This is a genomic window from Moorella naiadis (nom. illeg.) (assembly GCF_051020825.1).
GTDB lineage: Bacteria > Bacillota > DSM-521 > Neomoorellales > Neomoorellaceae > Neomoorella > Neomoorella naiadis.
Map to the genome: position 1 here is coordinate 1 of NZ_JAXGFQ010000017.1, position 57,545 is coordinate 57,545.

General features: G+C 57.9%; 55 protein-coding genes and 1 tRNA gene (1 of these 56 running past the window's edge). 30 read left to right on the plus strand and 26 right to left on the minus strand.

Annotation, left to right across the window (positions count from 1 at the left end):
• A partial coding sequence (locus SDD30_RS11405; protein WP_434075045.1) for an amidase domain-containing protein occupies positions 1-185 on the plus strand: 185 nt, incomplete at its 5' end.
• Here the strand turns inward: SDD30_RS11405 and SDD30_RS11410 are convergent.
• Positions 186-1,181, minus strand: coding sequence for an anti-sigma factor family protein (locus tag SDD30_RS11410; protein WP_434075046.1), 996 nt, complete (start codon positions 1,179-1,181; stop codon positions 186-188).
• Positions 1,182-1,196: 15 nt separating this feature from the next.
• Complete coding sequence (locus SDD30_RS11415) at positions 1,197-1,799, minus strand: RNA polymerase sigma factor (protein ID WP_434075047.1); 603 nt, start codon at positions 1,797-1,799, stop codon at positions 1,197-1,199.
• A gap of 107 nt (positions 1,800-1,906) precedes the next feature.
• Between SDD30_RS11415 and SDD30_RS11420 the strand changes: the two genes are divergently transcribed.
• A tRNA-Leu gene (locus SDD30_RS11420) sits at positions 1,907-1,993 on the plus strand.
• Positions 1,994-2,160: 167 nt separating this feature from the next.
• On the opposite strand, the gene mqnC is transcribed toward SDD30_RS11420, so the two are convergent.
• From mqnC to SDD30_RS11445, 5 genes are read right to left on the minus strand one after another with little or no spacing between them, the layout of a single operon-like run.
• Positions 2,161-3,243, minus strand: a complete 1,083-nt coding sequence (gene mqnC / locus SDD30_RS11425; protein ID WP_434075048.1) for a cyclic dehypoxanthinyl futalosine synthase — start codon at positions 3,241-3,243, stop codon at positions 2,161-2,163.
• Positions 3,212-4,072 carry a menaquinone biosynthetic enzyme MqnA/MqnD family protein gene (locus SDD30_RS11430; protein ID WP_434075049.1) on the minus strand — a complete coding sequence of 287 codons (861 nt, stop codon included), beginning with the start codon at positions 4,070-4,072 and terminating at the stop codon, positions 3,212-3,214. The genes mqnC and SDD30_RS11430 overlap by 32 nt, the downstream gene beginning before the upstream one ends.
• A gap of 13 nt (positions 4,073-4,085) precedes the next feature.
• Positions 4,086-5,207 (minus strand): aminofutalosine synthase MqnE, encoded by a 1,122-nt coding sequence (gene mqnE, locus SDD30_RS11435; protein ID WP_434075050.1) that lies wholly within the window; start codon positions 5,205-5,207, stop codon positions 4,086-4,088.
• Positions 5,208-5,224: 17 nt separating this feature from the next.
• The gene (locus tag SDD30_RS11440) at positions 5,225-6,076 is read right to left on the minus strand and encodes an MTAP family purine nucleoside phosphorylase (RefSeq protein ID WP_434075051.1); all 852 of its coding nucleotides are present in this window, start codon (positions 6,074-6,076) and stop codon (positions 5,225-5,227) included.
• A complete protein-coding gene (locus SDD30_RS11445; RefSeq protein ID WP_434075052.1) occupies positions 6,069-6,701 on the minus strand; it encodes a TetR/AcrR family transcriptional regulator in 633 nt (210 codons plus the stop codon). The genes SDD30_RS11440 and SDD30_RS11445 overlap by 8 nt, the downstream gene beginning before the upstream one ends.
• A gap of 298 nt (positions 6,702-6,999) precedes the next feature.
• Here SDD30_RS11445 and SDD30_RS11450 point away from each other — a divergent pair, with 298 nt between their 5' ends.
• Positions 7,000-7,929, plus strand: coding sequence for a DMT family transporter (locus SDD30_RS11450; protein WP_434075053.1), 930 nt, complete (start codon positions 7,000-7,002; stop codon positions 7,927-7,929).
• 68 nt (positions 7,930-7,997) lie between these two features.
• Here SDD30_RS11450 and malQ read toward each other — a convergent pair whose 3' ends face one another.
• Genes malQ through SDD30_RS11475 form a run of 5 tightly spaced genes read right to left on the minus strand, consistent with a single transcriptional unit; the run spans position 7,998 to position 16,431 of the window.
• Positions 7,998-10,115, minus strand: a complete 2,118-nt coding sequence (malQ, locus tag SDD30_RS11455) for a 4-alpha-glucanotransferase (RefSeq protein WP_434075054.1) — start codon at positions 10,113-10,115, stop codon at positions 7,998-8,000.
• 50 nt (positions 10,116-10,165) lie between these two features.
• Positions 10,166-10,525, minus strand: coding sequence for a CBS domain-containing protein (locus tag SDD30_RS11460; RefSeq protein WP_434075055.1), 360 nt, complete (start codon positions 10,523-10,525; stop codon positions 10,166-10,168).
• An 18-nt stretch (positions 10,526-10,543) separates the two neighbouring features.
• Entirely contained in the window at positions 10,544-13,105 is a 2,562-nt protein-coding gene (gene glgP / locus SDD30_RS11465) for an alpha-glucan family phosphorylase (RefSeq protein WP_434075056.1), read from the minus strand.
• Positions 13,106-13,140: 35 nt separating this feature from the next.
• A complete protein-coding gene (locus tag SDD30_RS11470) occupies positions 13,141-15,927 on the minus strand; it encodes a 1,4-alpha-glucan branching protein domain-containing protein (RefSeq protein WP_434075057.1) in 2,787 nt (928 codons plus the stop codon).
• A 54-nt stretch (positions 15,928-15,981) separates the two neighbouring features.
• Positions 15,982-16,431: a DUF4912 domain-containing protein gene (locus tag SDD30_RS11475; protein ID WP_434075058.1), complete on the minus strand. Its 450-nt coding sequence runs from the start codon at positions 16,429-16,431 to the stop codon at positions 15,982-15,984.
• Between the two features lie 512 nt (positions 16,432-16,943).
• Between SDD30_RS11475 and SDD30_RS11480 the strand changes: the two genes are divergently transcribed.
• The 5 genes from SDD30_RS11480 to SDD30_RS11500 all read left to right on the plus strand — a co-directional run bounded on the left by SDD30_RS11480 (position 16,944) and on the right by SDD30_RS11500 (position 23,422).
• Positions 16,944-18,704: an alpha amylase N-terminal ig-like domain-containing protein gene (locus SDD30_RS11480; RefSeq protein WP_434075059.1), complete on the plus strand. Its 1,761-nt coding sequence runs from the start codon at positions 16,944-16,946 to the stop codon at positions 18,702-18,704.
• 286 nt (positions 18,705-18,990) lie between these two features.
• Positions 18,991-20,037 (plus strand): polysaccharide deacetylase family protein, encoded by a 1,047-nt coding sequence (locus SDD30_RS11485; protein ID WP_434075060.1) that lies wholly within the window; start codon positions 18,991-18,993, stop codon positions 20,035-20,037.
• Between the two features lie 443 nt (positions 20,038-20,480).
• Entirely contained in the window at positions 20,481-21,638 is a 1,158-nt protein-coding gene (cbiM, locus tag SDD30_RS11490) for a cobalt transporter CbiM (protein WP_434075061.1), read from the plus strand.
• Positions 21,639-21,690: 52 nt separating this feature from the next.
• The gene (cbiQ, locus tag SDD30_RS11495) at positions 21,691-22,635 is read left to right on the plus strand and encodes a cobalt ECF transporter T component CbiQ (RefSeq protein ID WP_434075062.1); all 945 of its coding nucleotides are present in this window, start codon (positions 21,691-21,693) and stop codon (positions 22,633-22,635) included.
• Positions 22,625-23,422 carry an energy-coupling factor ABC transporter ATP-binding protein gene (locus SDD30_RS11500; RefSeq protein WP_434075063.1) on the plus strand — a complete coding sequence of 266 codons (798 nt, stop codon included), beginning with the start codon at positions 22,625-22,627 and terminating at the stop codon, positions 23,420-23,422. Before cbiQ ends, SDD30_RS11500 begins: the two co-directional genes overlap by 11 nt.
• A gap of 123 nt (positions 23,423-23,545) precedes the next feature.
• On the opposite strand, the gene splB is transcribed toward SDD30_RS11500, so the two are convergent.
• Positions 23,546-24,568, minus strand: coding sequence for a spore photoproduct lyase (gene splB, locus SDD30_RS11505; RefSeq protein ID WP_434075064.1), 1,023 nt, complete (start codon positions 24,566-24,568; stop codon positions 23,546-23,548).
• Positions 24,569-24,844: 276 nt separating this feature from the next.
• Here splB and SDD30_RS11510 point away from each other — a divergent pair, with 276 nt between their 5' ends.
• From SDD30_RS11510 to SDD30_RS11575, 14 genes are all read left to right on the plus strand, one after another.
• Entirely contained in the window at positions 24,845-25,099 is a 255-nt protein-coding gene (locus tag SDD30_RS11510) for a DUF3243 domain-containing protein (protein ID WP_109207898.1), read from the plus strand.
• A 378-nt stretch (positions 25,100-25,477) separates the two neighbouring features.
• Complete coding sequence (locus SDD30_RS11515) at positions 25,478-26,206, plus strand: GntR family transcriptional regulator (RefSeq protein WP_434075065.1); 729 nt, start codon at positions 25,478-25,480, stop codon at positions 26,204-26,206.
• A 29-nt stretch (positions 26,207-26,235) separates the two neighbouring features.
• Positions 26,236-27,378 (plus strand): NAD(P)/FAD-dependent oxidoreductase, encoded by a 1,143-nt coding sequence (locus tag SDD30_RS11520; protein WP_434075066.1) that lies wholly within the window; start codon positions 26,236-26,238, stop codon positions 27,376-27,378.
• An 18-nt stretch (positions 27,379-27,396) separates the two neighbouring features.
• Complete coding sequence (locus SDD30_RS11525) at positions 27,397-28,197, plus strand: energy-coupling factor transporter transmembrane component T family protein (protein ID WP_434075067.1); 801 nt, start codon at positions 27,397-27,399, stop codon at positions 28,195-28,197.
• A gap of 12 nt (positions 28,198-28,209) precedes the next feature.
• The gene (locus SDD30_RS11530; RefSeq protein WP_434075068.1) at positions 28,210-29,070 is read left to right on the plus strand and encodes an energy-coupling factor ABC transporter ATP-binding protein; all 861 of its coding nucleotides are present in this window, start codon (positions 28,210-28,212) and stop codon (positions 29,068-29,070) included.
• A 4-nt stretch (positions 29,071-29,074) separates the two neighbouring features.
• Positions 29,075-29,917 (plus strand): energy-coupling factor ABC transporter ATP-binding protein, encoded by an 843-nt coding sequence (locus tag SDD30_RS11535; protein ID WP_434075069.1) that lies wholly within the window; start codon positions 29,075-29,077, stop codon positions 29,915-29,917.
• 198 nt (positions 29,918-30,115) lie between these two features.
• Positions 30,116-30,874: an ECF transporter S component gene (locus SDD30_RS11540; protein ID WP_434075070.1), complete on the plus strand. Its 759-nt coding sequence runs from the start codon at positions 30,116-30,118 to the stop codon at positions 30,872-30,874.
• A gap of 109 nt (positions 30,875-30,983) precedes the next feature.
• Positions 30,984-31,943 (plus strand): methenyltetrahydromethanopterin cyclohydrolase, encoded by a 960-nt coding sequence (mch, locus tag SDD30_RS11545; RefSeq protein WP_434075071.1) that lies wholly within the window; start codon positions 30,984-30,986, stop codon positions 31,941-31,943.
• Positions 31,944-31,956: 13 nt separating this feature from the next.
• Complete coding sequence (locus SDD30_RS11550; RefSeq protein ID WP_434075072.1) at positions 31,957-32,283, plus strand: (2Fe-2S)-binding protein; 327 nt, start codon at positions 31,957-31,959, stop codon at positions 32,281-32,283.
• Positions 32,270-33,349 (plus strand): NAD(P)/FAD-dependent oxidoreductase, encoded by a 1,080-nt coding sequence (locus SDD30_RS11555; protein ID WP_434075073.1) that lies wholly within the window; start codon positions 32,270-32,272, stop codon positions 33,347-33,349. Before SDD30_RS11550 ends, SDD30_RS11555 begins: the two co-directional genes overlap by 14 nt.
• Positions 33,343-33,786: a 4Fe-4S binding protein gene (locus SDD30_RS11560; RefSeq protein WP_434075074.1), complete on the plus strand. Its 444-nt coding sequence runs from the start codon at positions 33,343-33,345 to the stop codon at positions 33,784-33,786. Before SDD30_RS11555 ends, SDD30_RS11560 begins: the two co-directional genes overlap by 7 nt.
• Complete coding sequence (locus SDD30_RS11565) at positions 33,783-34,097, plus strand: (2Fe-2S)-binding protein (protein WP_434075075.1); 315 nt, start codon at positions 33,783-33,785, stop codon at positions 34,095-34,097. The genes SDD30_RS11560 and SDD30_RS11565 overlap by 4 nt, the downstream gene beginning before the upstream one ends.
• On the plus strand, positions 34,078-34,932 hold the full coding sequence (locus SDD30_RS11570) for an amidohydrolase family protein (protein ID WP_434075076.1): 855 nt from the start codon (positions 34,078-34,080) through the stop codon (positions 34,930-34,932). Before SDD30_RS11565 ends, SDD30_RS11570 begins: the two co-directional genes overlap by 20 nt.
• Positions 34,933-34,945: 13 nt before the next feature.
• Positions 34,946-36,304: an amidohydrolase gene (locus SDD30_RS11575; protein WP_434075077.1), complete on the plus strand. Its 1,359-nt coding sequence runs from the start codon at positions 34,946-34,948 to the stop codon at positions 36,302-36,304.
• Positions 36,305-36,516: 212 nt separating this feature from the next.
• Here SDD30_RS11575 and SDD30_RS11580 read toward each other — a convergent pair whose 3' ends face one another.
• The gene (locus SDD30_RS11580; protein ID WP_434075078.1) at positions 36,517-37,203 is read right to left on the minus strand and encodes a manganese catalase family protein; all 687 of its coding nucleotides are present in this window, start codon (positions 37,201-37,203) and stop codon (positions 36,517-36,519) included.
• A gap of 345 nt (positions 37,204-37,548) precedes the next feature.
• On the minus strand, positions 37,549-39,372 hold the full coding sequence (locus SDD30_RS11585) for a polysaccharide deacetylase family protein (protein WP_434075079.1): 1,824 nt from the start codon (positions 39,370-39,372) through the stop codon (positions 37,549-37,551).
• Between the two features lie 285 nt (positions 39,373-39,657).
• Here SDD30_RS11585 and SDD30_RS11590 point away from each other — a divergent pair, with 285 nt between their 5' ends.
• A complete protein-coding gene (locus SDD30_RS11590) occupies positions 39,658-40,428 on the plus strand; it encodes a septum site-determining protein MinC (protein WP_434075080.1) in 771 nt (256 codons plus the stop codon).
• Positions 40,429-40,488: 60 nt separating this feature from the next.
• On the opposite strand, the gene SDD30_RS11595 is transcribed toward SDD30_RS11590, so the two are convergent.
• From SDD30_RS11595 to SDD30_RS11630, 8 genes are all read right to left on the minus strand, one after another.
• Positions 40,489-41,265, minus strand: a complete 777-nt coding sequence (locus SDD30_RS11595) for a DUF169 domain-containing protein (RefSeq protein ID WP_434075081.1) — start codon at positions 41,263-41,265, stop codon at positions 40,489-40,491.
• A gap of 37 nt (positions 41,266-41,302) precedes the next feature.
• Complete coding sequence (locus SDD30_RS11600) at positions 41,303-42,697, minus strand: oxaloacetate decarboxylase subunit alpha (protein ID WP_434075082.1); 1,395 nt, start codon at positions 42,695-42,697, stop codon at positions 41,303-41,305.
• Between the two features lie 310 nt (positions 42,698-43,007).
• Positions 43,008-44,756, minus strand: coding sequence for a pyruvate kinase (pyk, locus tag SDD30_RS11605; protein ID WP_434075083.1), 1,749 nt, complete (start codon positions 44,754-44,756; stop codon positions 43,008-43,010).
• Between the two features lie 18 nt (positions 44,757-44,774).
• Positions 44,775-45,734: a 6-phosphofructokinase gene (gene pfkA / locus SDD30_RS11610; protein ID WP_434075084.1), complete on the minus strand. Its 960-nt coding sequence runs from the start codon at positions 45,732-45,734 to the stop codon at positions 44,775-44,777.
• A 15-nt stretch (positions 45,735-45,749) separates the two neighbouring features.
• A complete protein-coding gene (locus tag SDD30_RS11615) occupies positions 45,750-45,950 on the minus strand; it encodes a glutamate decarboxylase (protein ID WP_434075085.1) in 201 nt (66 codons plus the stop codon).
• Positions 45,951-45,955: 5 nt separating this feature from the next.
• Positions 45,956-46,189, minus strand: coding sequence for a trp RNA-binding attenuation protein MtrB (gene mtrB / locus SDD30_RS11620; protein ID WP_434075086.1), 234 nt, complete (start codon positions 46,187-46,189; stop codon positions 45,956-45,958).
• Between the two features lie 72 nt (positions 46,190-46,261).
• The gene (gene coaD / locus SDD30_RS11625) at positions 46,262-46,753 is read right to left on the minus strand and encodes a pantetheine-phosphate adenylyltransferase (RefSeq protein ID WP_434075087.1); all 492 of its coding nucleotides are present in this window, start codon (positions 46,751-46,753) and stop codon (positions 46,262-46,264) included.
• A 93-nt stretch (positions 46,754-46,846) separates the two neighbouring features.
• The gene (locus SDD30_RS11630) at positions 46,847-50,392 is read right to left on the minus strand and encodes a DNA polymerase III subunit alpha (protein WP_434075088.1); all 3,546 of its coding nucleotides are present in this window, start codon (positions 50,390-50,392) and stop codon (positions 46,847-46,849) included.
• A gap of 99 nt (positions 50,393-50,491) precedes the next feature.
• On the opposite strand from SDD30_RS11630, the gene SDD30_RS11635 reads away from it, so the two are divergent.
• Complete coding sequence (locus tag SDD30_RS11635) at positions 50,492-50,815, plus strand: YtrH family sporulation protein (protein WP_434075089.1); 324 nt, start codon at positions 50,492-50,494, stop codon at positions 50,813-50,815.
• Positions 50,816-50,856: 41 nt separating this feature from the next.
• The gene (locus SDD30_RS11640; protein ID WP_494517273.1) at positions 50,857-51,327 is read left to right on the plus strand and encodes a sporulation membrane protein YtrI; all 471 of its coding nucleotides are present in this window, start codon (positions 50,857-50,859) and stop codon (positions 51,325-51,327) included.
• A gap of 124 nt (positions 51,328-51,451) precedes the next feature.
• Here SDD30_RS11640 and SDD30_RS11645 read toward each other — a convergent pair whose 3' ends face one another.
• Both SDD30_RS11645 and SDD30_RS11650 read right to left on the minus strand, forming a co-directional pair.
• The gene (locus tag SDD30_RS11645) at positions 51,452-51,640 is read right to left on the minus strand and encodes a hypothetical protein (RefSeq protein ID WP_434075091.1); all 189 of its coding nucleotides are present in this window, start codon (positions 51,638-51,640) and stop codon (positions 51,452-51,454) included.
• 19 nt (positions 51,641-51,659) lie between these two features.
• Positions 51,660-51,824 (minus strand): alpha/beta-type small acid-soluble spore protein, encoded by a 165-nt coding sequence (locus SDD30_RS11650; protein WP_434075092.1) that lies wholly within the window; start codon positions 51,822-51,824, stop codon positions 51,660-51,662.
• Positions 51,825-52,073: 249 nt separating this feature from the next.
• On the opposite strand from SDD30_RS11650, the gene nadA reads away from it, so the two are divergent.
• From nadA to SDD30_RS11670, 4 genes are all read left to right on the plus strand, one after another.
• Entirely contained in the window at positions 52,074-52,973 is a 900-nt protein-coding gene (gene nadA / locus SDD30_RS11655) for a quinolinate synthase NadA (protein WP_434075093.1), read from the plus strand.
• Positions 52,974-53,064: 91 nt separating this feature from the next.
• On the plus strand, positions 53,065-54,663 hold the full coding sequence (nadB, locus tag SDD30_RS11660; RefSeq protein ID WP_434075109.1) for an L-aspartate oxidase: 1,599 nt from the start codon (positions 53,065-53,067) through the stop codon (positions 54,661-54,663).
• A 260-nt stretch (positions 54,664-54,923) separates the two neighbouring features.
• A complete protein-coding gene (gene nadC / locus SDD30_RS11665) occupies positions 54,924-55,757 on the plus strand; it encodes a carboxylating nicotinate-nucleotide diphosphorylase (protein ID WP_434075094.1) in 834 nt (277 codons plus the stop codon).
• 141 nt (positions 55,758-55,898) lie between these two features.
• Positions 55,899-56,834, plus strand: a complete 936-nt coding sequence (locus SDD30_RS11670; RefSeq protein ID WP_434075095.1) for a selenium metabolism-associated LysR family transcriptional regulator — start codon at positions 55,899-55,901, stop codon at positions 56,832-56,834.
• A 63-nt stretch (positions 56,835-56,897) separates the two neighbouring features.
• On the opposite strand, the gene SDD30_RS11675 is transcribed toward SDD30_RS11670, so the two are convergent.
• Entirely contained in the window at positions 56,898-57,260 is a 363-nt protein-coding gene (locus SDD30_RS11675; RefSeq protein ID WP_434075096.1) for a DsrE family protein, read from the minus strand.
• A gap of 135 nt (positions 57,261-57,395) precedes the next feature.
• Here SDD30_RS11675 and SDD30_RS11680 point away from each other — a divergent pair, with 135 nt between their 5' ends.
• Positions 57,396-57,545 carry the start of a ferritin-like domain-containing protein gene (locus tag SDD30_RS11680; protein WP_434075097.1) on the plus strand. 276 nt of this gene lie beyond the right edge of the window, so 150 of the gene's 426 nt are visible here — the first part of the coding sequence; its start codon is at positions 57,396-57,398; its stop codon lies beyond the right edge, outside the window.

Sequence of the window (57,545 nt, forward strand, 5' to 3'; positions counted from 1 at the left end):
TGCAGCCGGGGGATATTATCGGTTATGAAGAAAACGGTGAGGTAAGCCATATCTCCGTAGTTGCCGGCCGGGATGCCTCCGGGTATATCCTGGTTGACAGTCATACTGCCGATCGATATCACGTTCCCTGGGACATGGGCTGGGAGGACCGGACCATCTACTGGCTTCTCCAGGTAGTTTATTAGTCATGGTTTAACCTTGGTGGTGGTTGCTGGCTGCGCCTGGGTGCCGGTTGTACCTGCCGGTGCTGCAGGCGATAGCGTTCCCTCCTTGACGGGGGACGCTGTACCGGAAGGTTTTGTTACGGCCCCGCCCTGGCTGCTGCCTGTAAAGGTACCCCCGGTATCTAGGCCCGTACCGGGTTGGGGCAGGACTGACGCCTGCCCTGATGAACCCGGAATTTTCCCCGGTGACTCGCCCGCAGTCTGATCCGTGGTGCCTGGTTGCTGCCCGGCCAGCTGCCCCTTAGCTGCCGGTGGCTGGTTCTGCCCTCCCCCTGCCGGGGCCTGCTCTTCTGTTGCCGGCCCCCTTTCCCCACTGCGGGAATTAAGATTGATGACGCCCACCAAGACAGGCTCCTGCCTTTCCTTCTGCTCCTTGCCTTGGTCTTGTCCTTGTTTCTGGACAGCCGGCCGGTAGAACCTGGGTGTTCTGGCCGGAGCTTTTCGCAACTGGCTTGCTCCTTCTTTAATCTCCGGGGCAGGCTGCCGGGGTGGAGCTACCGGCGCCGCCGGGGGCAGGGTCAGCATCGGCGCCGCCTGTACGTCTCGCCTGGCAGGTTGTTCCGGACCGGTAAGGGCCTGGCTATGCCCCTGCTCCCGGCTGGCGGCAGGAGTATTGAAGAATCCGGGGCGGAGGGAGTTAGCCCGGGCCGTAAAGGCCATGACCATTATGAGGACTACTGCAGCACTGAGGGAAACCCAACCCCGGCCAGGACGCCGGTACCAAGGCCGTCGTTCCTCCTCCAGGCGTGAGCGCAGGCGTTCGACAAAACCGGCCGGCAGTTCCAGTTCCTCTTCCGACCAGGTGTGGATAATCTCTATTGTCTGGCGTATGGCCTTCAGTTCTTCCCGGCAGGACGGGCAGAAGCGCAGGTGGCCCTCCAGGGTCCGGCGTACGTTCTCGCTCAAGACACCATCAAGATATGGTGATAGTAATTCCCTACACTGGCAGCAGTTCAATATCCCTCACCCCCTTTACCCTTTATCTATATAGACGCTGGTATCCCTTAAAGGTTCCCTCTCCACGATTAGCTGCCGGCGGAGAATCATGCGGGCCCGGCTCAGGCGGGACTTAACCGTCCCAATAGAACAATCCAGGCAACTGGCTATCTCTTCGTAGCTGAAGCCCTGGATGTCCCGCATGATCACCACCATCCGTTGTTCGGGCGTCAGGGCCTGGATTAAGCTATGTAAACGAGCCTCCCCTTCCCTGGCTACAGCAATTTCCTCCGGTGAAACAGCATCCCCGGCGGAGATCTCCCGGGACTGGCCGTCTAACTCCAGGAGGGCATCTAAAGAAAGGGTAGGCCGTCGCTTAAGGCGGCGCAACTCATCCCGGCAGACATTGGTAATGATGTGCTGTAACCAGGTTTTAAAGGAGCACTGGCCGCGAAAATCCTTGAGGCTTTTGAAGGCACGTACTAGAGCCTCCTGGGCGGCGTCACCGGCATCCTCGGGGTTGCCCAGAAAACGGTAAGCAATGGTATAAAGCATCCCCTGATAACGTTCCACCAGCAGGGTGAAGGCCTCAGGGTCACCGTTTCTACTGCGGGCCAGTAACTCCTCACCGGCAGGCATAGCTTACCCGCTCCTTTCCAGTATTTTTCCTATTCGACACCCCCTGACCTTTATCCTTTAGGCCCTTGCAAGAATATAAAGCCTGTGTTAAAATTAAAACATGATACGCCGAAGTGGTGGAACTGGCAGACGCGCTGGACTCAAAATCCAGTGGTAGCAATACCGTGCGGGTTCGACCCCCGCCTTCGGCACCATTAATACCAGGGCTTTCAGGCCCTGGTATTTATTTATAGATGGATTAACGCTGGCTTTTAACCTTTTTCTAAAGCAAGAAATAAGCGCAGGTAAAAACAAACAAAACCCCTGCCCTTTTCAGGAACTACCCTGAAAGGAGGGGCCTTTATTTTTAAGGGAAAGAGATTCACCGGTTAACCTGCCCTGCCTCGTAGTAGCGCAAAATATGATACTCATTATCGCGCTGGGCGGGCCGGAAACCGGCCGCCCGGATGCAGCGAAGGATCTCCTCCCGATTGGCACGGAAGGAAGCCCCGGCCGCCCGGACTACATTTTCCTCCAGCATGGTGGAACCGAAATCGTTGGCGCCAAAGAAAAGGGCCGCCTGAGCAACCCTAGTTCCCTGGGTTACCCAGGAGACCTGGATATTGGGGATGTTATCCAGGTAAAGCCGGGAAAGGGCTAGGAGTTTCAGGTATTCGGTGGCGCTAACTTCCACACCGCCCAGGTCGGTATTGCCTGGCTGGAAACTCCAGGGAATGAAGGCTGTGAAGCCTCCCGTTTCATCCTGGAGTTGCCGGATAGCCTCCAGGTGGGCGATCCGCTCAGCCATAGTTTCTCCCAACCCGAAAACCATGGTGGCGGTTGATTTCATCCCCAGGGCATGGGTGGCGCGCATCACCTCCAGCCAGCGGGCCGCACTGGTCTTTTTGGGGCTAACCCGGCCGCGAACCCTGTCGACCAAGATCTCCGCCCCACCGCCCGGCAGGGAATCGAGTCCCGCTTTCTTCAGCCGCCGCAAAACCTCTGCCACCGGCAGCCCTTCCTTCCGGGCCAGGTCATCGATTTCTACCGGTGATAGGGAATGAAGAGTGACCGGATAGCGAGATTTAATCCAGGAAAAAAGTTCCTCGAACCAGGAAAGGTTGAGTTCCGGATGCAGGCCCCCCTGCATCAGGATCTGGGTCCCTCCTGCAGCCAGGGTCGCCTCGATTTTACGGCCGATTTCCTCCCGGCTAAGGAGATAGCCTTCCGGATCCCCGGGCAGGCGATAAAAGGCGCAGAAGCGGCAGGCATTGACGCAGATATTGGTATAATTGATATTCCGGTCCACGACAAAGGTGACCGTCCCGCCGGGGTGCAGCTTCTGGCGGACCAGGTTGGCCAGGTAACCCAGTTCCAGCAAGCCGGCCTCCTGATATAGGCCCGCGGCTTCATGGGTACTCAAACGCTCACCGTCAAGCACTTTGCAGGCGATAGTTTCTTTCATTTTCTCCCCCCCAGATCTCCAGGGCCACCGGATGGGCGAGGAACCCTTCCCCATGGGACAGGCGGTAAAAGGTTAAAAGCCCCTCCAGGTGCGGCCAATCCAGGTCATAGTTTAAAAGGGCGAAATAATCCTCGATAAATTCCGGCTCCACTCCAAGGTGGTGGGCTCCTGCCGCTGCCAGGGTGCCCGGATGGCCTTTTCCCCAGGCCCTGGCCTCCTGTAAGGCCCGCCAGATTGCGGCCAGCTTTTCCGGGTGAGCAACCGCAAAGTCCTTCCTAGCCACCCAGAGGGCAAAGACCATGGGCTTGCCAGTTAATTGGCGCCACCCCTCCCCCAGGTCGTGAACAAAGGGATAACGGCCTTCCCGGACAACCTGCAGGGCTTCATCTCCGATGGTAAGCAGGGCTTCCGGTTGGCCCCAGTCGGGGGGGCTGCCGGCCGGGCGGGTAAAGAAGTCCGGCGCAACATGATAAAACCGTTGCAGGAGGATACGCAGCAAAACCACGCTGGTGGCCGAATAGGGGGTGAGGGAAAGGGGCCGGCCCCCGAGTTCCTTCACCGGAACCCGGCTTAAAAGGAATACGCTGCCAACCTTGCCGCGGCAGGAGATAGATAATCCCGGCAGGACCAGGGCGTCTTCCGCAAACTGCCCGTAAGCCAGGGAAGAGACAGCCGTGACCTCCAGTTCCCCCTGCCGGAAGGCCTTATTTAAAACCGCGGGGTGGTCGGCAACTATTTTGGCCGGTACTTTTACCCGCCCTGTCTCCAGGGGGTAAAACAGGGGCAGGCAGTTCAGATAACCCACCCGGCCCAGCCGTGGCCAGTCCATAGCTATCCTCCTTTCAGGCATAGCGGCGGATTTCCTGGTATAAAGTATCCCGTTCCACCGGGATCCGCCCGGCCGCCCGGATACTTTGTAAAAAGCTTTCGGCAGGCTGGTACTGGGGCGTTAGAGCCCCGGCATCATGAAAGATATGTTCTTCCCGGACGGTACCGTCCAGGTCATTTACCCCGAAATGCAGGGCCACCTGAGCTAACTTCGGGCCAATCATGATCCAGAAGGCTTTGATATGACGGAAGTTGTCCAGCAGCAGGCGGCTGACGGCCAGCATCTTCAAGTCATCCACCCCGGTGGTTCCCGGCAGGTTGCTGAAGGCCGTGTTGGCCGGGTGAAAGGCCAGGGGGATAAAGGCCAGGAAGCCCCCTGTCCGGTCCTGGAGTTCCCGGAGGGCCAGAAGGTGATCCACCCGATCGGCCGCCGTCTCCAAGTGGCCGTAGAGCATGGTAGCATTGGTGGGTATGCCCAGCCGGTGGGCCGTCTCGTGGATCTGGAGCCATCGCTGTCCCTCGATCTTTTTGGCACAGAGGCGCCGGCGTACAACCGGAGCAAAAACTTCGGCCCCACCCCCGGGAAGGGAGTCCAGGCCCGCCTGCCGTAGTTCCTGGAGGATGTCAGCTACGGGGCGACCGGCCCGGGAGGCTATAAAGTCAATCTCCACAGCGTCAAAGGCCTGGATGCAGGCCCCGGGTGCTGCCCGGCGCACGGTCCGGATCAGTTCCAGGTAATAATCATAGGGCAATTCCGGGTTCAGGCCGCCGACAATATGGATCTCGGTAATCCCCGCGGCAGCCGCCGCCCTGGCCTTCGTCTCAATTTCGGCCAGAGTGAGGGTATAAGCCCCCGGAGTACCCGCCTGTCTCCCAAAGGCACATAAATCACAGCGATTTTGACAGATATTAGTGTAATTAATATGGGCATTATTAATAAAATAAACGACATCACCGCAGACCCGTTGCCGGGCCACGTCGGCCAGGTACCCGATGGCCAGGAGGTCCTGGCTCTCCCAGAGACGCATCCCGTCCTCCCGGGTCAGCCTTTCCCCGGCATATACCCTGGCAGCTACGTTCGCCAGTTCCCCCCGGGAGAGTTCCCTGCGTATATGTTCTGCAATGGTGGTGGGCAAGGCCTCGCAAACTCCTTTCATAAAGGGTACTTACCGATATTTTCCGGGCGTAAAAGGGTCGGCTTGCGCAGGTCAAAGCAACTACAGTCACTGTCCAGGGACACCCGTCCCAGGGCCTTCAGGATGATGCCGCCAAAGACCGGGGCGGCCTCAAAAAAGAGCTCCTTTAACTCCTTGTGCTCCCAGGGTTTCACCACCCCCTCACCGTAATTTACGACCAAATAGATACCGGCGTAACAGGCCCCCATTTCCCTCGCCAGGTAGACCTCGGGGCAGAGGGTCTGGCCCACAACGTCCGCCCCCCACTGGCGAAAGAGGTTTACCTCGGCTGCGCTCTCAAAGTGGCGCCCATCCGTCACCAGGTAAACGCCGCGGTCAAAGACCCGCCCGGGGGGAGATTCTCTAGCCGTTTCTACCAGGGTCCTGTGCAGGGAAGGGCAAATAGGCTGGCGCATGACCGATAGGTAGCCCTCCTGGAGCCCCACATCCCGGCGCAGGGAAAAATCAATGTAATCGGTCACCACTACAATGTCCCGAAGATCCAGGAGGTGATTTACGCTCCCCACCCCGCCTTCAGCGATAATCTTTCGCACTTTAGCCTGCATAAAGGCGTGGAACAGGCGCTGGGAACTCTCGCCCCAGGAGACGCCGGAAATCCTCCCATGCATCTTGGCCGCCAGCACGCGCCGTGGCGGGTCACCAGTGGTAAAAAGAATTAGAGGTGCACTGGGGCCCCAGGGGGTGGTAAAAACTACCTCCCTGGCCAGCACATCCGTCCCAGGATCCTTTAAGGTATCAGGAAAGTTCAGGCTAAAGGTGCCCGAGCCGCCGATAAAGCCGATGTCTGCCTGTATCTTTCCTTTAATCATTCTCTATGACTCCCTCCACGGGATAGCCCAAACCGCGCAGGTTATAGGCTACCAACTCTTTGCCAGCCGCCGTCAGGTCGGCCGGGGTACCCTCCTTGAGCCAGCTGATGACTACCTGGTAAAAGGTACCTACAAAGGCGAGGGCCGCGACATGGGCATCCTGGGGCGGTAGTTCCCCTCTCGCGATCCCCTCCAGTACGTCTTCCTCCACTAGCCTGGTCAGACGGCGCAGCAAGTCGTAGAGTTGTTCCGCAACTGCCTGGTGCCCCGCCGGCGATTGGACCAGCATTACCCGGGCCAGGTCATGGTTTTCCTGTAAGACCGCCAGGGCCGCCTCCATAGCGACCTGAAGTTTTTGGCGTCCGCTGGTGGCGTTTTTACGGGCCCGGGCAATACGGTCCAGGACCATTTCATAGGCTTCGTTGACCAGGGCAGCAAAGAGGGCTTCTTTATTACGCAGGTATAAATAAATCGTACCGATGCCCACCCCTGCCCGGCGGGCGATATCTTTAATTGAGGTACCGTAGAAACCGTTCCGGGCGAATTCTTCCCGGGCCGCCTGCATAATAACCTGCAGGCGTGCTTCCAGCCTTTGATCCACCTTTTTCGTCCGCCGGTAAACCAAAATCCTTCCCCCAATTTTCATGTAATGAACGGTAATTCAATTCTTCAATTGTGATTTTAAAACTTCCCGGGGACAAAGTCAATCTCTTCCGGTAATCCAGCCGAGGTAAAGTTACGCCCGGTTGCTAACAGCCAAACGCCTGCCTAGGGCTGACCCTGGTAAAGTTTTTTCCTGCCCGGTCCCCATCCCTTAGTGTTTTTCGCCCCAAAACCAGTAAAAATGGCTTTGCTAGCCCCTTGGCCATGGTGTTAAGCTTGTAAAGGGCGTCGTTATTTACCAGTTATGGAGGATTAATTAAGTGGCTATCAAAGAAGCAGTCTTGAAATCAGTCTCCGCTAAAGGTGCCGCCAGAACTGCCCGTCGCCTGGGTTATGTAGCGATCACTCTGGCTGCCCTCCTTTACGGGGGTAACGTCATCGCCGGCCGGGTGGTGGCGCCCCTGGTACCGCCCCTGGCCATGGCCGCGGCCCGGGGATTATTGGGCCTGCCGGTGCTGCTGTTATTCGCCCTGAAGGCCGGGACCAGCCCCCAGCCGGCGGACCTGCCCTATTTAGCCTTGATGGGCTTTCTAGGAATCAGTGTGGCCTACGGCTCTTTTGCCTGGTCCATGCAGAACAGCCCGGCGGTTAATGCCGCCATTATCTTCGCCACCTTTCCCGCCGTCACCCTGGTCCTGCTGGCCATCGGCTGGCACGTGAAACCCAATCGTTACCAGGTAGCGGGCATCATAAGCGCCTTTACCGGCCTGGCCCTGGTCACCACCCAGGGTTCCCTGGCGCGCCTCCTGACCCTGCGCTTTCAGCCGGTGGATCTGATCCTTTTAATCAATGTTACAGCTGCTTCCCTGTATAACATCCTGGGGCAGAAAATGGTGGAGCGTTACTCGCCCGTTGTTACCAGCGCCTATTCCCTGCTTTTCGGCACCCTCTTCCTCCTCCCGGCCGGCTTCTGGGAGATCGCCCACCAAGGCTGGTACCTGCCCCCCATAGGCTGGCTCCTCCTCCTCTACATGGGCTGCATTATCGCCGGGCTGGCGGTTTTACTTAATTTTGAGGCCCTCGAACGCATCGGCTGTGGCGCAGTGGCTATGTTTAACAACCTGAACCCCATTGCGGCCATTGTCCTGGCCGCCCTGCTCCTGGGGGAAAAACTGAGCTGGTACCACTGGGCCGGGATTATCCTCGTCCTAGGAGGTGTCTGCCTCTCCTTGAGAGAGCCCCGCGGGTAACACCAAGCAGCAAAGGGGCAGTAAGAGTAGGGGCTTCCCCACAGGGGGAAGCCCCTACTCTTACTGTTTTAATTTCTGCGCAGGCGATTGATCTCCTGCAGCAGGTTCGCCACTCCAGGCAGCCGGCGGAATTCCTCCAGGCTGTAACGGGCTCGGCGCCGCCAGTTGGGGTACTCGGTCACGGTACCGGGGATATTCTGGGGTTCCGTCTCCAGCCACAAGTCCTCCAGGTTTACCAGTAGCAAGCGTGCCGGGCTGGCACCTAGGTAAGCCAGGGAGGCCCTGAGGAGGCTGGCCGCAGCCGTTGTGGGTAGTTCCAGGCAGCCCTGATTATAGAGGAAGATAGGTAATGCCGCCCGTTGCCGCCCGCGTTTTTCCCGCCAGAAGACCGCAAAGGGCGGCATATCGTGAGTGTTCAAGCTGGCCAGGCTCCTAGTGGCAACCGGTGGCAGGGCCCGGTCCGGTTGACCGGTATACTCGGATGATAGGACATACATACGGTAGATGTTATGCCGGTCCATGGCCCGGCGGACATAAGCCGGGACGGTACCCAGGTCTTCCCCCACCAGGAGGACCCGGTGGCGCCAGGATTCCAGGCTGAGGATAGCATAGAGTTCCCGGGCGTGGTAGCGCACGTAGATCCCCTCCCTGGCCGTCAGGCCGCAAGGGATCCAGTAAAGGTGATGCAGCCCCATGACGTGATCCAGGCGCAGGATGCCGGCATAATGCAAATGCTGGCGCAGGCAGGCGCGGTAGTAACGGTAGCCGTCCTGGCGGATCCCCTCCGGGTGCAGGGGCGGGAAGCCCCAGTCCTGTCCCTGGCGAAAAAAGGTGTCGGGAGGAGCGCCGCTACTGGCCCCGGTGGCAAAGGCCTGGCGGTAACGCCAGGTGTCATACCCCTCGCCGTGGACTCCCAGGGGGAAGTCCAGGTATAAACCCTGTCCGCTGCGACGGGCTACTGTCGCTACTTCCTGCAGTTGCCGCTGGGTCTGCCACTGGACGTACAGGTGGTACTGCACGGCTGCCGGGTCGTAATCACCCTCAGTGAGGTGCCCCTCCCGCATCCGGGCGGGCCAGGTCGGCCAGGTGGTGTGCTGTTTCTCCATAGTGGCCCGGAAACGGGCGTAATCCAGGGCTTCCGGGTGACCAGCCAGCCAGCGCCGCAGCCCTTCCTGTTCCCCGGGCGGTCGGCTAAAAAAGCCCCGGGCGCATATCTCCAGAAGGCGGCGTTTCAACGCCATACCCCGGCGGTAATTCACCAGGGGGGCGGCCTGCAAAGAGGCTATCTCCTGCCGGACCGCCGCCGCGTTATAAAGCTCCTGGACCTCCGGGCAGCGCCGGGTTTCTGCCAGGCGGGAGATATCGAGGTAAAACTCGTTCCAAAAGAGGCGGCTGACGGGCTGATAGGGGCTGGGGGCTAAGGGCTCGTCCAGGAAAGCCGCCAGGAGGGGCAGGGTGCCGGTAAAGCCGGCGCCCAGGCTGCCGGCCCAGCGCACCAGGGCCTTCAGATCGCCAAAATCCCCAGCCCCCGGGCTATGGCGGGTATAAAGTGCATAGAGGGGGAGAAAGGACCCCCAGAGGCGTTCCCCCTTCCCGCTCCGGCCAGGGCTGCCTACCCGGCCCTTGTCATCCCCTTGAGGGACCCCAGTACCCCTCCCGGTCATCTCCCAGGCCCGCCGGGGGGCAACAATGACCAGGACCTCCCGGGTACGGCCTGCCAGGTGCAAGTGGAGATTATGGTAACCCCAGGGCAGGCCTGCGGGCAGGCTAAGTTGCCGGGCCGTAAAGGTCACCCCTTCGACTACAGCTATACGAGTTAGGCGCAGGCGATCCGCATCCAGGACCCAGCGCCACAGCCGGCCGTCCTCCAGTTGCAACCGGCACTCCAGGGGGGCCGCAGCCTGCCCAGCCTGTCCGGCCAGCAGGCGCAGCTCTACCACGCCCGGCCGGCCGGACCAGGCGACCACCACCGGTTCGCAAAGACTCTGCCAATACTGCTGCTGCCGCTCCCGCAGGGCACCGGGAACGGCGGTCAGGCCGGCGACAGGGACCCCCAGAGCCTGTAACGCCGCCAGTAACGACTCCGCGCTGGCGGCCCGGAGTCTTCCTTCTACGTCGCGGTAGGCAGTTTCGACACCGCACCACCGGCAGAGCCGGTGCAAAAGGCGCAATTCTCGATCTGGCAAGGTTGTCAATCTCCAATTGCCGGCATTATTGCCGGCCCGGTAATCTATGCTTATAACCCCCTGGCCATGGCGGCCACAATATCGGCCCGGGTGATAATCCCCACCAGGCGGCCCTTGTTATAGACCGGCACCCGTTTAATCCCCTTTTCATGCAGGACGGCAGCCACCATCTCCACCGGGTCGTCGACATCGACGCTGATGACTTCCCTGGTCATAATGTCGCGCACCCGGTGGCCGTTGGTTAAACAAAGGAGATCTCCTTCGCTGACGATACCCACGACCCGATCCTCGCCGTCGCAAACCGGCACCCCACTGATCCCGTTTTCAGACAGCAACCTGGTTAACTCATAGATCCTGGCGTCAGGGGCAATGGTAATTACTTCCGTCGTCATAATATCCCTGGCCCGCATGCGGTTTGCCTCCTTTCCCTACCCCCACAGGATCAGGCCGCTCTGGTAGGGGTAAGCCTGGTCTTCGTGGCGGGGTAAAACTAGCAGGTTGTAACCCTGGCGCCCCCCCTGGCGGCAGGGTATCGTCCCGCTATACAGATACCTTCCTCCACCCCTGTCCTGGTAGTCAACCAGTTCCACCTTCTCCCCGGCCGTAATCTCGCCGCCGGGACCTACCGGACCGTAATAGAGTTCCACCGCCACCTCCTCCGGTTGCAGGGTGCCCAGGTAGATCCGGGCCTGCACCTTTAAACTACCACCCGCCACCACTTCGTCCTGCCGGTCATCTGTTACTTCCTCGATCTTTAGAACCGGCCAGGCCCCTTTTACCCGGCTCCGCCAGGCGGCCAGTTTCCTGGCCCGTTCCTGGTTGCCGGCCTGCAGGCGCCGGTAGAGACCGGCCACCGGTAGGTAAAACTGCTGGCTGTACTCGGCAACCATGCGCTGGGTATTAAAGGTTGGGGCATAGGTCTTAATGGAGCGCTTCATCATCTCCACCCAGGCCGCCGGTAAATTGCTGCCGTCGCGCTCGTAGAAGAGGGGGATAATCTCCTTCTCCAGCAAGTTATAAAGGGCTTCCCCTTCTACAGCGTCCTGGTAGCCGGCATCGGCGTAAACCTCACCGGAGCCAATGGCCCAACCGGTAGCCGGCGTCCAGGCTTCAGCCCACCAGCCATCCAGGGTGCTGGCCTGGAGGGCACCGTTAACAACTGCCTTCATGCCGCTGGTGCTGCTGGCCTCCAGAGGCCGGCGGGGATTGCCCAGCCAGGCATCTACCCCCTGGACCAGGTACCGGGCCACCTCCAGGTCGTAATCCTCCAGAAAAACCAGGCGGCCGCGGAAGGCCGCGTCTCCCGTGAGGGTCGTTATCTGCTGGATGAGCTGCTTCCCCTCTTCATCCCGGGGATGGGCCTTGCCAGCATAAATAATCTGCACCGGCCGCTGCTTGTCCCCCAGAAGGCGGGCCAGGCGCTCCGGGTTGCTGAGGAGGAGGGCCGGCCGCTTATAGGCGGCGAAGCGCCGGGCAAAGCCAATGGTCAGTGCCCCGGGGTCGAAACATTCTTCCAAAGCGGCTATCTCCCTGAGACCGGCACCCCAGCCCCGCAGCTGCTGCGCCAAACGCCGCCGGGCAAAGGCTAGGAGCTCCCGCCGCTGCTCTTCATGGGCCTGCCAGAGTTCCCGGGCGGGTATTTCTTCTATCCTGGCCCAGGCGTCCGGGGAGGCTGGATCGTCCCGCCAGCCTGATCCTAGATAATAGTCGTAAAGGGCGGCCATCCTGGGCCCTACCCAGGACGTGGTGTGGACGCCGTTGGTAATGGCGTCGATAGGTACAGCCTCTACCGGCAGTCCCGGCCAGACGGACTGCCACATCTGCCGGGCCGTCTGGCCGTGGAGCTGGCTGACGCCGTTGGCCCGGGCCGATAGACGCAGGGCCAGGACGGCCATGTTAAAGGGCTCCTGCTGGTTATTAGGGTCCTTCCGTCCCAGAGCCAGAAATTCCTGGCGGGAAAGACCCAGGGCTTGATAATACTCGGTAAAGTATTTATCTATCAGATAAGGGGGAAAGATGTCAATGCCGGCCGCCACAGGAGTGTGGGTGGTAAAAATATTGCTGCTGGCCGCCAGTTCCCGGGCCGTTCCCGAATCAATGCCGTATTGTTCCTGAAGCTGGTGCATTCGCTCCAACACTAGAAAGGCTGAGTGCCCCTCATTTAGATGGTAGATACTGGCGTCAATGCCCAGGGCCTTTAAGGCGCGTACACCGCCAATACCCAATATTATCTCCTGCTGGATACGCTTCTCCAGGTCACCGCCGTACAGACGGTCGGTAATCAACCGGTCCTCCTCCAGGTTACCGGGGCAGTCGGTATCCAGAAGATAGAGGTTGAGGTTGCCGACCCGGGCCCGCCATACCCGGGCCTCTACCTGGCGGTCCGGATCTGGAAAGTTTACCCTTACAGTCAGGGGTTCCCCCCCGGGCCGCCGTTCGGCGACCAGGGGCAGCTGGTAAAAGTCGTTATACGGGTAAATCTCCTGCTGGTGTCCCTGACGATCAAGGCGCTGGTGAAAATAACCCTGGCGATAGAGCAGGCCCACGCCAACCATGGGCAGGCCTAAGTCGCTGGCCGACTTCAGGTGGTCGCCGGCCAGGAATCCCAGACCCCCGGCATAGATGGGCAGAGCCTCACTGAGGCCGAATTCGGCAGAAAAATAAGCAATAAACAGGTCGCCGTCCAAGCCGTGATCCCGGGCCCAGCTGGCCTTTGGAGTTATGGCTTCCTGGTGTTGCTGCCATACCCGTTCCAACCGGGCGATATAGCCGGGATCCCCGGCTATTTCCTGGATTCTGTTCGGTGGTAAGGACATTAGTAAAAGAACAGGGTTATGATCTGTTTTTTCCCATACGCCCGGGTCCAGATCGCGAAAGAGAGCCGCCGTTTCCAGGTAGCGGGGCCAGTAGAGGTTATAGGCCAGTTCTAAAAAAGGCTTTAGTTTTGCCGGTAAAGATGGCTTAACGATAAAGGTATGAGGTAAGGGCATCCTTGTCTCTCCTATCTACCTTAGAAAATAAATATCTAACCTGCTGTCATGGAATGGCCCCGCCGGACATCCCGGTAGAGGGCCAGGGTCCGGCGGGCCACAGCCTCCCAAGTATAATCCTGGTAAACCCTTGTCTGGCCGTTGCGGCCCAATTCAGCGGCCAGGTCGGGATTCTGGAATATAGTCACCAGGCAGCGCTCCAGGTCGACCGCATCCCCGGGGTTAAAAGTCAAACCGGTGCGTTTATCTTCAACCACTTCGGCCAGGCCACCCGTCTGGGAGACAATCACCGGTACCCCGGCGGCCATGGCCTCCAGGGCGACAATACCGAAGGGCTCATAAAGGCTGGGAAAGACGGCCACCCGGGCGCGGGCCAGCAGCCGGTTACGTGCTTCCTCAGAGACAAAGCCGGTAAACTCCACCCGCTCAGCCAGGCCCAGGTTACCGGCCAGGTTATGTAACTCGCCGGCGTAGGGACCATCCCCAGCAATAATTAACCTAGCTGCCGGGTAAAGGTGCTGGAGCCGGGCCAGGGCGGCCAGCAGGACCTGGACCCCTTTCTCCACCACCAGGCGGCCAACAAAGAGGATGGTCTGGCCCTCCTGGTACGTAGCCACGGGGGGTATGGCCCGGACACCATTGGGTATGACGTTTATTGCCGCTTCGGGCTGGAACAGGCGGCGAATCTCCTCTTCCATATAACGGCTGCAACAGATTAAACTGTCGGCTCCAGCCACCAGCCCTGCCTCAATATGGTTGATGGCCTGCTGGATGCGGTTATGGAGACCGTCGTTGCGACCGGCTTCAGTGGCGTGGATGGTAGCCACCAGCGGGGTGCCAGTCGCCTGCTGGAGTTCCCTGGCCCCGTAAGCCACCAGCCAGTCGTGGGCGTGGAGCAGCCACTCTCTTCCCGGTTTCGCGGCCAGCACCTCCCGGCCGGCATCGGCCAGGGCCAGATTAAACTGCAGTACCCAGGAAAGAAAGTCGACCTCCTGCTCCGGCTGCTGGTAGGTAGGCACGTAATGCAGGTAAACGCCTTCCTGGATGGTAGACGACCTCTCCCCGCTCGGGGAGCGGGTGAGGACGTGGACCTCCACCCCCTGGCGGGCCAAGGCCTGGCTGAGATCCCGGACATGAATGCCCAGGCCGCCCACATGGTGGGGCGGGAATTCCCAGCTGAGCATGAGAATTACCGGCTCTCTTTTATTATAAACTACCGGCTGCCCGGCTACTCCAGGCGCCTGCCGGTAGAGGCGAAAGTCCAGGTGGGGGAAAATATTGTCACTGTTCTCCAGACCAGCCAGAAAGTCTCTGTCCAGGCGGTTCTGTTCAAAATCACGGCAGATTCTAAAAAAGTTTTCCAGATGCTCGAGAAGCCGCTGCCGGGCATACTCCGTCGTCGTCCCGGCAGTCAGGATAAAAGGCCAGTCGCTGCTCTGGGCCAGGAGCAGCTCCCGGGCAGCCTGATTTAGGGCCCGCTCCTGCAGGGGATTGGGCCGGGGATTAGCGGTAGCCAGTTGAATCAGGGCCTTTTCGGCCCGGTGGAGATGGGGATACACCCAGTCATTGGCCGGGTTCAGCCAAACGCGGTTATAACCCCCTTCACCCCAGCTGGAAGGCCCCATGGTCACCTCCTGGCGGGGCGGGTACTGTTCCAGGTAAATCCCGGGGGTAGTGAGGTTGACCCTGCCGGCCGCCTGGCGCAGGACATCCGCCAGCCAGTCTGGTCCCTCAAACCACCAGTGGCCGAAGAGTTCGGCATCATAGGGGGCAACGACAATAGGCGGAACCGGAATTTTCCCCGACCAGTGGCTCAGCTGGCGCTCCCGATTGGCGATAAAATCCCAGGCGTGTTCCCGGGCCCGTTCTCTAGCGAATAGGTAGTCGTATGGCTCCTTGGCCTCGGTTTTACCGGTAATACGGTAGTATTTAAAACCGGTATCCCCCCGGACACCACCGGCCAAGTATGACTCCAGATAATCGTAATCTAGGTCGTAACCGATATCCCGGTAGAATTCCCGGTAAGCCGGATCCCCGGGGTAGCCCTCCGTCCGGCTCCAGACCTGATGGGAGGTCTCCCAGTCCCGGCCGAAAGCCGCCACGCCTCCCACTTCGACCGGGGCGTAAACCGCTGTAGATACCGACGGGATGGCGCCCAGCATGCCGTGGCTGGCGACGATAAAATACTTAACTCCCTCGGCCTGTAGTATTTTCTCTACTCCGGGGGTATAACCGCACTCCGGCAGCCACATGCCTGCCGGGAGAAAACCCATGGTAGCGCTGAAGAAATCCAAAGCAACGCGCACCTGGGCCCGCCGGGCCGTATTGGTTAGCATCAAGGGCAGGTAACCGTGGGTGGCGGCAGTAGTGATTAATTCCAAGTGTCCCTGCTCTCGCAGCCTCTTTAGGGGCACCAGCAGATTGCCCTGGTAGGTCTCTTTATAGGCCCGGGCGATGGCCGCCAAACGTCGGTGATAAAACTCCGCCAGGGGGGCGAAGGCAGGGTTAGGCCGGGTGCGCTCGATTTCCCGGTCCGCTAGCTCCCGGAGATTATCCAGATAACGGCCGTAGCGCTCCTGGAGAGCAGGTTCGATTAACATGCTGATCAGAGGGGGGGACAGGGAGAGGGTGAGGCGAAAATCTATTCCTTCGGCGGCCAGCTGTTCCCAGTTTAAGATGAGGGGCAGGTAGGATCCCGTCAGGGCTTCAAAGAGCCATTTCTCCTCCAGGCTGGTATAGGGCTCCAGGTTATGAACAAAGGGCAGGTGGGCGTGAAGGAGCAGAGCGAGGTAGCCACGAATATTTCCTGGGCTGGTGACCATACGGCAACATAACCTCCAAAATTTTTCCTTCCCCGGCTCCTGGATGATGGTATTCTAGGACCAATTAAAATTGCTGCTGGGTGAGTGGTTCTCCAGGGAGATTGTCCAGTTGAGCATCAAACCCGGTGATGGCGGGGATTCGCCGGCTAGTTCCGCTGGTTTAACCGGCTGAAGCTGAATATCCTTTGTCCGGGAAAAAACGACAAACTCCCCTGCCGGGCTTCGGGCGCCTAGCTCCAAGTGATAAACAGCACCTTCATCCAGGTTAGAAAAATAAGAGCCGCCCGGTCCGGGTTCTGCTAGAACCACTTCCCGATCCGGCAGAGATACGTCACGGCGGTAGAGGCGCAGGGCCAATTTCATATCCGGCCGCACCTGCTGGAAAAAATCAACTAACGTCTGCATCCGCGGAGGGGTAAAATCCCAGTAAGCATAAAAGGTATGGAGATCCTGGGGAAGGCAGACGAGAATATTTTGATGGTAGCCCGATGATAGATCCAGCACCGGCTTCCCCCCTTAATGTATTCTTAATATTTTTAACTAGAGGTTAACAGTAATTATAACTATTAATTTTATTCTAGTATACTGGCGGTAATTGTCAAGTGCCCCTTAACCATAAATGGCCTTGCTTTTAGCTAAATTCTGGTTCATAATAAAACCTGCGGCTCTAACCTGCCTTTTCTTTGGTTTTTAGACTTTAATATCTCAAACATCTCACTCCAACGCGACCACCGGCCGGTCTACGTTGATCTTATGAAACACCCCGCCCCGGCAGAACTGCGGCGCCTGAAACCATTACAATTTATTAAGCATTTATTAAGCCGGAATGCTTATACTAATAATAAAGTCCCCAAACTTGAACCGCCCAGAACCCCATGGTGGAGGGCGTCACCAACGAACGGGAGCAATGGGATGCGGGCCCTCTTTAATCTGAAACTGGCGCAGCCAGTTTCTATGGGCATCTCACACCCCACCTCCCGCTTTATATATCTCATTGCGAAGGAGGGTCTCTATCTTTGCTTTACCACCGCCCCAGCCCCCGTTTCTGCCAACCCCTGGCGCCGGGCCGGCTCCTCCTGCGTTTAAAGACCCGCCGTGGGGAAGGGCAGCACTGCCAGGTTATCTATGAAGACGGGGGCCTGCAAACGGCCCCCATGTATATCTCTGCCTGGACACCCCATTACCTCTATTACCAGGCCGAGATCCACCTCTCCCATCCCTGGCGCTGCTCCTATTTCTTCCTGCAGCAGGACCAGGAGGGCCAGGTTCACTATATCTTTGCCGGGGGCAGCGACCAGCAGGGCAGCCCCTTTACTTACAACTGGGATCCAGCGGCTATCTTTACCATCCCTGAATGGCTCTATGATGCCGTGTTTTATCAGATCTTCCCCGACCGTTTTTATAACGGCAACCCGGCCAACGACCCGCCGGGAACCCGGCCCTGGGGGGAAGCTCCTACCAGGGAGAGCTTCTCCGGCGGCGATCTGGAGGGCATCCAGGCCAAGATCCCCTATCTCCGGTATCTCGGCGTTAATGCCCTGTGGCTCAACCCTATTTTTGCCGCCTCCTCTAACCACCGTTACAACACCAGGGACTACCTGACCATCGACCCGGCCCTGGGGGATACGGATACTTTGCGCCGCCTGGTGGCCGCCCTCCACGGCGCCGGGCTGCATATTATCCTGGATGGCGTCTTCAACCACACTGGGACCGACTTCTTTGCCTTTAAGGATGTAGTCGCCCGGGGGGCGGCCTCCCCCTATAAGGACTGGTATTACTTCCATGACTTCCCGGTGCGAAGCGAGCCCCGGGCCAACTATGCCTGCTGGTGGGATATCCCCGATCTACCCAAACTCAACGCCGGCAACCCCGAGGTCCGCAATTACCTCCTGCACGTGGCGACTTACTGGCTGTGGGATGCCGGCACCGACGGCTGGCGCCTGGACGTGCCCAATGAGATCGCGCCCCCCTTCTGGCGGGAGTTTCGCCAGCAGGTAAAAGGCACTAACCCCCAGGCCTACATCGTCGGTGAGATCTGGCGCGACGCCCGTTTCTGGCTGGGGGGCCGCTACTTCGACGGGGTGATGAACTACCTCTTCCGTGACCTGATCCTGGCCTTCTTTGCCCAGCGGCGTTTCCCTATCTCCACCCTGGATCTCCTCTTGGGCCTGGTGCGCCTGCGTTACCCGGAGGCAGCCAACTTCGCTCTCCTAAACCTCCTGGGCAGCCATGACACGGCACGGATTATTACCGCCTTCCAGGAAGGCCTGGGCGGCCTACCCGGCCATTCCGGCAGTTACGCCGAGGCCGTGGCCCACCTGCGACCGGCCTTAATCCTGCAATTCACCTATCCCGGCGCTCCCCTCATCTACTACGGCGACGAGGTCGGCCTCACCGGCGGCCCGGACCCCGATTGCCGCCGGACCATGCCCTGGGAGCCCCAGGAGTGGAACCGGGAGCTCCTGGATTTCTATCGGCGCTTGATTGGCCTGCGGCGCCAGCTGCGGCCCCTGCGGTGGGGCTTCTTCCAGCCCCTCTTTACCGACGACCAGGCCGAGGTCTATGCCTATGCCCGGCGCCTGGAGGGGGAGCGGGTAATCATTATTATCAATGCCAGCGACCTGCCCCAGACGGTTACCCTGGCGGCAGCCGGCGCGGATCTGGCTAATGGCAGCACCTGGCATGATGGCCTCAACAACCGCCTCCTGGAGGTGCAGGGTGGCCAGATCAGCTTACCCCTGGATGCTAACTCCGGGGCCATCCTCTACCAGGATTAGGCTCACAATAAAGGTTTAGGATAAATATTTTTTCAGGGGTAGTTCCCGCAATGAAGCCTTTGTGTTAAACTTATTCTGGATTAGGAGCGAGCCCCACAGATAACATAATTGTCAATGGAAATATCTGGGAAAGCGAGGCTATATTCGGCCTCCACGCCAGGTAAAAATGCCGCTGCCGGTAAAAAGGCATAAAATCCAGGCCGGCATTATGGGGAGTTATTTCTGAGTAGCCCTTCATGGGGTTAACGCCCCCACCAGACACATACCACTTTGGGGAGGCACCATTGTGAAAAGAAAAGCTGCTCTCGTTATTGCTCTATGCCTGCTCTTATCCCTGCCCTTTGCCTTCGCCCAAATAGCTTCCCGCTTCAGCCGCAGCCCGGCTACTTCCCCTATCGCTGCCAGCGCTAACATCAAACCGACCGCAACTGCCCAACCAGCCGTTGCTACTACCCCTGCAGCCGGAACGGCCCAGCAGGCCAGCAGGCCTGTTAACGAGATTTACTACCGGGATAAAGTCGTCGTCCTAATTTATCACCATATCGATGCCCAGGAAGCACCCGGCCTGATAATCTCCCCGGAACGCTTCGCCAGCGAGCTGGATATGCTCCTCGCCCGAGGTTACCATGTTATCAGCTTGGATCAGCTGCGGGATTTCTTAAACGGCGGTACCGTACCTACTAACGCTGTCCTGATTACCTTCGACGACGGTTACGAAAGTGTCCACCAGTATGCCTTGCCGGAGTTACAAAAAAGACAGATGCCGGCCGTCGCCTTTGCCATTGTGAAATATGTGGGGCAAAAGATGGGCAATCTCCAGCATTACAGCTGGGATGGGGCCCGCGAAATGACCGCCGCCGGTATCACCACCCAGTCCCACACCTATGACCTGCATAACTTCGCTCCCCTGGCCAGCGGTAAAAACGGCCCCCTCCTAGACGGGCCCCTCAAGGGACAGAGCGCCAGTGATTACCGTAACATGGTTTACCAGGACTTGAAGCGCTCCCGGGATGAGATCGAAAGCCAGCTGCACCAGCCGGTCTACGCCCTAGCTTTACCCTTCGGCGCTGGCGGCCATATAGCCATCCAGGCCGCCGTCGATGCCGGCTTTAGGCTCATCTTTACCACCCACTATGGTGTCGTTACCCGCGGGAGCAATTCTCTGGCTCTGCCCCGCGTCAATGCTGGCGGCCCGAATATAACCCCGGCCAAGCTGGACGCCCTTATTAAAGCCACTGCCGGGGTAACCACCACCCCCCATGTGCAGCCCATAAAGCCAGCTGCTCCCCACGGTGGAGTAGTGGCGTCTGGTAAAAAGGTAAAGCGGATCTAGATTAGATAAAGGAAACCTGTACGGTGTGCCCCCCCCCCCCCCCCAAAAAAAACGGGCTTGCGGCGACCCCTGATCTGCTCCCAACAGATTAGGGGCCAATTTATTTTCGCGTGGCATTCCCCAGCATCAGAGCAGGGGGAAAGTTAATTGGCCGGGCATCCTGGTTTTTTCTCTTGCGCCGGAGCCCGGATACCGGTATAATATTGAGAAACAGGGTGTTAAAAGGCCCTGAACGATGGAACAGGTAGGCCATGTAGGCCTGCTGGCCCGCCAGGAAGCGGGTTAGTAGCCCCATGGCCTTTTTCATTGGCCACGGGGGACAAAAGTATCTCCCGTACCCATCAGGAAAGTCTCAATATAGAGGAGGTGTATATTTTAAGGCAATATATGCCTATGGCTTGCGTATAATGGGTACGGGCAATAAGTCAAGGAGGTATGAGCAAGTGCATATTCCCGACGGTTACTTAAGTCCCCAGACTTGCGCCGTCCTGGGGGCGGCCATGGTGCCGGTATGGGGGACGGCCGCCCGCAAGGTCAAGGCTACCTTGAAGGCCAGGCAGGCGCCCCTCCTGGCCATCGGCGCCGCCTTTTCCTTCACTATTATGATGTATAACATCCCCATCCCCGACGGGACAACGGCCCATGCCACCGGCGGCGCCCTGCTGGCCATCCTCCTGGGCCCTTGGGCGGCAAGTATCGGCATCTCCATCGCTCTGGCCATCCAAGCCCTCTTCTTCGGCGACGGCGGCATCCTGGCCTTCGGCGCCAATGCTTTTAATATGGCCTTTATCCTCCCCTTTACTAGTTACTACCTCTACCGGCTCCTGACCGGAAGGACGAGCCTGACGTCCGGCTGGCGGGCCGTGGCGGCGGCCGTGGCCGGGTATGCAGGTATCAACCTAGCCGCCCTGGCGGCGGCGGTGGAGTTCGGCCTCCAACCCCTCCTTTTCCACACGGCCAGCGGCGTACCCCTCTATAGTCCTTACCCCCTGAACATGGCCGTACCAGCCATGGCCTTGGCCCACCTCCTGGTGGCCGGCCCGGCCGAGGCGCTAGTCACCGGCCTGGTGGTCCGTTACCTGCAGCGGGTTAATTCCGGCCTGCTCCAGCTCTACCCGGCAGCCGGGGCGGCGTTAACCTCCGCTAGCGATACGGACGGGACGATAGTAACCGCCAGAACCAAGACGGCCGGCCCGGCGCTAGCGCCAGGTACGTTAGCGAATAGTCAGGAGATTATATCCCCGGCGGCAAACAGCAGTTTTGGCCTGAAGAAACTCGCCCTGGGGCTGGTAATCCTCGTCCTACTGTCGCCCCTAGGTCTCCTGGCCGCCGGCACTGCCTGGGGTGAGTGGTCGCCAGAAGACCTGCAGCAAATCCTCGGTTTCGTGCCCCCGGGTCTGGCCCGCCTGGCCACCACCTGGACCCATATCCTGTTCCCGGACTATACTGTCCCGGGTCTAGAAGGAAGTTTCTTCTCCCAAGCCCTGGGGTATATCCTGGCGGCCGCAGCCGGCCTGGCTATAATCTTCCTTATCTTCCTGGCCCTGAACCGGTTGCTGTTCCGGCCGGGCAAGGCTGATCCTGGTTATCATGGTAAATAAAGGAATCGCATAGGGACTCTGGCGACACGCAGGAGGGTGACAAGCGGTTGTCATGGTAAATAAAGAGATACCGGCCTGGCTCCTGGCCGGAAATCACCCGCCGCTACAGCCGGGGGGACGGAAAAGGCGGCCCGGGTTCGCGGAGAAAACCCTGCGGGACCTGGCCCACGTGGGCGGAGAGGTCCTTTTCTCCGAAGAACTGGTCGGCCGGAGGGGGTGGCTCCAGGACCTGGAGGCGCGCTGCAAACTCCTGTCCTTACTGTGGTTAATCCTGGTCGCCGGCCTGGCCCGCCACCCCATCACCCTGATCACCCTTTATCTGGGAGTCATCCTCCTGGCCGGTCTCTCCCGGGTACCCCTGGGCCCCTTCTTGAAGCGGGTGTGGCTTTTTGTGCCCCTGTTTACGGGGATCATGGTTTTGCCTTCAATCTTTAACCTGATACGGCCGGGGGACCCCCTGCTGGTCCTTTGCCACCTGCCCGGTCCCCTCAACCTGGGCCCCTGGCATCTCCCGGATCAGCTGACAATTACCCGCCAGGGAGTGATTGGGGCCGGGGTACTCATCCTGCGGGTGGGGGTAGCGGTTTCCCTGGCCCTGCTGGTCACCCTGACCACCAGGTGGGCCGCCTTGCTACGAGCCCTGCGGGTTTTGCGGGTACCCCGCGTCTTCGTTCTGACCTTAACCTTGACCTACCGTTATATTTTCCTGCTGCTGAAACTGGTGGAAGAGATGTTTGTCGCCCGCCAGAGCCGGCAGGTGGGCCGGCCGGACAGGCAGATGAACCACCGCTTCCTGTCCGGTTCCGCCGGCAACCTGCTGGCCCGGGCCTACGCTTTAAGCGAAGAGGTTTACCAGGCCATGCTGGCCCGGGGGTTTAACGGCGAGGTGCGGACCGAGGGGGATTTACAACCGGCGGGGCCAGACTACCGGCGGGCGGCGGCCCTTTTCTTGGTAGGATTAATTATCTTGGGTGGGGATCACTATCTTGGCTGGTAAGGTTTTGTACAATCTGCGGGATGTCAGTTACGCCTATGAAGACGGGCGGCCGGTTCTGGACGGCGTCAGCCTGGCCATTCACGCCGGGGAAAAGGTGGTCCTCCTGGGGGCCAATGGTTCGGGCAAGTCGACCCTGCAGCGGGTCCTGGACGGCCTTATCTTTCCCCAAAGCGGGTCGGTGCGGTTCGCCGGGGAAAAGTTAACCGGGGATAGCCTGGAGGATGAGAATTTCTTCCTGGCCTTTCGCCGCCGGGTCGGCTTCGTCTTTCAAAACTCTGAAGCCCAGCTCTTTAACCCCAGTGTCCGGGAGGAACTGGCCTTCGGCCCCCTGCAACTGGATCTGCCGGCAGCCGCGGTCAAGGAGCGGGTGGATTCCCTCCTGGAGATGTTTGAACTGCAGGAACTGGCCGACCGGCCGCCCTACAAGCTGAGCGGCGGCGAGAGGAAGAAGGTGGCCCTGGCCGCCGTCCTGGCCAGCAACCCGGAGGTTCTCATCCTCGATGAGCCCACGGCCGGGCTGGACCCCCGCAGCCAGCGCTGGCTGGTGGAGATGCTGGTCAAACTGAACCAGGCCGGGAAAACCATCATTACGGCCACCCATGACCTGGCCATCGTCCCGGTGATTGCGGACCGGGTATTCGTCCTGGGAGAAGATCACCGCCTGGCCGGGGAGGGCACACCTCTGGAGATCCTCACCAACCGTGAACTCCTCCTCAAAGTAAACCTCATCGACGCGGCCTTCCATGAGCATCACCACCAGGGCTATTTCCATCTCCACGCCCATTAAGGCTTATGCTGGTTCTATATACCGACTATTGTTAGTTACTCTAATTACCCCCCCATATTCCCTAACTTAAAATCGTGGTTAAGGCTATACCAATTTTATATCTTTTTTACATCAGCAAGTTGTCTATATAAAATACTCAACTTTTGCCCTTGGTAAATAGATAGCGATCATTTCTTTAAAAAAATTCTCCATCGCCTTTCTTACCTCAGCTGGGTAAACATACTTACCATAACCGAACTGGCCATACTTGAAAGTCCTTTCACCTTCATCCAAAGGTAATTTTGTATTAGGAAATAATGTTTCAATCGACGTTTTGGCTCGTTTGGTAAAACGATGGGTTATTAGCTCCAATGTCAGGTCGGTCGATTCGGTAAGTAACGGTTGCCGGGAAACTACTTGCAAAAGATGGCGATATTGCTCCTGCCACCCATCCACATAAAATATAGGGGCAATAAGGAAACCTGTCCGGTAACCCCCCCTGGCCATCTTCACCGCCGCCGCCAATCGTTGTCCCAAAGGTGGGGTACCATGCTCAAAGCGCTTAATTATATTTTCGGCATTGATACTAAAACGAAAGCGGGTATGACCCCCGTGAGCCAGGTTTAATAGCCCGTCTACATCAGTAAATTTAGTAACAACCCGCAAACGTCCCAGGGGTTGGCTGGCCATAAATTCAATAGCAGCGGCAAGGCTACCGGTATACTTTTCTACTGGTAATGGATCTGACGTAGCTGCAGCTTCAAAAAACGTTACCTCGGGGTGGCGCCGGTTAATATAATTCCGGGCCCGATCAAGGATTTCAGCGACATTGACATAAATCCTTTGATAGGGCTTACGCCCAAAATGAGTAAACAGGTAACAGTATTCACACATGGCCGGACAACTCGTAACTAGAGGTAGCTGGTAATGGGCCGAAGGCTTGCAGGTTTGAAAATCCCTGCTCCTTCTTACCCCTATTACCAGGGTGCGTTTAGCTTCTAGAAAACTCTCCCGGGCTGTTTTGCCCGGGATACAAGTAACCCGGTTGTAAGCTGGGGTCATCAATACTTCGACTCTTTCTTCATGGAAGCGTTCATATAATTTTCGCCCCAGGGGGTAATTCAAAGCTTGCGGTTCGAAGATAACCCGTTTTAATCCCAAAGTCATTGTTACATTCACCCTGGCTTATTTTATCCTTTTTACTACAATTCATTACGGCTCTTTTTACTTCAGAAATGCGGCAGACAAATCAGAACTCTTTTTCCTTTTCCTGATCGAGGGGACCTAGCCTTGCTAATCCCACCTCCAGATGAGGGGCGAAATTCTGTTATCACTCCTGTTTAGTACTTTCCTTTAGAATTGGAGCATTGGTTTTTGAATAAAATAATATTTTTTGGTCATGATAACGCATAGATACTGCTTAAGGAAAGAGGTGAATCAGTAATGGAAATCACTAATTTTGACCAATGGCTCGACACACTAGAGGCCGCACTCGATAAAGCAAAATCCATGGGGATGCCGCAAAAGATTCTAGAAAAGTCGGCGGCAAATCTAGGAAATTTCCTGGCAGAAAATATAAACCCTGATATTCCTGAAAACCGGTTCCTGCGGGATCTATGGCAAGTTGCGGATAAAGACGAAAAAGAGGCTATTGCTGGTGCCATGATAAAGATGGTGGAAAAAAGGAGAGTTCATTAACATAACATTTGAATCCGTTACTAACAGAACCCCGAAAGTTCGCGGGTTCTGTTAATTTTTATGTACACTCTCTACTTGCTAACAACAACCCCCGCGCGCCTCGCCAAGATAACATTATCCCGGAGTCTTTACCCCGGGGGACACGCCAGGCACCTTCAAGAACATAGAAGGCTGGACCGAAGGAGTTTATACACCCCTTTTTTAATGCCAAACTATGCATTTCCTACTTGCCAAAACCATTATCTATCCATGCCAAGTATCGCCCTTTACGCGACAGTAAAAATTATCATAAATTGGTTGCAAATAAGATCGAGGCATATTATAATGAAGATAACTCATCATAGGTATGATGAGTAGCTTGACGGAGGCGGTCGTTCAATGCGGAAAACCCTTTACCTGCAAACCCGGGAACGCCTGATGGATTTAATCCTGGCGGGAAAACTAGCCAATGGCAACCAGCTTTTATCCGAGGAAGAGCTGGCCACTTCCCTGGAGGTAAGCCGTACTACTATCCGGGAAGTCCTCGCTTCCCTCGCCCGGGAAGGGGTAATCAGCAAAAAGCAGGGGCTGGGCAATTTTATTCACCCCAGCGCCCTGAGAGCGACCATGCGCATCGATAAGACCTGCGATTTTATTAATCTCCTTGAAGAAGCCGGCTACAAGGCCGTTCATGTTGTTAATGAACAGACATTTCAAACTGTACCGGCAAGCGGGGATATCTGCCGGAAGATGGGCCTGCCCGAGGGCGAAGAGCTTTTTGTTTTCGAAAGCGATTACCTTGCCGGAGAGTTACCAGCCATTCACTGCCATTTCTACATTCCCAATTCCCTTTTCCTGGAACGTCCTACCACCAGTGTAGAAAGGAATATTTTCTCTTTCCTTAAGAAGTATTGCAACCAGGAAGCAACCCACGCCATTGTATGGTTCAATGCCACCACTTGCAACCATGACCTGGCGCACATTTTCGCTATAGCGCCGCATACGCCCCTGCTTTATTGGGAGGAAATTTATTACAACCTGGCCGATGATATTATTTGCTATTCTGAGGTTAAATTTAATCCCCATGTCATGTGCCTGAGCATGCTACGTAAAGCCGAGCTAGTCTAGCAGGCTGGCGCTGGAGCAGGAGGCTTACAATGTTACCACCAAAAGTTGATGTGCTGGTTATTGGCGCTGGAGTGTTGGGGGCTGCCACCAGCTACTACCTGTCTTGTCGTGGCATCCAGACCCTGGTGATCGACAAAGGCGAAGCAGCTGGCGGGGCCTCCGGGGCCAATCTGGGCCAGATTTCCCTTTTAGACCGGGAGCCCGGCCCCCACCTGGAACTGGCCCGACAATCGCTTTCAATCTATGGCCAATTGGCTAAGGAATGGGGGCGGGAGCTTGGATATAAACAAACAGGAGGTTTGGTAGTATTAGATAAAAATGAGGATTTAACAAAAGCAGCGGCCATAGTTGCTGCGCAAAAACAAGCCGGGCTAGAGTGTTTTCTGCTAACCCCGGAGGAGGCAACCGGGCAGGAACCTTTCTTAGACCCCGCCGGCCTGACAGGAGCTGTCTACTGCCCCGGGGAGGGGAAGCTTGACCCCTTTACCGTGACCCTGGGTTTTCTCGATGCCGCCCGGGACCGGGGGGTAGAACTGGTTACCGGCACGGCTGTCACAGGGTTTGAGATCGACGGTAACAATATTGTCTCAGTGGCAACGGGTAAGGGGATGATCGCAGCCAAGGTAGTGGTGCTGGCTACCGGGGCCTGGACAAGGGAGCTGGCGGCTAGAAGCGGACTCGATTTACCTATTTATTACCACCGGGGCGGTGCCATGGTATCCCTGCCGGTACCTCCAGCCATTAACGGACCGGTGGTCGGCGGTGGTTTTTTAAGCGGCAGTTTTGTCCAGGAGCAACGGGTTGGCCTGGCAGCGGTCCAGGAGACCAATGGCAGCGTGCTTATTGGGCAGGCCACCGATTGGGTAGAGGACTATGATGTAGGGTTAACCTATACCGGAATTATCAAGACTGCAGCCAAATTTTTAAGCCATTTTCCAAAACTACAAGAACTGGCGATAGTCCGCATGTGGGCCGGGGTGACCCCCTACACTGCTGATAATTGGCCTTTGTTTGGTTTTAGCAGTAAGATCCATAACCTCTTTTTAGTGGCCGGTTTTAAAGGCGCCTTTACGGTTGCCCCGGCGGTGGGCCAGGCAGCCGCCGAGGTTATAGGTGGCGGGTGCAGTACCATTGACTGCTCTTTTTTCAACCCCAAACGCTTTAATCAATAAAGGAAAGGAGGCTACATTGTGAGTCTGATTGAATATTTTCCTGGCGACACCTTTTTTCACCGCCTTGATCCCCGGGTCAAGATTCTTTCGTTAATCCTTACCACCATTGCAATTTTTATTGTCCAGAATTTCCTGGTCATCGGCATAATCTTCTTGACAATTCTTGCCCTCTGGCTAAACGCACATCTGCCCTTGAAAACCCTGACCGGTTACTTTAAGCTCCTGTTGAGCTTGTTTGCCCTTCTCACCCTGTTGCAGGGCCTTTTCCTGGGCGGGCCGACCACATTGCTGGAACCGGTTATCCCCCGGGCGGTCCCCCTCATCGGTGGCTTGGGCCGCCTTTCCCTGGAAGGCATTATCTTCGGCCTCCTCCTCAATCTGCGCCTCATTGCCCTGGTAGCCCTGCTGCCCCTGGTTACCATGACCACGCCCATTCACCTCTTTGCTCTAGGGTTAGTTCGCATGGGCCTATCCTATAAAGTCGCCTACACGGCGACAACGGCCATCAATCTTATCCCCACCCTGGAAAAAGAGACAGGCGTCATCATGGATGCCCAGAAAATGCGTGGTTTTACCGTCTTTGAAAAGGGAAGTTTCATGCAAAAGATGAAGGCCTATCCAACCTTGGTTGTCCCCCTGATTATCGGTGCCATGCGCAAGGCCCAGATCATGGGTGTGGCCATGGATGTCCGCGCCTTTGGTACCCACCCAAAACGAACCTATATTGAAGATATTGTTATGAATAAGCGGGATTGGGCCATCTTGGTCATAGTCATTGTTTATAACATCGCAGTCCTGGTTGCCAACTTTGTGCTTTAAGGGGTGAGGCGTGTGTCTGAGACATTGATCAGGATCGAAAAATTGTCATATCGTTACCCCCGCACCAAAAGATGGGCTTTGAAAGACATCAACTTAGAAATAAAAAAAGGTGAATTTGTAGCCGTCATGGGCGAGAATGGTGCTGGGAAAACAACCCTCTGCCAGTGTTTAAACGGCATCATACCCCGCTCCCAGGGTGGCAAGATGAAGGGCCGGGTGACGGTTGCCGGTTTTGATACCCGCGAAACTCCTATTGCCCACCTGGCCCAGAAAGTAGGCATGGTTCTTGAGGACCCGGAAACCCAGCTGTTTACCACTAAAATCAGCAACGAAATTGCCTTTGGCCCGGAAAACCTGGGCCAGCCGCCGGAGAAAATCCGCCAGACAATCAAATGGGTGCTGGAGGTGGTGCGCCTCCAGGGCTACGAAGACCGCCCGCCCACAGCCCTGTCCGGTGGGCAAAAGCAGCGGCTGGCCATCGCGGCCGTCCTGGCTATGCAGCCGGAAATCCTGGTGCTGGATGAGCCGACTTCCCAGTTAGACCCCCTTGGCACCCTGGAGGTTTTTGCCGTAATTAGGGAATTGAAAGAGCGCTACGGTATGACCATTGTCATTGCCACCCACAACAGTGAAGAAATAGCCCAGTTTGCCGACAAGGTTTGCGTGTTAAAACAGGGCAGCATGCTGGCTTTTGACAGGCCCCAGGTAATCTTTAAAGACACCCAACTTCTGCGCCAGACCTGGATTCGTCCCCCGCAGGTAGCGGAACTGGCATCCTATTTGCAGGAACAAGGTGTTGTTTTGGACGGTTTCCCTATTTTACTTCAGGAAGCGCGACCAATGGTGGAAGAACTGCTGTCCTCGAGGAGGTGAAGAAATGGAAACAGCAGCAATTAAAATCGAAAATTTAACCTATGTTTACGAATTTGGCTTCGTAGCCTTGAAAAATATAAATTTAACAATTAAACAGAACGAGTTTGTAGGGATGATCGGCCAGAACGGGGCCGGCAAATCCACCTTGCTTAAAAATATTACCGGCTTGCTTAAACCAACGGAGGGCAATGTCTTTGTTGCTGGGGTAAATACCCGGGATGTAACTGTGGCTGAGCTGGCAACCAGGGCCGGCTTTGTCCTCCAGAACCCCGATCACCAGCTCTTTGCCGCCACGGTGGAGGAAGAAGTCTCCTTTGGGCCAAAAAATCTAGGCCTAACCCCGGAAGAGGTAGCGGAAAGGGTGCAGACAGCCCTACAGTGGGTGGGACTGGAGGAAATGCGGCAGGAATTTCCGCCGGCTTTAAGTAAAGGCGATCGGGCCAAGGTAGTGATTGCTTCGGTCCTGGCCATGCGGCCGGAAATTATTATTCTCGACGAACCTACCAGCGGCCAGGACTACCGCGGCTGTTATCAAATAATGGATATAGCCCGGGAATTTCACCGGGCCGGCCATACAGTGGTAGTGGTGACCCATCATATGGCCCTGGTGGCCGAGTATACCGAGCGGATCATTGTGCTGGGCCAGGGGGAGATCCTGCTGGATGACAGCACCAGGGTAGTCTTTGCCCAATCAGAACGCCTGCGTTTGACCCACATTGCCCCCCCGCAAATAACCCAGCTGGGTTTTGAGCTGGCGCCTGTTCTAGGATTAAAAGAAGCGGTATTGCGGGTACCTGAACTGGGGGATGCCGTCATGGCAAAATTAAGAGGGGGCCGGCAGCCATAGTGGTATACGAAAGGATACCGGGATGGTAGGTGGTAGTTTTACTTCGCGGGAGCACCAGGCACCCATCCGAGGGTAAGGTCAACTAAATCCCGCCGGTAGGTTGCCGAGGTTCCATATTAATTAACAAAAGGGGGGGGTGGCGGGTAAGGATCAAAGGGTTTTATTGGTGAAGGAGAACTTAAACAAGGAGGGAAGGAAATGGCGAAACCACAGTTTAAGACTGCTACCAGTTCCGGTAGGCAGTTCGGCAATACCCACCCAGCGGTCATTGCCGTTTGGGCAGCAGTGCTTTCGGTGGCGCATATGCTGCCGTCGCTGCCCATGATTGGTACAGGAGGCACCTTTAGTGTCAGCACGGCCCTGTTTCCCCTGTCCGGCATTTTCTTCGGGCCTATTCCCGGGGCTATCTGCGCCGCCATCGGCAGTTTCATCGGCCAGATTTTAGCTCCCCACACGGCCTGGCTGGGCCTTGGAACCTTCATTGTTGGCACGATCAATGCTCTGGTAGCTGGCTGTGTTTCCCGGGGCAAACCGTTACCTGCAGTTGGCATTATCTTACTGGGAACGCTCTTATGGTTTACTACGGCCATCGGCCGCCAGGTACCCATGTTCCCGGCCGTCTTTTATAGCTTGGGTGTTCTGGGTGCTCTGATAGGTGGCTTCCTGGGCTTTAAGTGGCTGGCCCGGGATAACGTGTTCGGTAAAGCAGTGGGTGTCTGGCTGGCGGCGTTTACCGGTTTCGTCGGGGCAGCCTCCATTGCCAACTACTTCACTCTGATAGTCTTAAAATTGCCGGCCAAAGTTTGGATCTACCTTACCTTTGTGGCGCCGGTGGAAAGAACAATATTTGCCATCGGCTCGGCGATTATCGGTATCCCTCTGCTGATCGGGTTGCCCAAGATCGGTGTTTTTGTCGGCCCGCAAGCGGAAAAGTTTGATGAAGAAGACGAGGATTAAAACAAGGTAAAGGACAGGGGGCATGAGAATTTGCCGGCTCGCTGGCCGGCAGCATGCCCCCGATGGTTAGACCAATGAAATTGTCAACAATCTTTGGGAGGAGATTTAGGTGTTTAGTATCAATGCTGAAGCAGTGAGGATTGTAAAAGAAATTATTGCTGACAGCCGCCAGCTTAATATCACTGTCAGCCGCCTGGCCAACGGGGCTACGGTCATCGATATGGGGGTGAAAGCCCGAGGCGGCCTGATGGCTGGTAAAAGATTCATTGAAGCGACCATTGGCGGTATCGGGGAAGTTGGCTTTGGCACCTTTAATATACAAGATCTGGTCCTGCCTACGGTAGATGTTTATATTGATCAGCCAGCCATTACTTGCCTGGCGGCTCAGTTTTCCGGTTGGCGGATAACGGAGGCCAGGGATAGTAAACAAGTTGCTCCCCTTGGTTCTGGCCCCTTGCGAGCCATCGCCCAAAGGGATGTTTTTTGCCGGGTGGTGCCTTACAAAGATATCAACCATGAAGCCGTCCTGGCCATCCAGAGTACCGAACTCCCGGATGAAACTGTCGCTGAGGATGCAGCCAGGGCTTGCAACATCAGCCCGGAAAATCTATATATCCTTGTTGCGGCCACGGGCAGCGTAGCCGGTGCCATGCAGGTGGTGGCCCGCAGCGTCGAACCGGCCATGTGGCGACTTCACGTTAAGGGTTTTGATGTCAGCAAAGTAGTTTGCGGCCTGGGCAGTTCTCCTCTGCCGCCGGTAATTCGCGATGAAATCCGGGCTATGGACAGGGTTAATACATCATTACTATATGGCACCAGTGTCACTCTCTTTGTCGACTGCACGGATGGTGAGGTAGAAGAAGTAATTAACAAATTGCCCCTCGAGGCTTCCCGATTGTACGGCACGCCATTCATGGAGATCTTCAAGGCCGGGAACTATGACTTCTATGAGATTGATAAGGACGTGCATACCGTAGCCAGGTTTATTATCAACAACATTGCCACGGGCAACACCTTTAGCGCCGGTAGCATTCGCCCGGATATGCTGGCCCAATCTTTTTTCAACTAAAGGATGATTGGTAATGCGGGTTTGGGAACACCCCATCCTGGGGGGACTGACGTTAGATCATACTGTCACAATCTGGGTTGATGGCCGCCCTGTCGAAGCCAGGGAGGGTGAACCGGTTGCCGCCGCCCTGCTGGCAAACGGCATTCGTGTTTGCCGCTATACCCCTAAAAGGCATGAACCCCGGGGCATTTTTTGCGGCACCGGCCAGTGTGCCGACTGCCTGATGCAGGTTGATGGTATTCCCAATGTGCGTACCTGTATCACGCCCGTGCGGGAAGGAATGGACATCCGGACACAGGAGGGCCTGGGGAAATGGGGCGATGACCATGGGGAACATTGAATGCGTTGTTGTCGGGGCCGGGCCAGCGGGATTGGGCGCCGCCATTGCTGCGGCCCGTGCCGGGGTCCGGGTGCTAGTGCTTGATGAAAACCACCTCCCGGGCGGGCAGTTATTCAAACAAATCCATAAGTTTTTTGGTTCTAAAGAACACTTTGCCGGCACCCGGGGTTTTATCATTGGTCGCCGCTTACTGGCGGAAGCAGAAAGCCTTGGGGTAGAGGTCTGGCTTAACACCCGGGTGTGGGGCCTCTTTAACGGTAATGAACTGGCCATTATCAGGGAGGGAAAAACCCAAACCTTACGGGCGCGTAAAATAATCCTGGCCACCGGGGCGACGGAAAACGCCCTTGCTTTCCCGGGCTGTACCCTACCGGGAGTGATGACTGCCGGCGCGGCCCAAACTATGGTTAACCTGCACCGGGTCTTGCCGGGAAAGCGGGTGTTGATGATTGGTTCAGGTAACGTTGGCCTGATCGTATCTTACCAGCTGTTGCAGGCGGGGGCTGAGGTAGTAGGTATTATTGAAGTAGCATCGGGGATAGGGGGCTATGCGGTTCATGCCGCCAAGCTGCACCGGGCGGGCGTGCCTTTCTACCTGGGACATACTATTGTCGCCGCCAGGGGCAAGGAGGGGGTTATAGAGGCCCTTATCTCCCCTGCAGGTGCGGGCCGGGAAGATATTCAAACCCTTAAGGTGGATACCATCTGCCTGGCTGTTGGCCTGGCCCCGCGCCTCGAATTGGTCCGCCTCGCCGGTGGTCGGGTGGTCTATCTGCCGGACCTCGGGGGCCATGTTCCGGTTCATAACAGCAAGATGGCTATTACCAGGGACATTTATGTTGCCGGGGATGTAGCTGGTGTCGAAGAAGCCAGCACGGCCCTGGAAGAAGGGCGCCTAGCAGGGGTGGCTGTGGCGGCAGACCTGGGGTATTTGCGCCCGGGGGAGGCGGAAGCGCAGCTAATGGAAATTAAGTCCGGACTGGCCAAACTGCGCAGCGGCCCCTTTGGTATAAAACGGCAGCAGGCCAAAGAAATGCTTTTGAAATCGGGGAATTGCCAATGGTAAATACCAAATTAGCGCCAGCACGTCATTTAGTCGCCGTCATCGAATGCCCGCAAGCTATTCCCTGTAATCCCTGTGAAACAGCCTGTCCCTTTGGTGCCATTACCGTGGGCGAGCCTATTACCAACCAGCCGCGTCTGGACCAGGCCAGATGCAAGGGTTGCGGCCTCTGTGTCGTGGCCTGTCCCGGACTGGCTATATTCCTAATCGACCGGAGCTATGCCCCCGGCCAGGCTGTGGTAGCCTTTCCTTACGAATACCTACCCCGGCCGGAACCTGGACAGCAGGTGGCAGTATCCGACCGGGAGGGTAAAACCATTGGCTTCGGTCAAACCTTGAGGGTATGGCAGCCGCGCCGGGATGATCCCACCATGGTAGTGCAGGTAATTGTACCGCAGGAGCTGGCCGGGGAAGTACGGGGTCTGGGAAGGGAGTCTTGAACTTGGAAGAAGGAGAGATTATTTGCCGCTGTGAAGAAATCACCCGCGAGGAAATACTAGCAGCCATCCGCCGGGGTGACCATTCCCTAAGCGCCATCAAGCGGCGCACCAGGGCAGGTATGGGCCTTTGCCAGGGCCGCACCTGCTGCCGGTTGATAGCCAGGATCCTGGCTGCCGAGCTGGGCGTTGGCGTGGGCGATATTGAAACCGGCAGTTTCCGACCGCCAGTAGGCCTGCTTTCCCTGGGTACCCTTGCTGCCAACGCCGAGTTTCCCGGGAGGGATCATAAGCATGCGCCAGCTGACCGTTGACTGTCACGTGCACCTGACCGCGCCGGAGGTGATCGCCGCCGTAGAGCGTTACCGCGGGATGGACCACTATTTTAACCTACTTACCAGTAGCCCCAAAAACAAATTTGCTACTGCCGAAGATACTATTGCCGAAATGGATCGCGCCGGCATTGACGTAGCTGTTGTCTTTGGTTTTGCTTTCAAGGATATGGGCCTGTGCCAGGAAACCAACAACTATGTCATGGCAATGACCAAGCGTTATACCGGCCGTTTCATCGGGCTGGCCTGTGTCAATCCCCTGGCCGGGGGGCTGGAGGCCGAGCTTGAACGCTGCCGGGCCGGCGGGCTTGCCGGTGTGGGGGAACTGTTTCCGGAAGGGCAGGGTTTTGACCTGGCCCGGCAAGAGGATATGGGTGAACTGGCTGGCCTTTGCAGCGAGTTGCAGTGGCCGGTGCTGGTCCACCTTAATGAACCGGTGGGCCATTTTTACCCCGGTAAAACGAAGACCACTCTCCCCCAGGCCTGCACCTTTGCCGAGAATAACCCCAAGTTAAAGATAATTTTAGCCCACTGGGGCGGGGGCCTATGGGTTTATGAACTCATGCCGGAATTAAAACGTACCCTGGCTAATGTATATTATGACACCGCGGCGTCGCCTTTTCTCTATACGCCGGTTATTTACCAGGCCGTCAAAGCAGCCGGCGTACTGGATAAGATCCTGCTAGGTAGCGACTTCCCTCTCTTATCGCCGCAGCGCTACCTGGAAGACCTGGCAGCCTCGGGACTGCCTGACGCAGAAATAGCCAGCGTTAAAGGGCTAAATGCCACCCGGATATTCGGCATGCAAACCTCTTAAGGAGGACCAACCCATGGCCATTTTAATTAAGAATGCCCGCTACTTAATTCAAAATGCCGAAAAGATCCTGGAAAACGTTGATTTGCTTATTGAAGGCAATCAGATCAGCTTAATTGGGCCGGACCTCACGGCCGGGCGCGACACCACCATTATTGAAGCTACAGGTAAGGTGGTCATGCCGGGGCTCATCAATGCCCATACCCATCTCTATCAGTGCTTCCTGAAAGCACGCCGCGATGATTTGCCTTTTAAAGAATGGTGTGAAGAAGTCACTTTTCCCTTTACCAACGTAATCCAGGAAGATTACCTACAGCGGCGGGAGGCTACCGCCGGCTATTACTGGTCCTTATTAGGGGCCATGGAAATGATTAAGGGTGGCATCACCTGCTGCATAAATATGGATAAAACCCTGCCGAGCGTTTTCCAGGCCTGGCTAAATATCGGCTTTCGTGGCGTCGGGGCCATTACGGCCGTTAACAGGTGGGTACCTAAGGAACTATCCCTTAGCGATGAGCAACGCAAGGCGGAAATTTTAAGCTATATCAAGGAATGGCACCAGGTGCCCGCAGAGAGCCCCCTGGTCCAGATATTTATGGCCCCGTCAACACCCTTCGCCTGTACCAAAAATTTTCTCCAGTGGTTGGGCGAGACAGCAATTACCCATGACCTGGGCTTGCAGGTGCATGTTTCGGAGAACAGCCGGGATGTAACCCTTGCTGAAGAAGAATCCGGCCTGACGCCCCTGGCCTACCTGGATAGCCTGGGCTTATTGCAGCAGCATTTTACGGCCGTTCACTGCGTCTACCTGACGGCGGCCGAAATGGACCTGGCCCGGGAACGCGGGGTCATACCAGTCTATAACCCCAAGAGTAACGCCAAACTGGGCAGCGGTATCGCGCCGGTGGCGGAAATGCTGGCCAGGGGGTTGACGGTGGCCATAGGTACTGACGGGGCGGCCTCTAACGATCTGCTGGACATGTTTGAGGAAATGCGGGCGGCTACCTTGTTCCAAAAGGCGCGCTATCAGGACGCCAGTCTGCTTCCGGCCGGCCAGGTGTTGCAAATGGCTACGGTGAACGGGGCCCGGGCGGCCCGGATCAACGCCGGCGAACTGTTGCCCGGCAAACTGGCCGACGTGATTATCTTGGGGCTAGATGGACCCCACCGGGGTTTTCTCCATGATCTCCTGCAAAATATTGTCTACTGTGCCAAGGCGGCTGATGTAGAGACAACGATCATTAACGGCCGGATCATCATGCAGGACCGGCAGTTATTAACCGTTGACGAGGCGGAAGCGAAGCGCCGGGCCATGGAAATTGCCGACGACATCTTTACCCGGGCCAAGGGAAAAATGTTGGCGGCCGAATTTTAAACCAGGAAGGCAGGCAAAGGGATAATGCTGGCCCCCGGCAACAGAACGGTAATTATTGCCCCGCCGTTTTGACGGTGCGACTACTCCAAGGCGTACTGGGGCAGTGCTTACAAGCCAGGGGTTGATATGGCCCTTCCATATCAGGGAGGGCCGCTTCCCTGTTTACGATCTTACCTTATAGTACTTTTTGGTAAAAGCCGCCCCTAACTATTTTACTGGGGCGGGATTTGCGGCTGGGTGAAGGACGGTGGTTGCGGGTTGTGCAGGGAGGAACCCACATAGTTGCCGGGTGTGGACAGGTTGAAAAAGAGCCGGGCATCCTTGTCCACACCCCAGTCCTGGGTGGAGCCGGTTCCCTGGACCTTCTGGAAGCATTCCCGGAACATGGTGTTGTGTGCCTCTTCCCTGTTCAACAGGAAATCGATCATCTGCCGCACATACCGGTCCGCGATTTGCCGGTGCAGATATTCATAAACAACCTTGGCACGTTGTTCGGCGGCGATGTTGGAAAGCAGATCCGCGGGCAGGTCACCGGTGGCTTCAATATAAGACGCGGTCCACACCTGGCCGGAGGCGTTGCTGTAAAAGGGATTGAGTCCAGTCGTTACATGCGCTTGGACATTGCCGATGGTGGCGTTCATGGCCTGGGGTTCATGGCCGTTCAAGAGGTTGACTGCCGTACATACCATTTCCAGGTGACTAAGCTCCTCCGCGGCGATGTCAAGGAAAATATCCTTGATGTCCGGGTCTTGAATGCGAAAACTTTGGGCCAGGTATTGTAACCCGGCTTTCAGCTCACCGTGGGGGCCCCCGATCTGCTCCTGTAAAAGCGCCGCGTAGTTTGGGTTCGGCCGTTCCATACGAACCATTTCTAGCAGGTTCTTATCGTGCTTGAACATGCTATTCCTCCTTTCTAAGTTTATTATCCCATGATGGGCATCATCGTATGTATCTAGGGGGTCCTTTTTCTTTTGGCTCCTCGCTACATCAAGTGGGTAGACCAAAATCCGGGTTGCCGGCAATAAGATAAGAGATATATGATGCAATCCCAAAAAGGGCTAGCTCAAATTACGGACGCCGCAATGGAAGCTGAAATTAAAGCCGTTCGCCGGAGCCGTGGCCAATGAAAATTGTCCTCGATAATACATACTTTATAAGCCGCGTGGCGGGACAGTGGTATGTAGTCGAAAATGATTAATTTCCATCCGGGTTCAGGCCCGGCTTTTTTGTTGGTTGCAACAACCCTATTTCAGCACCCGGACATAAATCTGGTTTGCGGCCGCGTTAGCTGTAGTTGTAATGTACAACCACTCGCCTTCCTGGCGCCAGGAGAGGTGGCGGCCGAGGACCCGGTAGCGCCTGGCGCCAACATAAAGGGCTACGGTCATATCCTCCAGGCCGGCTTTATTAGCCAGCTTGACCTGCCACCCGGCCGGTTCGCGGCTGAAGGTGGCTTCGGTCTGTTCATAGCGGTTTAAAAAGGCGGCAAAGCGGCTCATGGGCCAGACCAGCAGGCGGCCTTCCTCCTGATCCCGGGCCGCCCGTTCCGCCAGGTGAGCCAGTGCCTCCAGAGCATACTCCTTCCTGTTGGCATGGGTGTAGATCAGACGGATAACGTGGTCCTCTTCGATAAAATTCAACAGGTTATCCAGCCAGCCCTCAACCTCCGGTAAAGGCACTCCGAAGGCCATGAACTCTTCCAGGGCGGCGTATTTCCCATAAGGGGTAACGGGAAAGGACCATAAGTTACCGCTGACCTGGCGACCGTGGAAAATACTGCGGGTGGGCGCCGAACCGGTATCCCCGGGGCTATAATAGGCCAGGACGCCGTGCTGCTGCAGCCATTCGTTGACAAAGGGGGGATGATGGCCCACCGGGGCGCTATACTCCAGCACCGGTTTCCCGGTGATAGCCGCCAGGGTATCGCAATTTAAGGCCAGGTAACGCCAGGCCTCCTGGCGCGGGAATTTTTCCAGATTGGCGGCAAAGTAGTTATGAATCCAGCCGCCGTGGGAGCCGATGGCCCCGTATTTCTGCATTTCCTTAACCCAGGGCCTGCCTTTGACCGGGGAGGCGGCGTCAAAGCCCTGGCCGTCCCCCGGGTGATAGGTGTCCGGACCGGCGGTGATATGGATAGAGTATTGCAGTTCTGGACGGAAGATGCCCCGCTGGATCATGGCCCGCAGGGGCAGGATGTGGGCATTGCTATCCAGGTGGAAATTAAGCACCAGGCCGCCCCTGCCCCCGGGCGTGTTGACCAGGCGGGGCACATGGGCATATTTGATGAGAAAGGTGCGCAGGACGGAACGCATGGCCAGGTCGTCGGACATTTGCTTGTAAAAGGCCAGGGGCAGGTTGGCATAAACCACAGCCCCCCCGGAGGGGTAGAGTTTGTCGGTGATGACCGGGTTCCAGCCTTGCCGGGTGTCAAAGGCTATCGCCCGGGCGTCCAGGAGCCTGGCCCGGACATGCCGGTAGCTCAGCCGGCCGTAGCCGTAGCTGCTGACGGCATTACCGTGAGAGAGCTTGCCCGGGGTGATCCCCCAGCCCGCGGCTTCCTGGGGAGAAGGGAATTGCCAGTAACCATCATAACTCTCCTTCCCCCCTCGATCCGGCAGGCCATAGTTCACTCCAGCCAGGCTGGCCAGGGAGGGTTCAGCCATATTGCCGCCATCGGCGCCCTTGGTACCGGGGTCATAAACCAATAAAACCTTACCGCCGGCCAGGACGTAGTCATTTAACCTGCCGGCAACCTCGGGGGACAGGCTCTGATTCAGGCCTTCCGGAAGGATCAAAGCCGGGTAACGGGCCACCAGGGCCCGCGGTTGCTGGTTGAGATCCTCTGGCCCAACCCTTACCGCCGGGAAACCCTCCTCCCGCAAAACCGCCTGGTAGGCCATCAAGGTATCGGGTGAACTCTCACTGCCTGTGACCAGGAGGCCGGCCTGAACTTGCTGGTAGGCGCTGGCTGGCTGCAGCCGGCCCGTACCTATGGCCGCCATTAAAAGAAGACACCCGGTGAGAATGGCTATCAAGATGCTGGTTTCAAAAATTTTACTTCTCGTCATCTTGGATTTCACTCCACACTCTGGGACCTGTAGTCCATCCATCGGCTTCAGGTCCATTTCCTTTATCAGTCCTGATAAGGTTTCTTGCAGAAAGCGGTTTCTACCTCGCTAAAAATTCTCCCCGTACTGCGCCGAATCCTGCCAGGCGACAGGATTTGCGGCCGGCTTTCCGGCCACGAACAAACTTCGAAAAGTTTCGGCCACGGCAGGAAAAATGACCCTTTAGGGCGAATCCTTCCAGTAAAATAGGAAATTATGCCGGAATATCGGGAAGGAGAAACATCCATGGCCCAGGATTGCATTACTATAAAAGGAACCCGGGGCGGCCTGCTTATTTTACTGGATGCCAGCCGGGATTTCAATGAAATTCGGTCCAACCTGGCCGCGAAATTTGCCGCCGCCCGGGGATTCTTCCGAGGGGCTTCTTATGCCCTAGTACCCACCTCACCCCTGAACAGGCTGGAAACCGCCGAGCTGGAGGCTATCTGCCGGGAGCACGGCCTGGTACCGGGAGAGCACATCGCCCTGCCCTACCGGCGCCGCCCGGGGGGAAGCCAGGCTATATCAGTAGCAGCCGGTGCCCTGGCTGTAGCGATTGGGTCGCCCCTTCTCCCAGGACAAATGTCAGCGATTGCCGGTACCGCCGGGTTAACTGCACCCGGGGCTTTACCTGCTGAGCCGGAAGTTGCAGCCGGGTTGCTGGCCACCGACCTGCCCACCCTCCTCGACGAGGGCAACCTGCGAAACGGCCAGGAGATCAACTACCCGGGCCATATCACGTGGCTGGGGGACGTTCATGAAGGAGCCGTCATTAAGGCCGGCGGCCATATCCTGATCATGGGCACCCTGCGTGGTAAGGCCTATGCCGGCATCCGGGGCAACCGTTCCGCTGCCATCGTCGCCTACCGCCTGGAACCGGAGCAGTTGAGCGTTGCCGGGGTCCTGGCCCGTTCACCGGAACAAAAAACCAGGCGTAACTATCCGGAGATAGCCCGCCTGGCGGGCACCAGTATAGTTATTGAGCCTTACTTAAGCCTAAAACCCCACCGCAATTAGCCTTATTCTTTTCCGGCCTCTAGCTGTTTGGGGGGCGAGATGCACCCGGCTATAACAACTTTACTTCTCCTCCAGGTCCTCCGGTTGCAGGGTATAAGACTGGACCATAACCGGCGTGTAGTTGTTAAAGGGCGCCACGGGATATAGCTGCCCCGCGCCCATGAGCAGGCTCTCCATATTCTCGACTACCGTTTCCAGCATATTATAGGGTGCTACGAAAACAAGCTCGTCCTTCTGGGTACCCCCAAAGGTGCGGTCACCGCCGCAGGGGAAACCGATGACGGGCTTTTGTTCTTGAACGGCAAAACCAATGGAGGAACAGAGGGCGGCCTCGGCCACCGTATCGGCCTTGACGGCCTCGCCGGTCTCATGGAGGCAGCAATGGATCAAGCGCATCATCTGGGCCGGGTTGGCGTAGATGACCACCACATCGGGGTCGTCTTTTTTATAGCTCTCCAGGGGGGCGATATAGATGGCGTCATAAATTTTACCATTGTCTCCCAGTTTATAGGTGTTGGCCATGAAGCGCTTCCCGGCCTCAACGTCGGCCACATAATGGCCCAGGGCGGCCTTACCGCTGGTGAAGCGTTCCGGGGTCTTGATGAGCCCGGTGCAGGCGGCGCCGATGGCGCAGACCATGAGGTCCGGGGTGCCGGAGCTGGCCTTGCCCTGGTAGCGGGCTGCCGAAACCAGCTGGCAGATGTTGACCTTCCAGTTATAGGGTCGGCGGGGCAGGTCCTGCCTGTCCTTATAGAGTTTAACGCCGACAATGCCGGTATCCAGGTGCAGGACTTCCGTCAACCTTTTGACCATGGTGGACTTGTCTAAATCACCCATTGGTTTCTCTTCCCCTTTATTTATTAGATATTAGATATCACGCTGGGTAGACGGGCTCCCGGGCGGCTTCAACCAGATTATAATCCACTCCCGTCCGGGAGGCCAGGCGTTCGGCCAGGAACTTTTTGGCTACCGCCGGGAAGAGGGCGTAAGAGAGGACGTCCTCTTCCTTTTCCAGATAGGGGGCGATCTCCTGCCGGGCAGCCGGCAGCTGGGGTTCCAGGAGGTCGGCCGGGCGGCAGGTGATGGGCTCTTCGCCGCCGATGATCTGCCGGCGGACGTCAGCGTCAACGGGCGCCGGCGGCCGGCCGTAGAGGCCGCGCAGATAGTCCTTGACTTCCCGCGTCACCATTTTGTACCTTTCCCCGGCCAGGACGTTTAGGACCGCCTGGGCGCCGACCATCTGGCTGGAGGGGGTGACCAGGGGGGGGTAGCCCAGGTCGGCCCGCACCCGGGGCACCTCCGCCAGGACTTCCGGCAAGCGGTCCAGGGCGTTCTGCTGGGCCAGCTGGGACATGAAGTTGGAGATCATCCCTCCCGGCACCTGGTAGCGCAGGACGTTGGCATCAACGGTGCCGTCCCCCAGGTCGAACTCCTTATATTGCTGCCGTACCTGGCGGAAATAGGCGGCGATCTCCCCCAGCCTATGCAGGTCCAGGCCGGTGGCGTAAGGGGTTTCGGCCAGGGTGGCGACCATGGTCTCAGTAGCCGGCTGGGAGGTGCCCAGGGCCAGGGGCGACATGGCGGTGTCGATGACGTCGGCCCCGGCTTCAATGGCTTTTAAGTAGGTCATGGCGGCCATGCCGCTGGTGTAGTGGCAGTGGAGCTGCAGGGGCAGGTCTACCGCGGCTTTGATCTTCTGGACCAGGCGGTAGGCGGTGGTGGGGGTGAGAATGCCGGCCATATCCTTCAGGCACAGGGAATCGGCCCCCAGTTTGGCCAGGTCCCGGGCTAGGTGCAGGTAGTAGTCGTCGTCGTAGACCGGCCCGGTGGTATAGCTGATGGTAGCCTGGACATGGCCGCCTTCCTCCCGGGCGACTTTCATGGCCAGGGCCATGTTGCGGACATCGTTCAGGGCATCGAAGATACGCAGGATGTCGATGCCGTTCTTGATGCTCAACCGGATGAACTCCCGGACCACATCATCGGCGTAGTGACGGTAACCCAGGAGGTTCTGCCCCCTGAGGAGCATCTGCAGCTTAGTGTTGGGTAGGACCCGTCGCAAAGCCCGCAGGCGCTCCCAGGGGTCTTCATTCAGGAAGCGCATGCAGGCGTCAAAGGTGGCGCCGCCCCAGACCTCCAGGGAATGGAAACCAACGGCGTCCATCTGGGACGCAATGGGTAACATATCGGCGGTTTTCATGCGGGTGGCCAGCAGGGACTGGTGGCCGTCCCGCAGGGTCGTATCGGTGATGCCTACTTGCCGGACCATATCTCCCCTCCTCCAATAATAGGGTTCTGCCAAATCAGGCAATTGTTAGTTTCCTAGGGGCTGGCAGGTACAGGCGGAAGGCGACTTGGTTCGAGGCGTAAGCAAACTCAGCGAAGCCGCAGCGAGGCGACGGTGAACGGGATGGGGATCATAACGTGACTTCAGGAACGGAAGTAGCACGCCCCGTTATGATTGATCAAAGGAATAAAGCCAAGCCACCCCCCGTCACCGAGCAAGGCTGAGCGCCAAGTTTGCTCGCCGAGAACCACGGAGTCTGGAGCCTACCCGCCAGTCCCATGCCCCAGCCAGTTTACAATACCCGGGTCTGGCCGCGGTAGACCAGGCCGCGGACGACGTCGACGGTCACAATCAGGTCATCGGTTAGTTTAGTGGTGGCGCCTTTGGCCCCGACCACCACCGGTATGCCCAAGCTCAGGCCCGTCACGGCAGCGTGGGAACTCAGGCCCGCGGTCTCGGTGATTACCGCCGCCGCTTTTTCCATAGCCGGTAGGTAGTCGGGATCGGTTTCTGTGGTTACCAGGATGTCGCCCTTTTGCACCCGGGCAACGGCTTCGGCGGCCGTCTTTACCAGACGTACCGGGCCGCTGGTGACCTCCCGGCCGATCCCCCGGCCCCGGACCAGGACTTCACCCACAATGTGGACCTTGAGGAGGTTGGTAGTCCCGGGCACGCCAGCCGGCACCCCGGCGGTGATGACCACCAGGTCGCCCTGTTTCACCTGGCCGGAAATAATGGCCGCTGCTACGGCGGCGTTGACCATTTCGTCGGTACCGCTGGTGGGCTCCACCAGCAGGGGTTCGACTCCCCAAACCAGGCAGAGCTGGTTCAAAACCCTTTCGTTGGGGCTGGTGGCCAGGATGGGGGCCCGGGGCCGGTACTTGGCTACCCGGCGGGCCGTCGAACCAGAGGCTGTGGGGGTGATAATGGCGGTGGCATTCAGCTCATAGGCGATGGTGCAGCTGGCGTGGCTGATGGCGTCGGTAGCCGTCCGCTCAGCCGCAAGGGCCTTTTTAGCCAGCAGGTCACCGTAAGGCAACCCCCGCTCGGCCCGGCGGGCGATGCGGGCCATGGTAGCAACCGCTTCCACCGGGTAGCGGCCCATGGCCGTTTCCCCGGAGAGCATAATGGCGTCCGTACCGTCGAAAATGGCGTTGGCCACGTCGCTGGCTTCGGCCCGGGTCGGCCGGGGATTGTGGACCATGGATTCCAGCATCTGGGTGGCGGTGATGACCGGCTTGCCCGCCAGGTTGCAGGCCTCGATAATCTTCTTTTGCACCAGCGGTACATCCTCGACGGGAATCTCCACCCCCAGGTCGCCCCGGGCGACCATAATCCCGTCGACCACCTGAAGGATCTCCTCCAGGTTCTTCACCCCGGCATGGTTTTCGATCTTGGCGATGATGGCCACCCTGGCGTTGTGCTTTTCCAGCTCCCGGCGCACCGTCAGGACATCCCCGGCCGTCCGGACGAAGGAGAGGGCAAGAAAGTCGATCCCCTGTCCGAGACCAAACTCCAGGTCTTTGATATCCTGCTCCGTCAGAGCCGGCAAGCTGATCTCGGCTCCCGGGACGTTGACGCCCTTATGGCTGGAGATAACATCTCCGTGGCGCACCCGGCAATGGATCTCGGTGGCGGTAGTTGTTAAAACCTCCAGCTCCACCAGCCCGTCGTCGAGGAGGATGGTCTGGCCCGGCCGGACGTCACCCGGCAGGCCGGCAAAACTCACCGGCAGGCGCCTGGCGTCACCAACAATGGGTTCTGTCGTCAGGGTCACCTGGTCGCCGTCCTGCAGGGTAACCTGGCCCTGAACCTCACCCAGGCGGATCTCCGGCCCCTTATTGTCCAGCATTAAGGCCACCCGGGCGCCCAGCTCCGCGGCCGCCTGGCGTACGGCGGCCATGCGCGCTCCATGCTCGGCATGGCTGCCGTGGGAGAAATTAAACCGGGCCACGCTCATCCCGGCACGGATCATGGCTTTAATGATCTCAACCCGTTCGCTGGCCGGGCCCAGGGTACAGACAATCTTCGTGTGCCGCATCTTTATCCTCCCGCCGGCCTACAGGGCCAGTACTTCAGCTAAACGGTACAGGTCCGGGTCAATGCTCTTTTTTTTCTGAAGGACCTCCTTCAGATCCCGGTCTACCAGCTGGTTGGCGGCGATTCCCACCATCCGGCTGCTGACGCCGTCGGCCAGGAGGTCCACCGCCCGGGCGCCCAGTCGGCTGGCCAGCATACAGTCAAAGGCCGTCGGCGCGCCGCCCCGCTGGATATGCCCGAGGATGGTTACCCTGCTCTCCAGGTTGGTGCGCTGGGCTATCTCCTCCCCCACTTCCAGGGCGCTGCCCACCCCTTCGGCCACCACGATAATACTGTGGAGTTTGCCCCGGTGCCGGCCCCGTTCCAGTTTTTCTACCACTAGGTCGTAATTCACGGGGTACTCGGGGACGAGGATGGATTCGGCGCCACCGGCGATGCCGGCGGCCAGGGCAATCTGGCCCGAGCGGCGGCCCATGACCTCGATGATAAAGATGCGTTCGTGGGAGGTGGCCGTATCCCGGATACGGCTGATGGCCTCCACGGCTGTATTGACGGCCGTATCGAAGCCGATGGTATAATCGGTGCCGGCGATATCGTTATCGATGGTTCCCGGGATACCAATTACCGCCAGGCCCTTTTGGGCCAGGTGGATGGCGCCGTGGAAGGAACCGTCACCGCCGATGACCACCAGGCCTTCAATACCCTCCCGGTGCAAGTTGTCCAGGGCCTTGGCCCGGCCGGCCTCGGTACGGAACTCTTCCGAACGGGCCGTCAGCAGGATGGTCCCGCCCCGATGGATAATCCCGGCCACCGAGCCGGTATTCAGGCGGCGAAAATCGCCCTGGATCAATCCGGCGTACCCCCGAGAAATGCCGATGACCTCCATATTCAGGGCGGCGGCCTGGCGGACCACCGCCCTGATGGCGGCATTCATGCCCGGGGCATCACCCCCGCTTGTCAAGACGCCTATGGTACGCAAAAATAGTTCCCTCCTCTAGCGTGTCAGGGCCGTACTAATGATCTCATTGGCTTCTTCGGCCTCGGATTCCGGGACCAGGAGTTCATACCCCGCCAGTTCCTCTTCCTGACAGGAACCAATAGGCCGCAAACTTACCATAACACCTTCCCGGGTCAGGGTTTCCTTTAAGCGTAAGGCCAGCTTACGGTTGGCAGCAATGTAAATCACGGTCCACATGCCGCTCACTCCCCCGCTTCCAAACTCCCGTATTTCGTCATAACCAGAGCCCGGCCGCGAATCTTCATGGCAGAGGTATGCTCAGTAAACTGGGCAAGCATGACTTCGCCTTTATCCAGTTTTTCTGAGTGGTGAAATTTGGTGTCCTTGCCCCGGGTGAGGCCGATCATGGTCACCCCGTTTTCCAGGGCTTTAATGATAATAAAATCGGCATTGGTTACGCTTTCCCGATCTTCCATCAGCTCACCTCCCTGCAAATAGGGTTCTACTAAAAATGGTTATTGTACTCTCCAGCCCCTGCTCTGGTTGTCTTAACCCGGCCCGGAAAAACCGTAGCGTTGCAACAAAACGCGTTCCACCTGGGGCGGCACCAGGTCACGGATGCATCCCCCCAGGGAGGCTACCTGGCGAATAATACTGGAGCTCAGGAAAGAATACTCCGTAGCAGTCATTAAAAATACCGTCTCCAGGTCAGCAGCCAGCTTTTTATTCATAATCGACATCTGAAACTCGTATTCAAAATCAGAAACCGCCCGTAACCCCCTGACGATAGCCACGGCTCCTTCCCGGCGGGCGAAATCGACCAACAGCCCGGTAAAGGATTTTACCTCTACCCCGGGCATATCCCCGGTAACGGCCCGGACCATGTACACCCTTTCCGCCAGGGAAAAGAGGGTCTCTTTATAATTATCTTCAGCCACGCCCACAATAACCCGATCAAAGAGGCCTATCGCCCGCCGGATGATATCCAGGTGCCCGTTCGTTATGGGGTCAAAGGTACCTGGATATACAGCCATCTTCACGGCTATCACCTCCTTAACTGCTGTTACCCCTTTCTTTTTATAAAGCTAATTCCACCCGTACTCCCGATATTCCTCCCTGCCCGGGCAAATAATCTACTTTCTTCTGCCGGTTTCCGGCACCAGCTTTACTTTATCATCCCCCCCCAGAAGCCCGGCCAAACTGGCCAACAGCTCCGGTGCCGGCTTGACCCAGTAACTGCGGTGCAGGGCGATGGTCCGGTGGCTGCCAGCCAGGTACAGGTAAACGGGACAGGGTCCGGGATGGGTCGTTAAAACGCCCTGGATGGCCGTTATTTGTTCCTGATTGGTGAGCTTGAGATATAAGTGTCCCCCGGCCTGCTCCGACGTCTTCCTGCTGTCTTCCTTTCCCGAAAAATCTTGACTGTCCCGGGCAGTGGCGGGCTGTTCCCGGCCGGCCGGACCGGCCGGGCCTCGTTCCATCTTGTCTCTAGGGACCAGGGCGACCCCACCAGTCGCTGGCTCCAGGGGCCGGACCTGATCGGCCAGGACCTGAACCCCCTCTTCCTGCTTATCGATATGCCCCCGCACCAGAACCACCCGGTCCACAGCCAGCCAGGAGCGCACTTGGCTGTAGACCCGGGGAAAGAGGATTACCTCTGCCTGGCCGCTGAAGTCCTCCAGGGTCAGAACGGCCATGGGGTCGCCTTTCCGGGTGACCAGCCGGCGCAGGCCGCTGACCAGGCCACCGGCGGTCACCTGGCTGCCGTCGGCCGCTTCCGTTAGGGCGGCCAGGGAGTGGGAAAGCATTCCCTTGAGGAGGGGGATGTAGGGCTCCAGGGGGTGGCCGCTCAGGTAAAAGCCCAGGAGTTCCTTTTCCATGGCCAGGATATCGGCCCGGGAGAAGTCACTCACCTCCGGCAGGCGGGGCTCGCTGACCTCCTCCGGAACCAGGTCCAGGAGGGAGACCTGGCCGCTGCGGTGGTCCTCCTGGCGCCTGGCGGCCGCTTCCAGACACTCGTCCAGGCCGGCCAGGAGCCGGCGCCGGTTGGGGTTGACTGAGTTAAAGGCGCCACAGCGGATGAGGCTTTCCATCACCCGTTTGTTAACCTGGCGGCTGTCCACCCGCCGGCAGAAATCCAGGAGGGAGGTAAAGGGGCCGCCCTCTTCCCGGGCAGCGATAATGGCCAGGGCGGCGGAACGGCCGGCGTTTTTCACGGCAGCCAGGCCGAAACGGATATGCCCCCCGGTAACGGTAAAGTCGACCCCGGATTCGTTAACGTCCGGCGGCAGGACGGCAAGACCTAAGCGCTGGCACTCGGCCAGGTAGGGACCCATTTTGTCCAGGTGCTCGGCCACGCTGGAAAGAAGGGCTCCCAGGAGTTCGGCCGGGTAATGGGCTTTCAGGTAGGCCGTCTGGTAGGCCACCAGGGCGTAGGCCGCCGAGTGGCTGGCATTGAAGCCGTAGCCGGCGAAGTATTCCATGAGGTCAAAAATCTTCTGTGCCACTTCCCCGGGGATGCCCCTGGCCGCGGCCCCGGCCAGGAAGCGCTCCCGCTGAGCCGCTAGGACCTCGGGTTTCTTCTTCCCCATGGCCCGGCGCAGGAGGTCGGCCTGGCCCAGGGTAAAACCGGCCAGCTCGCTGGCAATGCGCATGACCTGTTCCTGGTAGAGAATGACCCCGTAGGTGTCCTTAAGAATCGGCTCCAGGGCCGGGTACAGGTAGCTGATGGGGGTAACCCCGTGCTTGCGTTTGATAAAGTCCTCCACCATACCGCTCCCCAGGGGCCCGGGCCGGTAGAGGGCCACCAGGGCGATAATATCTTCAAAGCGTTCCGGTTTCAACTCCCGCAGGATGGCCCGCATACCGCTGCTCTCCAGCTGGAAAATGCCGCTGGTCTCGCCGCTGGCCAGGAGCTGGTAGGTAGGGCCATCGTCCAGGGGCAGGTGCTCCAGGTCTAGCTCCCGGCCGTGGTTACGGTTGATGGCCTCCCGGGCGTGGCCGATGACCGTCAGGGTACGCAGGCCCAGGAGGTCCATCTTGAGGAGCCCCAGCTCCTCCACCGCCTGCATGGGATACTGGGTGGTGACGGCGTCGCCGGTTTTTTGTAAGGGCAGGTAATGGACCAGGGGCTCCCGGGTAATGACGATGCCAGCAGCATGGGTCGAGGCGTGGCGGGGCATACCCTCGATGGCCCGGGCCGTATCCAGGAGTTCCCGCACCTCCGGACTACTGGCGTAGCTTTCCTTTAAATCCGGGCTGGTAGCCAGGGCCTTCTCCAGGGTGATGCCCAGCTCCAGGGGCACCATCTTGGCGATGCGGTCCACCTCGCCCAGGGGCAGGCCCAGGACGCGACCGACATCCCGGACGGCGGCCCGGGCGGCCATGGTACCGAAGGTGATGATCTGGGCCACGTGGTCCTGGCCGTATTTCTCCCGGACATACTGGATGACTTCCTCCCGCCGCTCAAAGCAGAAGTCCATATCAATGTCCGGCATACTCACCCGCTCAGGGTTCAGGAAGCGTTCGAAGAGGAGGTCGTAGCGTAGGGGATCAATAGAGGTTATGCCCAGGCAGTAGGCCACCAGGCTGCCGGCGGCCGAGCCGCGCCCCGGACCCACCGGGATCCCCCGCCGGCGGGCGAAGTTGACCATGTCCCAGACAATCAGGAAATACCCCGGATAACCCATCTGCTCGATGATGCCCAGCTCGTACTCCAGTCGCTGCCGGGCCGTCCCATCGTCATGGGGGTAACGCTGGGCCAGGCCCTGGAAACTCAAGCGGCGGAGGTAGCTGGTCGCGTCCTCCCCGGCCGGCACCTGGTAGGCCGGCAGGTGCAGCCGACCGAAGGTAAAATCAAACTGGCAGCGCTCGGCGATGGCTAGGGTATTATCCAGGGCCGACGGCACTTCCCGGAAGAGGGCAGCCATCTCGGCGGGCGACTTCAAATAAAACTGGGCCGTGGGGAAACGCAGGCGGCTTGGATCGTCCAGGGTCTTGCCCGTCTGGATGCAGAGGAGGACATCGTGGGCCCGGGCCTGGTCCTGGCGGATATAGTGGGCGTCGTTGGTGGCGACCAGGGGGATGTTTAAGTTGGCGGCCAGTTCGATGAGCTGACGGTTTAGCTGCCGCTGCTCCGGCAGGCCCTGGTCCTGGAGTTCCAGATAGAAGTTCTCCGGGCCAAAGACCTCCTGTAGCCAGGCGGCTGCGGCCCGGGCGGCAGCCGCCTGGCCTTTTAACAGGTGGGCCGGTACCTCCCCCGCCAGGCAGGCGCTCAGGGCAATCAATCCCTGGCTATGGCGGGCCAGGAGCTCCCGGTCCACCCGGGGTTTGTAGTAGAAACCTTCCAGGAAGGCGGCCGAAACCAGGGCCGTGAGGTTACGGTAACCTGTGGCGTCGGTGGCCAGGAGGACCAGGTGGTACTGGTAATCATCCCGGTGGGGCTCCCGGTCGTGGCGGGAGCGCGGGGCTACGTAGACCTCGCAACCGATGATGGGCTTGACCCCAGCTGCCCGGGCCGCCTGATAAAACTCCACAGCTCCGTACATAACGCCGTGGTCCGTCAGGGCCAGGGCAGGCATACCCATCTCCCCGGCGGCCTGGGCCAATTCCTTGGCCCGGCCGGCGCCATCCAGGAGGCTGTATTCACTATGAACGTGGAGGTGGACAAAGGAGTTCATGGGGAGTTATTTCTACATTTAGAGACGGATTCCTTTTTACCGGCGTCCGGCATAGATGCCTGCTGCGGGTAGTATATTTTTATAACTGGAGGTGCCGCTATGGACGCTTTTTTCCCCCGGCTGCTGCTCATCTTCTTTACCGCCCTGGGGGTCGTCCTGGGAGCAGCTATAATAGGTTCCCTGGCGGCCGTCCTGGTAGGGCAACCGCCTTTACGGACCATGACCCGCCTGGCCCTGGAGATCAAAATCTGGGCCATTGCCGCCGCCATGGGCGGTACCTTCAACGCCATCGAGATCCTCGGCCAGGGCATCATGGAGGGACAGTTGCGCATCCTCCTCAAACAATTATTATTCATTATTATCGCCTTTGCCGGCGCCCAGGTGGGCTACTGGCTCATCCAGAACCTGGCCGGGGGTAAGTGATGTGGTAGACATTGACCCTTCCAGGTGAAAGGTCGAGAGTGATGCGGTATGTAGCCATCCTTCTCCTGGGTTTTCTGCTGGGGGCCGGCCTGACGAACCTCTACCTGGCCCGCCAGCAGGAACAATTGCACCTGGCCCGGGCCGAGCTGGAGCAGCGTCTAGCAACCGCCAGTGAAGAACTGGCCCAACTGAAAGAAAGCCAGGCCCGGCAAAGCTACCAGGTAATTACCGCCATTGAGCCGGTGATTACCTTTAGCGGCGACAAACCACCGGCTGTAGAAGGACGGGCCGCCACCCAAGCCATAACCAGGGAAGTCCAGGAGATCCTCTCCCCTTTAATGGGCCAGGAGGTCCGGCGGCTAAATCCGGCTCTCATCCCTAATATGGTTGACGGCCGTACCATGAAGGTAAACGGCCGCCAGTTCCAGCTCCGGGTTACCCTGGTCCTCGTTAGCGACAGGGTGATTGTCCACCTGCAGGCCCGGAGCTTGCCGGGTAATGGCGCCCTCTAAAACGCCGCCTTTACGAGCCTTTAGCCCTGCTCAACCTGTTTTTTCTTAGTTCGCCGGCGTGGGCGTAAGCTCCCTCGGAGAAACGGGCGAGGCCCAGACTTAATCCCAGCGGCCGCCAGGCATATCAGCTGCGTCTCTTTCCATCCGGGGTTTCCGGGGTATCTTCAGCGTCCATATCCTTAATGGTGGGTTGCCCGGCAATGGTCGCCATATAGCCGGAGCCCATCTTTCCCTGAGGAAAATCCCCGGGTTTTAAAATCCGGTCCTTCCGCCTGCTAGGTGGCTGCCCTTTTTTCCTTTGATCCCGGTGCATAAACTAGCCCTCTTTCTTCCTACCCTTTACGCAGTCTCTGCGCCAACAGCCCGCCGATTTTACCGCTCTCCGCTGAGCTCAGGGCTCCCCAGCCACCCTGCTCTATTTTGGCCAGCAGTCCCAGTTCAGCCGCCATTTCCATTTTTAAAGCCAGCAATACTGGATCTTCCTTCTTTTTACCCACCCAGTTATCACCTTCATCCTGCCGCTTCCCTCCCCCAGGCTCCGGAAGTAGGGAAAGTTGCCCCGTAATAATAGAGTAACCCTTTCCTTGACGAAGCATGACAGGCGATTTATAATAGCCTTAACCTGACAAGACAGGTGATAAGACTAATGCTTGGTCCATCCCAGACGGGCTGGCAGTTGCTTTTAAGAGCAAGAAATTGCCCTGACTGTCCCGATAGCCCTGAGCACTTAAGGAAAGGGAGAAACCATGTCGGCAGTAATTCAAGCAATAGAAAAACTCAAGCAAGAACGTCAGGCGGTGATCCTGGCCCACAACTACCAGCAAGATGCCGTCCAGGATATAGCGGATTTTGTGGGTGATTCCCTGGCCCTCAGCCGTTATGCCGCTTCTACCACCGCCCGGGTGGTAGTTCTGGCCGGGGTGCGCTTTATGGCCGAAAGCGCCAGCATCCTGGCGCCGGATAAAATAATCCTCCTGCCGGACAGCCAGGCCGGCTGTCCCCTGGCCGCGAGCATCGATGTGGCCGCTCTGCGCCAGGCTAAAGCCAGATACCCGGATGCGGCAGTTGTCTGTTACGTTAATACCCCGGCAGATGTTAAAGCCGAAAGCGACATTTGTTGTACTTCCAGCAATGCCGTGGCGGTGGTCCGATCCCTGCCGCAGCAACGGATCCTCTTTGTGCCTGATCGCAACCTCGCCAGTTTTGTCGCCCGGTTTACGAGCCAAGAGATAATCCCCTGGGAGGGCGGCTGTATTACCCATTATCGGGTTACCCTGGACGAGCTGGAGCAGGCCAGGGCGGCTCACCCGGAGGCCGAAGTGCTGGTTCATCCCGAGTGCCGGCCGGAGGTGACGGCGGCAGCAGATTTTGTTGGCAGCACAACGGCCATTATCAAGTATGCCCGGGAAAGCAGGGCCGGGGAATTTTTAATTGGGACGGAGATGGGCATTCTCCACCGGCTGCTGCTGGATAACCCGGAAAAGAAATTTTATCTCCTGTCGCCGGGCCTGGTGTGCCCCAATATGAAGCTTACCAGCCTGGAGAAAATAGCCCGTTGCCTGCGCGAGATGCAGCCAGAAGTTAAAGTACCGGAAACCATCCGCCAGCGGGCCTATGGCGCCTTAGAACGCATGCTGGCAATTTAAATAAAATTTTTATCCAGGGCCGATGGCATGAGAAAAAGCCAGGCCCAAGGGTGGAGTGCCGGGGAGGAAATATTCAGCCATGATTCAGGCTATGGTCCCGAGGTATCTGATTAATTTTGACCTCCAGGCATTGCCAAGGTACGAAACCGATATCTTGATTATCGGCAGCGGCATCGCCGGCCTCTATACAGCCCTAAAAATTGCTGGACGCTATCAGGTTGTTCTGGTAACTAAAGACGACCTAGCAGCCTGCGCCACCGACCTGGCCCAGGGAGGCATTGCCGCGGCCATTGAGCAGGAAGATTCCCCGACCTTACATCTGGAGGACACTTTAACGGCGGCTGCCGGCTTGGGGGACCCTGCCGCCGCCAGGGTGCTGGTGACGGAAGGGCCGGAACGGGTACGCGAATTAATTGACTGGGGCGTGCCCTTCGACCGCGAGGGACCCAGGATAGCCCTGGGGCAGGAAGGAGCCCACAGCCGGCGGCGCATCCTCCACGCTGGCGGTGACGCCACGGGGACAGCAATCTGGCAGGGCCTGGCTGCCAGGGTGGCGGCAACCGGCAACATCCAGCTATGGCCGGGAACCATGGCCTTGGACCTGCTGGTTGCGGAGGGCCGTTGCTGCGGCGCCCTGGTATTAACCACGGCAGGGGAAATTAAAGCCATTCTAGCCGGGGCTGTCGTTCTGGCCTGCGGCGGCGCCGGCCGGCTTTACCCGGTTACTACCAACCCGGCGGTGGCCACCGGCGATGGCGTGGCCATGGCCTACCGGGCCGGGGCCGAAGTTATGGATGGGGAGTTTTATCAATTTCACCCTACCGTCCTGGTGCACCCCGGTGCACCAGGTTTCTTGATTTCCGAAGCCGTCCGCGGCGAGGGGGCTATTTTACGCAATCAAGCCGGAGAAAGGTTTATGCCCGGCTACCATCCCCTGGCGGAGCTGGCTCCCCGTGATGTCGTCGCCCGGGCGGCAGCCCGGGAGATGACGCGGTACGGATCCAGCTATATTTATTTAGATATGACCAGCCTGGACCCTGAACTGGTGGAACACCGTTTTCCCACCATCACCGCCACCTGCCGGGAACTGGGCTTAGACCCGCTGCAGGAGTGGTTGCCCGTGGCGCCGGCGGCCCATTACTTTATGGGCGGAATACGAACGGACTTGGACGGGCGTACCTGTATCGCCGGCCTTTATGCCGGCGGGGAAGTAGCCTGTACCGGGGTGCACGGCGCCAACCGCCTGGCCAGCAATTCCCTCCTGGAGGGTCTGGTCTTTGGCGGGCGGATAGCCACCGACCTTTTAAACCGGGACCTGAGGCTTCCGCCCTGCCCGCCGCTAAAGTATACCCGGTTAAAAGAGGACGGTCGGCATAATACGGGCAACTGGCCGGCCTTGCCGGCGACCATGGCCCAGGCCGCGGGTTTAATCCGCACTGGCGCGGGTTTGCAGGCAGCGGCCCAGAAGCTGGCGTCGTGGTGGCCGCGACTGGCCTGCCCGGCCCGGGACCGCCGCGGGGCCGAGCTCCGCAATATGTTGACCGTTGCCCAATTAATAATAGCTGCTGCTGCCTGGCGGCGGGAAAGCCGGGGCGCCCATTACCGGGAGGACTTCCCGCAAACCGACCCCGCTTACTGCCAGCACCTGGTGCAGGCACGGGGCAAAGAAGCCCGGGAAGTGCCGGTCTAACGCTTGCAGTGGCGCCGGACACCGGGAAACCCGCCGACTCAACAAAGCCGGTCGACATTCACACTAGGGGGGACGTGGCGGCGGACGCCGGGAAACCCACCGGCGATGGTCCTTACTGTTGGCACCGGAAAATATCCGGGTTCTGGGACGGGTTAAAGCCCGACCCTTGACAGGAGTAAGTCAGGCCGAACCCTATCTAGAGCATCGGGATAACAACCGGCTTTAATATGCTTCAGGATCAAGGAGGATGAAACCCTAAAATGCTTAATATGCTGGCAACGACTGCTATAGTTAAACACGCCCTGGAAGAAGACCTGGGGCCGGGCGACCTGACCAGCAGCGCCCTTTTTACCCCCGCCGAACGTGGGCAGGGGGAAATCCTCGCTCGCCAGGAGGGGGTTATAGCCGGCCTGCCGGTAGCCGGGCTGGCCTTCCAAATGCTGCCGCCGGGAGCCAAATTTATACCCCTGGTGACTGAGGGTAATCGGATTATTGCCGGGCAGAGGGTGGCCCGGGTCGAAGGCCCGCTGCTAGCCATCCTGGGGGCGGAAAGGGTGGCCCTGAATTTCCTGCAACGCTTGTCGGGCATCGCTACCCTAACGGCCCGTTATGTGGAACTGGTCAAGCCCTATCAAGCGAAAATCTGCGATACCCGCAAAACAGTACCGGGCCTGCGCCTCCTGGATAAATACGCCGTCCGCCTGGGCGGCGGGGTCAACCACCGCCTGAACCTGGGGGACGCCGTCCTGCTGAAAGATAACCATATTAAAGCGGCCGGAAGTATCACGGCAGCGGTAACCAGGGCCCGCCGGGTTATTCCTTTGACGGCGAAAATTGAAGTCGAAGTGGAAAACCTGGCCCAGGTCGAAGAGGCCCTGGCCGCCGGGGCGGATATTATTATGGTGGACAATATGGAACCCGGGGAGATGCGCCGGGCGGTAGAGCTGGTCGGCGGCCGGGCCCTGGTCGAGGCTTCCGGGGGCATCACCCTGGACCGGGTCGCGGATGTAGCGGCTACCGGCATCGACTATATCTCTGTTGGCGCTTTAACCCACAGCGTCACCGCCCTTGATTTGAGCCTGGAATTATACTAGCTTTTCCAACTTCTCACCTCCATTTCAGGGTAGACACTCATGCCGCTGCGCGGCACCAGCAGTGGATGAAAACGATAAAGAGCGCTATTTTCAGGATAGACCAGGAGTTAAAAAACTGGTATAGTTTTGTTGGTGATAAACTTGCTCGATACCCAATTGCTTGTTTTTAAAGCTGTCGCCGATCAAAAGAGTTTCTCCCGGGCCGCCCGGGTTTTACACCTGACCCAGCCGGCCATCAGCCTGCACATCCACCATCTGGAGGAATACTTCGGTACCCGCCTCCTGGATCGCAATAACCGCCAGGTTACCCTGACGGAAGCCGGGCGGGTTCTCTATCAATACTCCCTGGAGCTCAGCCGGATCTATGATGAAGCGCGCAAAGCCCTGGCCGATATTAGTGGTACGGTCAAAGGGCGGCTGGTAGTGGGAGCCACCCTTACCCTCGGCGAGTACTTTTTACCCAGGGTTACCGGTCAATTTAAACGGCAGTATCCAGAGGTCGACATTACTTTACAGATTGCCAACACCACGGAGATCATGCGCCGGGTTCTGGAAGGGGCGGTAGATCTGGGCTTTATTGAAGGTCAAGCGGCTCACCCCAATCTTATCCAAAAGGACCTTTCCCAGGACGAACTGGTTTTAATTATACCACCGGGGCACCCCTGGTCGGGTCGCGCGGAGATTAAGCCTGAGGAATTAAAAAAAGAACCCCTCATTTTACGGGAAGAGGGATCCGGCACCAGACAGGTAGCCGAGGCCGGCTTAAAAAAAGCAGGGCTGGAACCATCTATGCTTAATATTATTATGGAATTGGGCAGCACCCAGGCGATCAAAGAGGCTGTTGAGGCGGGGCTGGGGATAGCCATTATCTCCCGGCTGGCCATAAAAAAAGAAAGTAGACATAACCTGCTCCAGGTGGTCAAACTCCGGGGGGCTGATTTCCACCGTACCTTCCATATCATTTTTAACCGGCATAAATTCCGGAGCGCCCCGGTAGAAGCCTTTTTTAAGTTTTTACGCTCTAATACGGCCAATCCCCAACAATGCTTACCAGGCAAAAGCCTCCACCTAAAATAAGGTTTTTTACCATTTTCATCCTGTGCTGGTGCCGTCAGGTGGCCTAGCGTCTTGTTTGAGTTTTTACGCCCCTGTAATCAGGATTTGATGTAGGCATATTCCTCGGCCGGCCTTCTGACAATCTCCGTTATACCAGCAGGCCACGACGGTGATAAAGCCGGGCAGGCTGTCCTCAGGGATCGACTGCCCCTTCAGGGCATTGCGACAGGCGATGAAATTTACCCCCCTGGCCGCCAGTTGCTCCATCTTTTCCTTCGGCGTTCCCCTGGTGGTACCAGTACCACAGCTATTACCCCCGGCATTACCGCCAGCAACAAAACACCTGATATTAAAGATAGATACGGCTTCGCCATTGGCCACTACTTCAATAGCGGCCTGACCCTCCCCAACGTCATGCAAAAAGTTAGCCAAGTTTGTCAAAACCACTTCCCACCTGCTGGATTCGTTCACATGGCCCAAAGCACCTCTTTACCTGAAAGGGTTGACAGAAACGGGGGTAATATATATAATGTAACTATAACGTTATCAATAATCATTACTATTAACTAGGAGGAGTTAATAATGGCAGCAGAACTGATCAACGATGTCAAACTGGGTGTAGCGAAGGGCACCGTAGTGGAGGATGCCGTCGAGGCTAATTTCAAAGGGGAAACAATGGAAGTCGGCCTCTACCTGGCCATGGCTCGCCAGGCCCTGCGGGAGGGTTACCCC

Bases quoted from the DNA above. Each gene is read 5' to 3' on its own strand.
- SDD30_RS11415 (WP_434075047.1), bottom strand. From the start codon at position 1,799: ATGCCTGCCGGTGAGGAGTTACTGGCCCGCAGTAGAAACGGTGACCCT.
- mqnC (WP_434075048.1), bottom strand. From the start codon at position 3,243: ATGAAAGAAACTATCGCCTGCAAAGTGCTTGACGGTGAGCGTTTGAGT.
- SDD30_RS11430 (WP_434075049.1), bottom strand. From the start codon at position 4,072: ATGGACTGGCCACGGCTGGGCCGGGTGGGTTATCTGAACTGCCTGCCC.
- SDD30_RS11440 (WP_434075051.1), bottom strand. From the start codon at position 6,076: ATGATTAAAGGAAAGATACAGGCAGACATCGGCTTTATCGGCGGCTCG.
- SDD30_RS11460 (WP_434075055.1), bottom strand. From the start codon at position 10,525: ATGCGGGCCAGGGATATTATGACGACGGAAGTAATTACCATTGCCCCT.
- glgP (WP_434075056.1), bottom strand. From the start codon at position 13,105: ATGCCCTTACCTCATACCTTTATCGTTAAGCCATCTTTACCGGCAAAA.
- SDD30_RS11470 (WP_434075057.1), bottom strand. From the start codon at position 15,927: ATGGTCACCAGCCCAGGAAATATTCGTGGCTACCTCGCTCTGCTCCTT.
- cbiQ (WP_434075062.1), top strand. From the start codon at position 21,691: ATGGTAAATAAAGAGATACCGGCCTGGCTCCTGGCCGGAAATCACCCG.
- splB (WP_434075064.1), bottom strand. From the start codon at position 24,568: ATGACTTTGGGATTAAAACGGGTTATCTTCGAACCGCAAGCTTTGAAT.
- SDD30_RS11510 (WP_109207898.1), top strand. From the start codon at position 24,845: ATGGAAATCACTAATTTTGACCAATGGCTCGACACACTAGAGGCCGCA.
- SDD30_RS11515 (WP_434075065.1), top strand. From the start codon at position 25,478: ATGCGGAAAACCCTTTACCTGCAAACCCGGGAACGCCTGATGGATTTA.
- SDD30_RS11520 (WP_434075066.1), top strand. From the start codon at position 26,236: ATGTTACCACCAAAAGTTGATGTGCTGGTTATTGGCGCTGGAGTGTTG.
- SDD30_RS11535 (WP_434075069.1), top strand. From the start codon at position 29,075: ATGGAAACAGCAGCAATTAAAATCGAAAATTTAACCTATGTTTACGAA.
- SDD30_RS11540 (WP_434075070.1), top strand. From the start codon at position 30,116: ATGGCGAAACCACAGTTTAAGACTGCTACCAGTTCCGGTAGGCAGTTC.
- SDD30_RS11550 (WP_434075072.1), top strand. From the start codon at position 31,957: ATGCGGGTTTGGGAACACCCCATCCTGGGGGGACTGACGTTAGATCAT.
- SDD30_RS11555 (WP_434075073.1), top strand. From the start codon at position 32,270: ATGGGGAACATTGAATGCGTTGTTGTCGGGGCCGGGCCAGCGGGATTG.
- SDD30_RS11560 (WP_434075074.1), top strand. From the start codon at position 33,343: ATGGTAAATACCAAATTAGCGCCAGCACGTCATTTAGTCGCCGTCATC.
- SDD30_RS11570 (WP_434075076.1), top strand. From the start codon at position 34,078: ATGCGCCAGCTGACCGTTGACTGTCACGTGCACCTGACCGCGCCGGAG.
- SDD30_RS11575 (WP_434075077.1), top strand. From the start codon at position 34,946: ATGGCCATTTTAATTAAGAATGCCCGCTACTTAATTCAAAATGCCGAA.
- SDD30_RS11580 (WP_434075078.1), bottom strand. From the start codon at position 37,203: ATGTTCAAGCACGATAAGAACCTGCTAGAAATGGTTCGTATGGAACGG.
- SDD30_RS11585 (WP_434075079.1), bottom strand. From the start codon at position 39,372: ATGACGAGAAGTAAAATTTTTGAAACCAGCATCTTGATAGCCATTCTC.
- SDD30_RS11590 (WP_434075080.1), top strand. From the start codon at position 39,658: ATGGCCCAGGATTGCATTACTATAAAAGGAACCCGGGGCGGCCTGCTT.
- SDD30_RS11595 (WP_434075081.1), bottom strand. From the start codon at position 41,265: ATGGGTGATTTAGACAAGTCCACCATGGTCAAAAGGTTGACGGAAGTC.
- SDD30_RS11600 (WP_434075082.1), bottom strand. From the start codon at position 42,697: ATGGTCCGGCAAGTAGGCATCACCGATACGACCCTGCGGGACGGCCAC.
- pyk (WP_434075083.1), bottom strand. From the start codon at position 44,756: ATGCGGCACACGAAGATTGTCTGTACCCTGGGCCCGGCCAGCGAACGG.
- SDD30_RS11615 (WP_434075085.1), bottom strand. From the start codon at position 45,950: ATGTGGACCGTGATTTACATTGCTGCCAACCGTAAGCTGGCCTTACGC.
- mtrB (WP_434075086.1), bottom strand. From the start codon at position 46,189: ATGGAAGATCGGGAAAGCGTAACCAATGCCGATTTTATTATCATTAAA.
- SDD30_RS11630 (WP_434075088.1), bottom strand. From the start codon at position 50,392: ATGAACTCCTTTGTCCACCTCCACGTTCATAGTGAATACAGCCTCCTG.
- SDD30_RS11635 (WP_434075089.1), top strand. From the start codon at position 50,492: ATGGACGCTTTTTTCCCCCGGCTGCTGCTCATCTTCTTTACCGCCCTG.
- SDD30_RS11640 (WP_494517273.1), top strand. From the start codon at position 50,857: ATGCGGTATGTAGCCATCCTTCTCCTGGGTTTTCTGCTGGGGGCCGGC.
- SDD30_RS11645 (WP_434075091.1), bottom strand. From the start codon at position 51,640: ATGCACCGGGATCAAAGGAAAAAAGGGCAGCCACCTAGCAGGCGGAAG.
- nadA (WP_434075093.1), top strand. From the start codon at position 52,074: ATGTCGGCAGTAATTCAAGCAATAGAAAAACTCAAGCAAGAACGTCAG.
- nadB (WP_434075109.1), top strand. From the start codon at position 53,065: ATGGTCCCGAGGTATCTGATTAATTTTGACCTCCAGGCATTGCCAAGG.
- nadC (WP_434075094.1), top strand. From the start codon at position 54,924: ATGCTTAATATGCTGGCAACGACTGCTATAGTTAAACACGCCCTGGAA.